Raw genomic sequence first — 56,413 nt, 5'->3', positions numbered from 1 at the left:
GCGCGCTGGATGTGCGCTTCGATGCCGCGCAACGCTTGCTGCGCCTGCGCTTTGGCGAAGTGTTGATCGACACCGCCAAGGACCCCAACCGTCCGTTCCTGGTGGACACCGAACAAGGCCGGCTGCAGGCGCTGGGCACGCGCTTCAGCGTGGTGCAAGGCGATGAACATACCCAGCTCACGGTATTCGAGGGCCGGGTGCGGGTCAGTACGCTCAACCCGCACCCACGGATTGTCGACACCGGCCAACAGCTGACGTTTACCCGCAACCACTTCAACACCGCCAGCGTCGCCTCCCCGGCCCGTGAAGCCTGGAGCCGTGGCGTGCTGCTGGCGGACAACCTGCCGCTCGGCGAGTTGATCGCCGAACTCAACCGCTATAGCCCCGGCCACCTGGGCTGCGACCCGGCCGTGGCGCAGTTGCCGGTGATGGGTTCGTTCCCGCTCAAGGACAGCGACCAGGCCCTGCACCTGCTGCAAGCCGCGCTGCCGATTCGGGTCGAGCGGCCGATGCCGTGGTGGGTCAGCGTGGGGCCGCAGTAAAAAACCTCACCCGCCAGTTCCCTTTTTCGACACTCGTTCGGTTAACCCTGCAGACGCTTTCAACTCGCCGATCGACTTGATCCAAAGGGACACCTCCATGCCGCAACCTGCTCGCTTCGCGCTGCGCCCACTGGCGCTGGCCACCTCCCTGCTTTGCCTCGGCGCACCGACGCTGTACGCCGCCGAGCCGACCTCGACCCAGGAAGCCGCGCGCAGTTATCGCATCGCGGGCGGCGCCCTGGTCGCCGTGCTGAACAGCTTCGCCGAACAGTCCGGAATGTTCATCGCCGGCCATAACAGCCTCGCCGCCGGTAAAACCAGCCCCGGCCTGAACGGCAGCTACACTCCGACCAGCGGTTTGCAGCACCTGTTGCAGGGCAGCGGTTTGCAGGCGCTGCCCCAAGGCAACAACGGTTACGTGCTGGAGCTGATCCCCGCCCACAGCGGCGCGCTGGAGCTGGGCGCCACGACGATTTCCGGCCAGGGCCTGGGCGCTATCACCGAAGACACCCATGCCTACACTACCGGTGTCATGGCCTCGGCCACCGGCCTGCCGCTGTCGATGCGCGACACCCCGCAGTCGGTCACGGTGATCACCCGCCAGCAGATGGACGACCAGGGCTCCAACAGCATCGCCGACACCCTGCGCCGCGCCCCCGGCGTGAGCGTGCAGAACTACGACAGCGAACGCTGGGAGTTCTCCAGCCGTGGCCTGCCGATCACCAATTTCCAGTACGACGGCGTCAACGCCACCTATGACGGCGTGTACGACTACGGCACCACCAGCACCGACATGGCAGTGTACGACCACCTGGAAATCATCAAGGGCTCGGCCGGCCTGCTCAGCGGTTCCGGCGACCCGTCGGCCACGGTCAACCTGATCCGCAAAAAGCCCACGCGGGAATTCAAGGCCTCGGTCACCCAGACCTTCGGCTCCTGGGACAACTACCGCACCGAAGGCGATATTTCCGGCCCCTTGACCGAGTCGGGCAATCTGCGCGGACGCTTTGTCGGCGTGTATCAGGACCGCCAGTCGTATCTCGATCACTACCAGCACACCAAGGACATCGGCTACGGCATCCTTGAAGCGGACCTTACGCCCGACACCCTGCTGACCTTCGGTATCGACCAGCAAGACACCCGCTCCCGTGGCGCCAGCTGGACCGGTTTCCCGATGTTCTTCAGCGACGGCTCGCGCACGCACTTCTCGCGCTCGTTCAACCCGGCGGCCGACTGGAGCCGCCGCGACTTCCAGAACCAGACGCTGTTCGCCTCGGTGCAACAGCAGTTGGCGAACGACTGGTCGTTCAAGGTCAGCCTCGACCGCAAGCGCAGTCAGCACGACACCCTGCTCGCCTCCGCCAGCGGCGGCAACCCGGACCCGGTCAGCGGCGACGGCATGTACATGTTCATGGGCAAGTACAAGGGCGACCAGTTACAGAACACCCTAGACGTCAATCTCAGCGGGCCGTTCAACCTGTTTGGCCGCGAGCACGAGCTGATCATGGGCTTTATGGCCACCCGCTCGAAGCAGGACGTGCCGGTCTACGGTTCGATTTACCCCGCCGTGGGCGGCAGCATTTTCGACTGGCACGGCGAGTACGCCAAACCGGATATCCCGCGCAGCGGCCAGAACGATATCGTGCAACGCCAGACCGGCGCCTACCTGGCCACGCGCTTGAAACCCACGGACGATTTGTCAGTGATCCTCGGCACGCGCGTCAGCACGTTCAGCGGCACCGACACCACCGATTTCTATGACCCGACCAAGGCCGACAACCGCACCACCTACCGCCAGAGCGGCGTGGTCACGCCGTATGCCGGGATCGTCTACGACCTCAACGACACCTGGTCGGTGTACACCAGCTACACCCAGATCTACCGACCGCAAAGCAGCAAGGACGCCGACCGCAAACTGCTCGACCCGATCGAAGGCGCCACCTATGAAGCCGGGCTCAAGGCAGCGTTCTACGACGGCCGCCTGAATGCCAGTTTTGCCGCGTTCCGCATCGAGCAGGACAATGTCGCCGAGTACGTGTCGGGCTTCGAGAGCGATTCGGTGTACCGCCCGATTGCCGGCGCCACCACCAAGGGCTTCGAGGCGCAACTGTCGGGTGAAGTGCTGGACGGCTGGAACATCTCGGCCGGCTACACCTACCAGCACACCCGCGATGCCAACAACGGTTATGTGTACAGCTCGGTGCTGCAAACCACCACGCCGCAGCAGGTGGTGCGCCTGTTCAGTAGCTATCGCCTGCCCGGCGCGCTGGAGCATGTCACCGTGGGCGGCGGCGTGAATTGGCAGAGCGAGTTCTTCGGCAACGTGTTCCAACCCGACCCGAACGACACGCTCAACTTCGGCCAGAACGCGCGCATCACCCAGGACAGTTACTACCTGGTCGACCTGATGGCCCGCTACCGCTTCAACGAGCACCTGAGCACCACACTGAACGTGAAGAACCTGTTCGATAAAAAGTACTACACGGGCCTGGGCAACTTCGGCACCGGCTTCTACGGCGAACCGCGCAGCCTGCAACTGGCGACTAAATGGGACTTCTAGGCTGACGGCCCCGGCAGTCTGTGCAATGATCCTCCCTCGATCTCCCGAGGGATGGAGCCGCCGCCATGTCGCTGAACACCGCCACTCACCCCGCGCAAGCGCCGCGCTTCTGGCGCGACGAGCGCTTGCCGTTCATCGAAGCGCGGACCATCGCCGATGGGCGCAAGGTCACCTACACCCGCCACGCCCACGAGCATTTCTCCATCGGCGCGATCACCACCGGGCGCAGCTATTACCACTACGGCGCGGACACCTTCCAGATCAGCGCCGGCACGGTGGTGCTGATGAACCCCGGCGATGTGCATGCGTGCAACCCGATCCACGACCAACCCTGGTCGTATCACATGCTCTACCTCGACACGCCCTGGCTGACGGACCTGCAATACCAGTTGGGCTTCAGCACCGACCAGGGTTATCGACCGTTCAATACGCCCTATACCCGCGACCCGGTGCTGTACAACGGCCTGATCGAGCTGTACCGGACGCTGTTGGATGAGCACGCCGAACTCCTGCAAAAACAGAGCCTGCTGGTGAGTTATTTCAGTGAGGTGCAGCAGCGCCTGAACCCTTCGAACACGCCGGTGCGGGAGGTCAATCACAAACTGGAACGCGCCGCCGAATACATCCGCGAACACTGCACCCAGGCCTTGAAACTCGAAGACATCTGCCTGGCGGCCGAGCTGTCGCCGTCTTATCTGATCCGCGCCTTCAAGCAGTATTACGGCTTGACGCCCCATGCGTTTCTGGTGAACCGGCGCATCCAGTTCGCCCGCACCCAATTGCGCAACGGCGAACTGATCGCCGACGTCGCCCTGGCCGCCGGCTTTGCCGACCAGGCGCACTTCCAGCGCACCTTCAAGCAGCACTTCGCCGCCACGCCGGGGCAGTACCGCGACTTGCTCAAGCCATCAGCAAATAACCCACACTGGCCACCAGCAACGCGGCCATCGAACGGTTGAACACCCGCACGCCCTGCGCGTTGCCGAGGTAACGGCGCAAAAACGTGCCGGCGTAGGCCCAGCAGGCTACCGACAGGTAGCAGATCACCAGGTAGAGCGCCGCAAACAGCCACACTTGCCGGGCGTCGCCATCCGCGACAAACAACCCCATGCCCGCTACGCAGGCCAGCCAGGCTTTGGGGTTCAGCCATTGCATGATCGCGCCGTAGAGCATCGACGGCGCCGTTGCGGTGCCTTCGGCGTCCAGCCGGCCATCGTCCACCGCAAGTTTCCAGGCCATGTACAGCAGGAAGGCGACCCCGCCCCACTGGATCAACTGGGTCAGAATGGGCCAGCGCAGCAGCACTTCATGCAGCCCCAGGCCGATCAGCACCAGCAATAGCGTGAAGCCGGTGGCGGCACCGAACACGTGTTTCTGGCTGGCGACAAAACCGAAGCGCGCGCCCGAACTGAGGGCGACCACATTCACCGGGCCCGGTGTGATGGAGGTGGCCAACGCGAAGGCGGCCATGGAAAGGATCAAGCTCATTGCGGTTCCCTGTTGTGGTGATGAACAGGGGCCACGGTAAACACCCCGGCGAGCCGGGTATTGAAGAAAATGCCCCTGCTACTCGCCGGTCATGCGTTCCAGGCTGTTGCTCAGGTGCAACAACATGGCGGCGCGGGCGGCGTCGGGGTCCTGGCGACGGATGGCGTTGAGGATCGCCTCGTGTTCCAGGTTGGCCAACTGGCCGAGTTTCATCAGGTCGGTATCGCCGCGCTCTTCGGCGTTGATGCGCGTGCGCGGGATCACCGAGTTGCCCAGGTGCTGGATCACATCGGTGAAGTAGGTGTTGCCGGTGGCCTGGGCAATCAACTGATGGAAGCGCACGTCGGGTTCGACGCTGCTGTCGTTGTTGGCCAGCGAGGCCTGGTAGTCGTCGAGGGCCTCGCGCATGTGCTGCAACTGCACCTCGCTGCGGCGCAGCGCGGCCAGGGCGGCGGCCTGGGTTTCCAGGCCCAGGCGCAACTCGAGGATGCCGCGCACGCTGACCGCGGTGTCGTGGTTCAGGTGCAGGCCCTGGCGCTGGTCCCGCGCCAGCACAAAGGTGCCCACCCCGTGCCGGGTTTCCACCAGCCCTGCCGCCTGTAACTTCGACAGCGCCTCACGCACCACCGTGCGACTGACACCGTACTCGCCGACAATGGCCGACTCGGAAGGCAGCTTCTCGCCCGGCGCCAGTTGGCCGAGGAGAATGCGCTGGGTCAGCGTGGTCACGATGTCATGGGCCAGGCCCTGGGAGCGCTTGCGGGGGGTGTCGTTGTGCATCGGTCATTCCATCGGTTGGGCGCAGTCAATACTAACATCCCCTTGCACCACCTACTTGTATGACAACAAACAAATTCCGCCACAACTGCGCCGCGTTTTCACGGGAGCCGATTTGCCTGCGATTGTATCGGCGCGATTGATTTTATGCGCTATGGCGCCTGCAAACAGGTACGCCAGCCCTGTCGCGTGCTCGTACAGCCAAAATTTACGTTGCGACGCGGAAAAAAGCAGTTGTATGATGTCTATCAAGTTGCCAGGCACCCCCGGCAGCCCTGAATCCATCCCCGCACAACAATAATCCGTGGGAGTTCTACCCCGTGACCTCTTCCAACCCTGCGACAGCTGCGCCTGCCCTCGACCCCGTCCTGGCCCGCGCGATCAAGAAAGTGAAGCAGCATGTGCTGCCACTGTTCGTGATCATGTTCATCGTCAACTACATCGACCGCGTCAACATCGGCTTTGTCCGCACCCACATGGAACACGACCTGGGCATCGGCGCGGCCGCTTACGGTTTCGGCGCCGGCTTGTTCTTCATCGGTTATGCGTTGTTCGAAGTGCCCTCCAACCTGCTGCTGCAAAAAGTCGGCGCGCGTATCTGGCTGACCCGCATCATGTTCACCTGGGGCATCACCGCGACGCTGATGGCCTTTATCCAGAACGAAACCCACTTCTATATCCTGCGTTTTCTGCTGGGCGTGGCCGAGGCCGGGTTCTTTCCGGGGGTGATCTACTACTTCACCCGCTGGCTGCCCGGGGTGGAGCGCGGCAAGGCGATTGCGATCTTCCTCAGCGGCTCGGCCCTGGCCTCGCTGATCTCCGGCCCGCTGTCCGGCGTGCTGCTGCAAATCAGCGGGCTGGGCCTGCACGGCTGGCAATGGATGTACATCATCGAAGGCATGGCCTCGGTGCTGTTGTGCTTTTTCGTGTGGTTCTGGCTCGACTCCAAACCCCATGACGCCAAGTGGCTCAGCCGCGCCGAACAGGACGCGCTGGTGGGCGAGATCGAACGCGAACAACGCGAGCGTGACGCCGCCACGACGGTCAAGCCGAGCCTGGGCACACTGCTCAAGGACCGCCAGATCATGCTGTTCTGCGCCCTGTATTTCTGCATCCAACTGACCATCTACGCCGCCACGTTCTGGCTGCCGAGCATCATCAAGAAGATGGGCGACCTGAGTGACATCCAGGTGGGTTTCTACAATTCCATTCCCTGGCTGATTTCGATCATCGCCATGTATTCGTTCGCGGCCCTGGCCGGCAAGTACAAGCACCAACAGGCGTGGGTGGCCACGGCGCTGTTGATTGCCGCGGCGGGAATGTTTTTCTCCACCACCGGCGGGCCGATCTTTGCCTTTGTCGCCATCTGTTTTGCGGCGATCGGGTTCAAGTCGGCATCGTCGCTGTTCTGGCCGATCCCCCAGGGCTACCTGGATGCGCGCATCGCCGCGGCGGTGATCGCGCTGATCAACTCCATCGGCAACCTCGGCGGGTTTGTCGCGCCCACCACCTTCGGCTTTCTGGAGCAGACCACCGGGTCGATCCAGGGTGGTTTGTATGGGCTGGCCGGCACCTCGATCCTCGCGGCCATCCTGGTGTTCTTCGCCAAGACCCGGCCCGGCGCCCAGAGCCCGAGCGTGCTGCACCCCGCCCCCGTCTTGAGCAAATAAGGAAGCGTTTTGATGAATACAGAACACCAGCACCACGCCAGCCATGCCCCCATCGTCACCCACCTGCAAGTGATCCCGGTGGCCGGCCACGACAGCATGCTGCTCAACCTCAGCGGCGCCCACGGGCCGTTTTTCACGCGCAATATCGTGATTCTCAAGGACAGCGCCGGGCACATCGGCGTGGGCGAAGTACCGGGCGGCGAACGCATCCGCGAAACCCTGGAAGACGCGCGCAGCCTGGTGATCGGCAAGCCGATCGGCGCGTACCAGAGCATTCTCAATGCCATGCGCCGCACCTTTGCCGCCCGCGACAGCGGCGGCCGCGGCCTGCAGACGTTCGACCTGCGCATCACCATCCACGCCGTCACCGCGATGGAAGCGGCGCTGCTCGATCTGCTCGGCCAGTTCCTTGAAGTGCCGGTGGCCGCCCTGCTCGGCGAAGGCCAGCAGCGCGACGCGGTGAAGATGCTCGGCTACCTGTTCTACATCGGCGACCGCCAGCAGACCGACCTGGCCTACCGCAGCGAAGCCGATGGCGACAATTGGTGCCGCCTGCGCCATGAACCGGCCCTGACCCCGGACGCCATCGTGCGCCTGGCCGAAGCCGCCCAGGCCAAGTACGGCTTCAACGACTTCAAGCTCAAGGGCGGCGTGTTGCGCGGCGCCGAAGAAATCGAAGCGGTCACGGCCCTCGCCGAGCGCTTCCCCGACGCACGCATCACCCTGGACCCGAACGGCGCCTGGTCACTCAAGGAAGCCATCGCCCTGTGCCGCGACCAGCATCACGTATTGGCCTACGCCGAAGACCCGTGCGGCGCGGAAAACGGCTATTCGGGCCGCGAAGTCATGGCTGAATTCCGCCGCGCCACCGGCCTGCCCACCGCCACCAATATGATCGCCACCGACTGGCGCGAAATGGGCCACGCGATCCAGTTGCAATCGGTGGACATTCCCCTCGCCGACCCGCACTTCTGGACGATGCAAGGCTCGGTGCGCGTGGCGCAGATGTGCCATGAATGGGGCCTGACCTGGGGCTCGCATTCCAACAATCACTTCGATATTTCCCTGGCGATGTTCACCCAGGTGGCCGCCGCCGCACCGGGCGACATCACCGCGATCGACACTCACTGGATCTGGCAGGACGGCCAGCGCCTGACCAAGGCGCCGTTGCAGATTGTCGACGGTCACATCCAGGTGCCTACCAAGCCGGGACTGGGTGTCGAGATCGACATGGACGCGGTGGCCCAGGCTCACGAACGCTACAAAGGCATGGGCCTGGGTGCGCGCAATGACAGCGTGGCCATGCAGTTTCTGATCCCCGGTTGGAGTTTCGATAACAAGCGCCCGTGCCTGGTGCGCTGAGCGCCGATCCCGGCCAGCCTCAACCGTGGATCAACGAAACGTGCGCGCCCACCCCGGCGCGCACGCCCTCGGCCACCGCCAGCGCCACGGAACCGGCGGCAAGGGACGCATCGCCACCGGCAAACACGCCAGCCACGGAGGTCTGGCGGGTTTCGTTGGTGTGCAGGTACGGGCCGGTGGGGCCGTCGGCCAGCACACAGCCCAACTGCTCGGCCAAGGGGCTGAGGCGAGTGCGGGACATCGTGAATACGCCGTCCAGCTGAATCACGCGGCCATCGGCCAGTTCCAGAGCCACGCGCTCACCGCTGATCCGGGTCACCGCCGTGCGCTCCACGCGGACCCCGCGCCGATCCAACTGCGCCTGTTGCTCGGCATCCGGGGTGAACACGCCGTTGGTGAACAAGGTGGTGGTGCCCCAGTCCGGCAACATCAGCGCATGGTGCATCGCCAGCGGCGAGGTGGCCAACACACCGATGCGGCCTTGATCCAGCTCATAGCCGTGGCAGTAAGGGCAATGAAACACGTGCTTGCCCCAGCGCTCCGCCAAGCCTTCGAGGGCGGGCAATTCGTCCACCACCCCGGTGGCGAGGATCAGGCGTCGCCCCTCGAATCCGCCGTTGTATTGCGTGTGCACCCTGAAACCGCCCGGCGCCGTAGCCGCCTGTAATACGCTGTCCTGCACCCAGGTGACGCTCGGATACTCCATCAGTTGGCTACGACCTTCGGCGGCAATGACGTCCGGCGCCTGGCCGTCCTGGCCGAGAAAGCCATGGGCGGTGGCGGCAAACCGATTGCGCCGCTGCCCCGCGTCGATCACCAGAACCTTGCGTCGCGCCCGCGCCAATTGCAGGCCGGCGGACAAGCCGGCATAGCTGCCGCCCACGATAATGACGTCATGCATCATGAAAGTGCCCCTTGTCAGGTGCGCGCGGTTATCCGCGCGCTTTCACGACACACCATAAGTTACGTAAAAATAGCACGTCAAGTGTCTCGCAACTTTTTGGGTTACGAAGGATACTTTCGACCGAATCGACTTGAGGTTTTTTGATGAGAAACGACACCCGCCTCTCGCGCATGCTGCACGTGCTGATCCATATGGACCGCCATGAAGCGCGCGCCACCTCGGAGACCATCGCGCAGATGCTCGGCACCAACCCGGTGGTGGTGCGGCGCACACTGGGGCTGCTCAAGGAAAAAGGCTATGTCCGCTCGGAAAAAGGTCATCAGGGCGGCTGGACCCTGGGCAAACCCTTGAGTGAAATCACCTTGCTGGATATCCACAATGCCTTGGGCACGCCGTCGATATTCGCCATCGGCCTGTCCACCGACCACCCGCAATGCCTGGTGGAACAGGCAGTGAACGCGGCACTGAGCGACGCGTTCGACCAGGCCCAGGCACTGTTACTGGCGCGGCTGGGGGATGTGACGCTGGCGCAGTTGGCCGAGGATTTCGACGAGCGTTGCCGCCTCGCCCCGGCACCCTGATCGCACTACAGCCGGCGCTTGCGCAACCACTGCAGGAACCCCTTCTTCACCGGCACCACCGGTGCTTCCTGGGTCAGGGTCTGCGCCGCATGTATGCGGAAATCCAGCAGCGCTTTCATCGCTTCGCCGATGTCATGCCGCGCATCCAGGCACGGCTTGAGGTATTCCTTCTCGATGCGATAGAGGGTGCAGAAGGTCTTGGCGCGAAAGTCCGCCAGCGTGGCCTCGTCGGACAAGATCCCAGCCTCGCCGATCACCTCCCCCGGCCCCATGCGCCCGGCTTCGAACATGTGCCCAGCCTTGTCCAGCATCACCGAGACCACGCCGGATTCGACGATAAACAAATGATCGCTGACCTCCCCCGCCGGCAGGATCACCGCGCCGGCACGGTAGCTGTGCAGGGTCATGTTCTGGCTGAAGGTGTCTTTCTCTTCCTGGCGCAGGGTGGAGAAAATCGACGAGCGCTCCAGCAACGCCCGCGCCCCCGACAGCGCCGGCGGCGTGCTGCTTTCGGTGGCAGACAGCAAACCGACGCCCGCCGCCTGCAAGTGCCGGAAAGCCAGGTCGTACAGCTGGTTGCGCACTTCGCGCTTGAGCGGCATCGACGGCACAAAGCCGCTGATTTCATACTCCACGCCGTCGCTGGCCGAGGTTTTGAACGCCACGCTCGGCGCCGGTTTGGCCAGCAGCGGCCGGCACCCTTGCATCGCCCGCTCCAGCGCCTCGATCACCGTTTGCGGGCGGGCGTGGGGGCTGACTTGCAGGCTGACCGACAGGCCGAACATATCCGCCGGGCGCGAAAAGTTGACGATCTTGGCCTTGGCTGCCAACGAATTGGGGATCACCGCCATGCTGCCCTGGGAGGTCTGCAACCGCGTAGCGCGCCAATCGATATCGGTGACGCGCCCCTCGGTGCCGTCGATAGAAATCCAGTCATCGAGCTGGTACGGCTTGGTGGTGTTGAGCACGATCCCGGAAAACACATCGCTGAGGGTGCTTTGCAGCGCCAGGCCGACGATGATCGCCACCGCACCGGAGGTGGCGAGCACGCCCTTGACCGGCAGGTCGAGCACGTAGGCCATGGCGGCGATGATCGCAATCAGGAAAATCACCGCGCCCAGCAGGTCCTGCAACAGCCGACCGGTGTGGCCCACGCGCTGCATCATCACCGCGCCGAGCAACACTGTCAGGGTCCGCGCCGCGAACAGCCACCAACCGATCTGCAACGCGGTGGCGGCCAGGTGCAGCGCGGTGTTGTCGGCATACGGCGCGACGAGCATCGGGTTCATGCCGTCGTTGAACAACACGGCGCTGAACACCGCAAAAATCACCAACCGCGCCGCCAGCTTCCAATTGGCCAGCTCAGCGGAAATCAAGCGCCACACACCGATGTCGATAAAGATCAGCGCCAGGGCGCACAACATGGGGTGATCAGCGATAAATGAGGGCATCCAGGCGACTCCAGGGTGAATGCCGAGAAGATCGCATGAAATGGGGATGTGGGGGTATAGCGCGGAGCAAAATGCGGGTGGGAAATTGCACCGTATCTGAGCACCTGATTGCATCAGCACCGACCAGGCGTTTGCAGCGCGCCGGATTATCTAGACACCTTGTAAACTCATACTGATGTTTCTTCAGACCGCTATGCCTCGTCGCTTACACAAAGGAGTTCCCTATGCGTAAGGATTACCTCGCCTTTTTTATCTCGCTCTTTCTATCGAGGCTGGCGGATCAGATCCTGTTGTTTATTGTGCCGCTGGTGGTGTTCCAGACCACCAATAGCGCTTCATGGGCAGGGCTAGCGTTTTTCGTCGAATCGCTGCCGCGATTTCTCGCGTTCCCGCTGTGCGGCGCGCTGTGCGACAAGTACCCGCCTATTAAGATCCTGCATATCAGTCAGGTCTACCGGGCATTGCTCTGTGTGCTGGGGGTGGTGCTCTACGGAATCTTTGGTGGCATCGGTTGGGTAGTGGTGCTGTCGGCACTGTGCGGGGTGCTGACCACGCAAGGCATCATGGCTCGCGAAGTGCTGATGCCGCATATCTTCCAGCACTACAGCTACACCAAGACGTTGTCCTACTCCCAGATCGCCGACCAGGCGGGACTGGTCCTCGGGCCTCTGGTGGCGGCACTGATGCTTGAGGTTTGGGCTTGGCACTGGGTGGTGCTTTGGATCGCCGGATTGTTCCTGCTGGCAGACATGAGCATGCTGGCGTGGCAACGTCTTAGCCGTATGACGCTAGAGGTGTTCGAGCAGCATCAAGACATCTGGCTGCAGCCCTTGAGGATCGCTTTTGGGCATATCCGTAGCCTGGCGGAATTGAAAAAAATCATCATTCTGGCGGTAGGCGTCAACCTGATCGTTGGTGTCACCTTGGCAACTTCGGCGGCCATGGTGATCGGCCAGTACAGCGCCGGCAAGGATAGCTATGCAGGGCTTCAGGCGGCGGGTGCGGTGACAACAATCGTGATCTTGTTCCTTCTCGCTCGGGTGGTGCTGCCTCTGCGAGTCCTCGGGGGTGTCGGATATTCGATGATCGCAACGGGGGCATTCATCAGCGCCCTGAGTCCGAGTCTGCTCGGCTATGTGCTGGGTTTCCTGTTGATCGCAGGCTTCGACAAAATGTTCAACGTCTACATACGCACTATCCGGCAGCGGGTGATACCGCCTCAGGACTTCGGTAAGACGGTAGGTGTGATCACGCTGCTGAACAACATGTCCCAGCCTCTGGCAGGTTTACTGGTGGCTTTGTTAGCTGCGCCCTTGGGCACCCAGACCGTAATCCTGATTCTGGCCGTGTTAACGACTATTCTTGGGACATTTGCCCTGTGGTGGTTCGCAAAGGCTCGCGGCCCATCCCCGAGCTTGATTCTCGAAGCTGACCAAGAAGCCGGAAAATAGAAAGTTGCGTCGGCAGGCTTGTAAGCATTTTCCAAGGAAGCACACGGATCATGTCCGCAAAGAAGAGTCTGCCGGTTCGAACTCATGATCGCCGCCGAACGTTTACAGCATAACGACCACTCTCGGCCTCACGGGTCAAGTCCATGCAATTACGCATGTGGGGGCTTGCCCGCTCCCACATTAGGCTTGGCGTCAACCTTTCAGTGCTGCATCTGCCCGAAATGACCGGAGTGGAAATCAGCAAACGCCTGATGGATTTCCTGCTCAGTATTCATCACGAACGGACCATGGCCGATGATCGGCTCGTCGATCGGCTCGCCACTGAGCAACAGCACCCTGGCGTCGTCGCTGGGCTCCAGAGACAGTTGCGTGCCGTCGCGCTCAAACAGTGCCAATTGCCCCTGGCGCGCGATTTCTGCGCCATTGACCAGCACCGTGCCGCGCAAGATCACCAGCGCCGTGTTCCGCCCGGCGTGCAGGTCCAGGGTCAGCGCCTTGCCGGCGTTGAGGCGCAGGTCCCACACGTCGATCGGCGTGAAGGTGCGCGCCGGGCCTTTGGTGCCTGCGAACTCACCGGCAATCAGGCGCAGCTGGCCAGCCTCATTGGCCAGCGGCAGCAGCGGAATATCGCTGTCGACAATCGTCTGGTAACCGGCGTCGGCCATTTTGTCCTTGGCCGGCAGGTTGACCCACAGTTGCACCATCTCCAGCACCCCGCCGCTACGGGCGAAGGCTTCGGAGTGGAACTCTTCGTGGAGGATGCCCTTGGCGGCGGTCATCCATTGCACGTCGCCGGGGCCGATCGTGCCGCCAGCCCCGGTGGAGTCGCGGTGCTCGACTTCGCCGTCGTAGACGATGGTCACGGTTTCAAAGCCGCGATGCGGGTGCTGGCCGACGCCGCGACGTTGTGTGGTCGGGGTGAAATCGGCCGGGCCCGCGTGGTCCAACAACAGGAAGGGGCTGATGTGCTTGCCCAGGGTGTCGTAGGAAAACAGCGTGCGTACCGGAAAACCGTCGCCGACCCAGTGGGCGCGGGGGCTGGTGTAGATGCCGATGAGTTTTTTCATGGTGTACCTCCAAAGTGCCTACACCATAAGTCCCAAGGGCCTTGGGGACTAGCCGGCAACCGCGGCGTTGTTCGTTCTATGCATAGGACAATCAGCACGTCCTCAGTTTGTTTTTGCTGGCTGGGGACGCCGTCCCACTAGACCGACCTCAACCAAGGCCCCTGCACCGCGCTGACCCGATTGCGCCCGCTGCTCTTGGCGTCATATAACGCCTGGTCGGCATCGTTGAGCCAACTGGTCGAATCGCTATGCCCGACCCGATAAGGCGCCAGGCCGATGCTCAAGCTGACACGCAGGGTCGGGTCCTGGGCATAGGCCAGCGCATTGAAGCGATCGCGCAGGGTATCCATCACTTGCGTGGCGCGGTTGAGCGGCACGTCCGGCAGGATCACGCAGAACTCGTCACCGCCGTAGCGTCCGGCCAGGTCGGTGGCGCGCAGGTTCTGGCGCAGCACTTTACTGAGCTGGCGCAGGACGAGATCGCCGGTGACATGGCCGTAGGTGTCGTTGATCACTTTGAAATGATCGATGTCGATCAGGGCAATCACCGCGCCCTGCTGCCCGCCGTGGCAGCGCTGGAACTCGATGTCCAGATGGTCCTTCCACGCGCCATGGTTGAGCAGGCCGGACAAGCTGTCGGTGCGACTCAGGGCCAGCAGCTCACGCTTGTGCCCGGCCAGGGACACCGCCTGGCGATAGCAAATCCAGCCCAGGGCCAGCGGATACAGCATCAGGATCGGTAAACAGGCATACAACTGCGCCTGGCTGGTCATGCCGATGAAGGCCGGGGTGAAGATCAGCAGCGACACGCCGACGCCCAACGCCTGCGCCACCCAGCCCGCCAGCATGAAACGGGGACCACCGATGGCCACATTGTTCATGGTCATCATCGACAACGTGGTGACGCTGGGCAGTGGGTTGAAGTGCATGGCACCGACCCAGAAGCCACCGCAAAACGAATCGAACAGCAGGTTGTGGCGCTCGCAACGCAATGTGTTGGCGGTGCGGCGTGCCCATTGATAAGCCAGGTGCGGCCAGACAAAGCCGTTGATCAGCATCAACGCCCACACCCAAAGCGGTGGGTTCAACGCAGACATGCCGAAGGCCACGCAGGCAAAGCCAAGTGTCAGCCCCAACGTGCGGGTTTTGTACAAGCGGGTAGCGAGCGGAACTCCATTTCCTCCGGCGGCTGGCATGGTGAGGTGCGATCCTGGGTAGGTGCCTGGAGTCTATCAGGGCAACAGCATATCGCCACTACCCCTTGTAAGCTCAGCGCCGTCAGTGGGAAAAGCCCCGCGCCAGCATCCCGGCGACGCCCAGCAACAACAATGCCGTGATCCGTTGCAACCAGACCCGCCGCCGGGGGTTTTCCAGTACCGGCTTGATGCGCTGGCCAAAATAGCCATACAGGCAGCCGCTGGCGAACTGCAGCACCAGAAAGGTCAGCCCGAGGATAGCGATGTCCGCCATCGAGTTGTGCTCCCCGGCCCCGGCGAATTGTGGGAACACGGCGCTGAACATAATGATCGCCTTGGGGTTGGAAAACCCGGTCAGCAAGCCCTTGCCGAACAGACTGCGTGCGCCTTCCACGGCAACGACCCCGTCGATGGACACGCCGCTGCCGGTCCACTGTTTGTAGGCCAGGTAGAGAATGTAGGCGACGCCGACCATCTGGATACCCTGGGTGATGGCGAGGTTGCCTTTGATCAACTCCGAGAAACCCACGGCAAAGATCAGGATAGAGACCAGGTACGACACACTGGCGCCGAGCTGCGCCGGGATCGAGCCGCGCAAGCCGTCCTTCAAGCCCAGGCTCAACAGCAGCAAGGTCATGGGGCCGGGGCTGAACGTCACGGTGGCGCAAAACAGCAGAAAGTAGAGAAACGAAGAGAGCGTCAACGCGCTTGTCATAGCCTTGGACCTTGGGAAGACAGCCGGAAAGTGGCCGGATAGCCGGCAGTCTAGGGCCGCGGCATTGCGCAGGGCAGGTAAAGTAAGGCCTAATCCGGCCCTACTTCACCGGTAAAATCACCAGCAAAGACAAGGAAGCCGCATGTTTGTATCCGCCATCGCCTTTCGGGCTGGCGCACCCAAGGTGCAACAGATCGTCGAGGCGTTCAGCCAGGCCATCGAGAACGGCGAATGGGCGCCCGGCAGCAAGTTGCCGTCGGTGCGTGAACTGACCCAGACCCTGGGCGTGAGCAAGTTCACCCTCAACGAAGCGCTGGACCGCCTGCGCGGGCGCAACCTGTTGACCTCGAGCCAGGGCCTTGGCCACTTTGTGACAACAGACATCATCCGCGCCGCCTCGACGAGCTGGGTCGACCTGTTGCCCCAGGACTTGCTCAGCGTGTTACGCCGGCCGTTGGTCACCGTCAATGGAGATCTGCGCCCCGGTGGCGGGCATTTGCCGGAGGAGTGGCTGAACAGCGAGGCGCTTCGCCAAGCCATGCGTAGCGTGGTGCGCGCGCCGTCGCTGCGCCTTGCCGGGATGGGCACGCCGGCCGGGTTCCTGCCGTTGCGCCAGGCACTGCAACACAAACTGCATGCCGAAGGGTTGTCGGTACCGGTGGAGCAAATCATCACCACGCCCAACACCCTGCAAGGCCTGGACATGCTCATGCGCTTGCTCGCCCGCCCCGGCGACACGGTGCTGCTCGACGCGCCCTGCTACTTCAACTTCCACGCCAACCTGGCCCTGCACGGGGTCAAGGTGGTGACGATCGAGCGGCGCCCGGATGGCTTCGATTTCGACGCCCTCGAACAGTTGCTGGCCGAACATCGCCCCAGCCTGTACCTCACCACCAGTGTGTTGCATAACCCCACCGGGCACTCTTTCAGCCCCAGCCAGGCGTTTCGTCTGCTGCAACTGACCCGCCAGTACCACTGCCATATCGTCGAGGATGACCTCTACGGCGACCTGCATCCCAACCCGCCGCCGCGCCTGGCCACCATCGCCGGCCTGGACCAGGTCACCTACCTGTCGGGCTTCTCGAAAATCCTCAGCGCCAACACCCGCGTCAGCTACGTGGTGGCCGCGCCGCAACTGGCGGCCAACCTGACCCATATGAAGTTGATGAGCGGCGGCGTGACCTCGGAGCTGTTCGAGCAGATCGTCTACCGCATGCTCAGCGAAGGCAGTTACGCCCGGCACCGCAAGCGCATGGTGCAGCGCTTGCTGGAAGCCGGTGCGCGTGTCGAACAATGGCTCAAGCGCTGCGGCTGCCAATTGCCGATGGCGTATGAAGGCGGCATGTTCATCTGGGCCCGCCTGCCGCCGGGGGTGAACGGCGAACAGTTGGCCCAGGAGGCGTTGAAGCAGAACATGGTGCTGGCGCCGGGGGCATTGTTCGGCTACGACCCGGCGCTGCCTGATTCGATGCGCTTCAATGTGGCCCACAGTGACGGGCCCGGGGTGCAACAAGCCTTCGAAACGCTGTTGCTCAAGGCTGTGCGCGAGCCGCGATCACTATCGACATAAAGGCTCATCGGCGATGCGCCAACGACCTGACGCAGCGATCCCCCAGGCTTTGCACGCCCTGCACGAGCACCACCAACACCACCACCGTCACCACCATGATCTGGTTGTTGAAACGCTGGTAGCCGTAGCGAATCGCCAAGTCGCCCAACCCACCGCCGCCGATCACCCCGGCCATGGAGGAAAAGCCGATCAGCATCACCAGGGTCAACGTGACCCCGGCCACCAGCGCCGGCAAGGCTTCGGGCAGCAGCACCTTGAAAATCACATGGCGGATATCGCCGCCCATGGCCACGATCGCCTCGATGCGGCCCTTGTCCACGTCATCCAGGGCGGTCTCGACGATGCGTGCGAAAAACGGAAAAGCACCGATGGTGATCGGCACCACCGCCGCCGTGCTGCCCAGGGTGGTGCCGACAATCAGGCGGGTCAGCGGAATCAGCGCGATCAGCATCACCACAAACGGCAGCGAACGCCCGAGGTTGATCACCGCACCCAACGCACGGTTGAGCCTTGGCAGCGGGAACAGCCCACCCGCGCGGCTGATAAACAGCAGCACGCCCAACGGCAGGCCGATCAACAAGGTGAACAGCCCCGCCAGCAGCACCATGTACAGGGTTTCGCCGGTGGCGTTGAGCAGCAGTTGGAGAACTTCATCCCAGTCGGTTTTCATCCCGCCCTCACCACCTGCAGGTTGGGCGCCAGCGCACGGCCCAGGCGCGAGGACGGGTCGGCCTGCAGTTGCAGCAGCGTGCCGCTTTCCACCACGCGCCCCGCCGCCAGGGAAACCGCGCTGTCGCAGATCGCCTTGACCACGTCCAGCTCATGGGTGATCAACACGATGGTCACCCCCAGTTGCCGGTTGATATCGCGCAACAGCGCCAGGATCGAAGCGGTGGTTTCCGGGTCCAGGGCGCTGGTGGCTTCATCCGACAATAAATACGCCGGGCGCGCGGCCAGTGCGCGAGCGATGCCGACACGCTGCTTCTGCCCACCGGAGAGTTGCGACGGAAACGCCGCCGCCTTGTCGCTCAAGCCAACCAACGCCAGCAACTGTGCCACCCGCGCGACGCGCTCGGCCTTGGGCACCCCGGCAATCTCCAACGGCACCGCGACGTTATCCGCCACGTTGCGCGAGTGCAGCAGGTTGAACCCCTGGAAGATCATGCCGATGCGCTGGCGTTGCTGGCGCAGCGCCTTGCCGGTTAACCGGGTCAGGTCCTGGCCATCCATGAGGATGCGCCCGGACGTCGGCCGCTCCAACAGATTAAGGCAGCGCAGCAACGTGCTTTTACCGGCGCCGCTGCGGCCGACGATGCCAAAGATCGAACCATCGGCGATCTGCAACGACACGTTGTCCAGCGCCGCCGGCTGGCCGTCGGCGTAGGTTTTGCTGACACCCTCGACGACGATCATTCGAGCGCCACCGGGATCACCGAACCGGCATATTTCTCGCTGATGAACTTGGCCACCGCCGGCGAGCGCAGGTCTTTGGCCAGTTGCTGGATGCGCGGGTCCTGCGCCAGTTTGGGCGTGGTCACCAGAATATTTGCGTAAGGGTTGCCCTGAGCCTTCTCCAGCCCCAGCGCATCCTTGGCCGGTTGCAGCCCGGCTTCCAGGGCGAAGTTGCCATTGATCACTGCCAGGTCGACATCCTCCAGCGCCCGGGGAATCTGCGGCGATTCGATTTCCAGGATCTTCAGGTGCTTGGGGTTCTCGGCAATGTCCTTGGGCGTGGCCTGGTCCTTGGACGCATCGTTGAAGCCCGGCTTGAGGGTGATCAGGCCATTGGCTTGCAACAGGTACAGGGCGCGGCTGAGGTTGGTGACGTTATTCGGCACGGCGACGGTGCCTTTGTCCGGCACCTGGTCGAAGCGGGTGTGGCGGTGCGAATAGATCCCCAACGGTTCGATATGCACGGTGGCCGCAACCGCGAACGCCTGGCCGAGCGCCTGTTCCTGGGCCTTGAGGTACGGCAGGTGCTGGAAGTAATTGGCGTCGACATCGCCATGGGCCAGCAACTCATTGGAGTTCACGCCGCTGGGGATCTCGATGATGTTCAGCTTCAGGTCCGGGTCGAGCTTCTGCACGTATTCGAGGATTTGCGCATGGGGAATCGGGTCGGCAGCGACGCGCAAGGCATCGGCGGCCGCCACATTGAAAGCGCTCAGCAAGGCCGCCAGGGTTAGTGTGAAGGTCTTCAACAGAGTGATCTCCTGATCAGGCGGACAGTGCATGGGGCAGTGTGGCGTCGGCGTAGAAACGCTGGGCCACATCCGGGTGGGAGCGCAGGCGGCCCTTGAGGTAGTTCCAGCCGACGTCGCGCAGCAACGGGTTGCGCGGGTCGCTGGTGGGGCCGTGGGCATCGCGCAGCAGTTCGGGCGCCAGCGGGTACACCGGCACCACCGCATCCAGCTGCGCGCCGAGGAAAAATGCCAGGGACACGCGCTCGCGGCCCACCGGCGGCGACACCACGCGGTGGACCGTAGCGCGCAGATAGCCGTTACTGGCCAGCTCGAGCAATTCGCCGATATTCACCACCAGCGTGTCGGGCCGCGGCGCGGCGTCGATCCAGCGCCCCTCCTCCACTTCCACCTGCAAACCGGCCTGCTGGTCTTGCAGCAGGAAACTCAGGAAGCCGGAGTCCTTGTGCGCGCCAACGCCCTGGCGACTCTGCCCGGCGTGGCGACCGGGGTAGCGGATCAGCTTGATATGTTCGTTGGGCTTGTCGCCGTACAGCGCGTCGAACGCATTTTCGGGCAGGGACAAGGCCTGGGCGAACGCGCGCAGCAGGCGCAACGACATCCGGGTCATCGCGTGCTGCCAGGCCAACACCCGAGGTTTGAGCTCGGGCAGCGCCGCCGGCCATTGATTGGGGCCTTGCAGGCGCGCCCAGGCCTCGGGGTGTTGCGCGACGGCCAAGGGTTCGCGCTCGGCACCGACGTCGAACTGCTCACGCAGGTCCGGCTGGCCCCGGGTGATTTCCGAGGCCGCGCGGTTATAGCCGCGAAAGTGCGGAGAGTTGATCATCCCGACGGCCAGCTTGTCTGCCTCGGGCAAGGCGAAAAAAGCCCGCGCCTGCTGCTGCACCTCGGCCAGCAACGCCGGGGCGATACCGTGACCGGTGAGGTAGAAGAAGCCGACATGCCGCGCGGCAAAACGCAGCTCATCGAGAAACGCGCTGCGCTGCGCCGGGCTGCCATCGAGCAGCGACAGGTCCAGCAGCGGCAAGGCGGTGATTGATTGCAGCATCGGCGGCTCACTCCATGAACGTCTTGGGGGAGCAACCAAGCTAAACGATCTTAAAAATCGGTAATAAATACCTTTTTAGAATTAGCTTAAGCCGTCGTCGGATCCGGGCGGACCGCGCAGGTAAAGCGCAGAATCGACAGCACCGGGCAGGCGTCGGTGGCGCCGAGCTGCAGTGATCCGATGCTGGCTTCGCTGGCAAATTCCTGGCGGTTTAAGGCAATTAGTCGCCCCGTCACCCGGCCTCATTTATAGAAAAATTAAATCGCCATTGGCCTAAAAACCAATTGACCTAAGATACTTATCGCACACTAACAATCTGCACTAGCATATGTGTACACCCATGCAAACGCCCCACCCGCAACACCTCCCTCCCACCCCGCCGCAGCCTTTAGAATAAAGCTACGAATGTTAAAATTTGTCACGTTTTGGCGGAATCAATTCGATTAGTATCTAACGCTAGCGGCGATTGAACTGTCGGCCTTGCATGCCAGAAAAGGGAGTAGGTGATGCATTTTTCCAACGTCCTCGCTATTGCACGGACTGCGTCTAAAACTGAGGATTTCAGAGCACTTATAGTTCGTACTGTACCGAATGATTTAAAAGTCGATACACGCAGCTACGGTCAACTAGTCGGTCATCATGAAGATCACGCCGATTATCGCGCCATCGTCATAGAAATCGACACGCCTTCTGCCAGCAATCAAACCCTGGACATCATAAAAAAAACCAGGCATAAAAACCCGACTGGCCTGATAGTTGTCTTCATCACGTTCGCCTCTACTCAAAGTAAAACCAAATATTATTTGGCCGGCGCGGACTACTGCCTAAAAGTCACCGAAACCTCCCCTGAAGAAAAGTTGAGTTTAGTCGAGGCGTTTCTCAATGAAACGTATCGCTTGGACTGCTGCAAACTTATTCTCGATCAGGACCGGATGTGCATTTACGGCAACGGTCAGAAACTTGAGATTTCCTTCATCGAAATGAAAGTTCTCGAGGCACTGATCTATAACCGACTGCTCAGTCACGATGAAATCGCCAATGTTATGGGGCTCAACACCAAATTCTACGACTCCCGAGCCCTGGAAAAATCCATCAGCCGCCTGCGCAGCAAAATCAAGGCGCGCTATGGCGAAAATATCATTCAGAACATCCGTGGCTACGGTTACAAGTTGAGCCGTGGAATTATTTCCGCCCAGTATTTGCACCCAACCCAGGAGAGATAGCGTCGTGAATAACGAGAAAATATCGCCTGTCACAATAGCCCAACCCAAGCTCTTCAGACAAGCGATAGTTGAGCGCAGTTGCGCACTTTGGGGCAATGAGATTCGCGTAACCAGCGCACATAATCTGCTCAATCTCCCAGAGCATTCGCAGCCTTTGTATCGCGCTCAACTTAAATGCGCCTACCGTGACGCCCTGTCGCGCATCGACCCACGCATGACTGCCGATTTTAGCCATTTACCACTTGCTTCTGCACAGCCGGTGACTCATAAATTTCTGCGCATCGAGCAATCAGCGCTTATGTCCGAAGACACGCTCAAGGAACTTATCCAGGTCGCGCATGTCTTGGAAAGCTATAAGCAGCAACTCGTTATCACTATAGAAAACCCCTTGGACGCACTTCCCGGCCCCGCAGAACGCCGCGCGATGGTGCGCCAACTGTATAACCTCAAAGACCGCAGCAGTATCAAGCTTGCCTACAATAACTACACTCTGGATACAAAGCAGGCCGACCTATTGATCGAACTGAAACTCTATGACTATATAAAAATGCCATTTCCGGATGTGCTCCTGAGACTCAGCCTGAATATACGCTCGGATCTGTTCGACCGGCTCTACGACCGCATGTTAGAGCTGATAAGCACCAGCCGAGCCTCATTCATTGCAGACAAAGTTGAATTCTCTGACAGTGCAACACTCGCTAAGCGTTTGCCTTTCAATTACTTTCAGGGCGGTTATTACTCGCCGGCCGAAAATGTATAAACCTCAACCCATAGGACCATGGTAACCACTATGAGCTCACTCAAAAAACACCTATCCACCACTACGCCCACCTTTATTCCGCTGCCCGACTTTGCGTCGCATGCGGAGTTACTCTATGGCGATATCGCTTGCCCGCTGCGAACCAAGACAGCAGAAACCCAGGCAACCAGCACGCCATTGTTTGGCAACCAGTATTTCAATTCGCACTACACTAACAATTCAACGATCGAAAAACCCGACAGCGCCAATAACGCATCAACGCCGGTCATTTACAAAACATTGCAACCCTACAATAAACTGGAACTAAACGTTCAACTCCACAGCACCGACAGGCCTCAAAAAGCGCTGGCGACCCAGACCGAAAAACCTCCGCTACAGGCACCCGACTACTGGACCTTTACACAACATGATCGAATGTTGGTCAAGGGTGGTTTACGCATTTCCTTGACCACGATCGAGTCAGCACTTATCAAAAAAATGTTACATCATGAAGAACGCGTGGTGAGTAAAGAAGAACTTATTCGCAATATTGGTCGTGAACCTGAGTTGTATCGCGGCCTGGAAATGTGCCTCAGCCGACTTCAGGAAAAATTCAAGCGCGTCAACGATGGCGAGCGTTTGTTCCGTTCGGTGAGAAATCGGGGCTATTGCTTGACCCAGAGGATAAAAAACCCCCTGGAACTCGCCCAGCAGTTTCGCTGAAAAAAAATATAATAATTCTAGAGTCGTTAATCTTGGCGTTGATCACGCTCCACTCTCTGCCTTTTTATAACAATCCGTCTCACCCAACAGCCACTTAACTATCGCTATGTGCCTGTTATAACTCGTCAGCTACTGCCCCCTGCCGTTGATTAATATCAATCTGTGCGCGCCTACGCGTGCCTGTCTATTTGGCTGTTTCAATGCCACGCCTCGCTTAAGCCTGCCACCATGAGTGGTCACCACTGGGAGCAGTAGTATGCTGAATAACCGGAGAATGCATCGTAACCTAACACCCAAAGGTCTGACCTTTTGGGGGCAGTGGACGCTGGCGTCAAGTTTGGTCGTCACACTGTTATTTGCATTGGTTATTTTAAAGACTGGCCAGCTGGAATATCCCTACCGGGTATTGGCTGCCTTTAGCATATTGGCCTCGATCCCGGCCTATATGTTATGTGACGTCTACAGCAAGAAAGATGATTACGCGGTGGGACTGGGCCGACTCTTCATGGGTTGGTTACTTACCCTGCTGATACTGGTTGCGGTGGGTATTGCCTGCAATGCTAACGCGTTGTTCCCCCTCGAAATCCTGCTACTGTGGGCGGCGATTAGTTATGCCGTGCTGGCGCTCTGTTACATCCCGATCCACAGTCTTTCCCGCTATTACCACGGGCAACTTCACGAGCGACATAAATCGCTGATCGTGGGTACCGGTAAACTTGCTGCCGACCTGGCGAAAACACTTTCCCGGCAAAAACGCTCACCGTTGGTCGGCCTCGTCGGCGCCACGGCGACTGCAGCCCCGGGCGTGCAATCGCAGATACTCGGCGAGCTGCCGGACCTCCCGCAGTTGATCCGGCAGCACGGCATCCGCAGGCTGTACATCACCCATTCGCTGCAGGAAGCCACCCATATCGAGGCGCTGTACATCAACCTGCTGGAGATCAGCGTCGACGTCATCTGGGTCCCCGACCTCAACAACATGCTGCTGCTCAATCACTGCGTGGCCGAGGTGGACGGCCTGCCGGCGATTTTCCTCAATGAAAGCCCGCTGACCAGCCGTCCGACCGCCGCACTGAGCAAGTCGCTGCTGGACAAAAGCGTGGCCTTGCTCGCGCTCATCCTGCTGAGCCCGCTGCTGTTGCTGTTCGCCGTGCTGATCAAACTGACCTCCCCCGGCCCGGTGATCTTCAAGCAGGACCGTCACGGCTGGAACGGTCAGGTGATCAAGGTCTGGAAGTTCCGCTCGATGCGCGTGCATGACGACCACGAAGTACGCCAGGCCAGCCGCCACGATTCACGCATCACCCCCGTGGGGCGTTTCATGCGCCGCACGTCCATCGATGAACTGCCGCAGTTGTTCAACGTGTTGCAAGGGCACATGGCCCTGGTCGGTCCAAGGCCCCATGCAGTTGCGCACAACGACTACTACTCAGGGAAGATTCACGCGTACATGGCGCGCCACCGTATCAAGCCCGGTATCACGGGGCTGGCGCAGATCAATGGGTGCCGGGGCGAGACCGAGACCCTGGAGAAGATGCAAAAGCGCGTCGACATCGACCTGCGCTACATCAACACCTGGTCACTGTGGCTGGACATCAAGATCCTGCTGAAAACGCCGTTCACACTGCTGTCCAAAGACATTTACTGAGGCAAACAAAGGGGGACTTCACGTCCCCCTTTCCTTGTCTATTCAGTGATCTTCTCGAAGTTCCGATAGAACAGATCACTGTCACGGCCATCGGTCATCGTATGCAGCGAATACGCGCGATTGAGGCGCGCGCCGCCATCGCGGGTCAGCGGCGCCCACACCAGATTGGCGCGGCGCATCGTCGACAGGCTCATCAGCTCATCAAAGGGAATTGACAGGTAAAGGCCTTTGTCGAAGCTGCCTTCGCCAAAGGCTTCTTTTGACGCGGTGGTGCGGGTGACCCAGGCGCCAATCCGCACGCCATTGTTGAACTCGCGCGACAAGTCCAGGGTGGCGCCCCAGTCCCGGGCCAGGTAGCGACCGACACTCAGCGCACCCTGTGTGTTGAACGGCAAGTCGGTGTAGCCGGTGATATGCCCCGTGACCGTGCGGTAGTCGCGCAGGCTGAAGTCCTGTTCGAACCCGCGCTGACGCACGTAGTTCAGGTCGGCGCCCAAGGCCCAGCGCTGGCCCATCGGCCGGTACAGCACCTCACTGCCGACACCGGCGTACATCGATTCCAGCAACCCGCCGTAGACCATGCCATACAGGTCCTGATCCAGTCGCACCGCGTGGTTGAGCTGGAACGTCGGCACGGTCACGTCAGAGCTGGTCATGTACTTGCGCAGATCGGTACGCACGCGCGGCAAGCCGCTGGGCGCGTCGTAGGTGAAGCCATCGTAGTTGTTCAGCAGGTTGACGCTGAGCAGGCCGCTCCACCAGGTGTTGCGGGTGAAGCGGTATTCGGCGTCGAGGTCGGCGGAAATCTGATACAGCAGGCCATCCGGCCCGCCGACGTTCTGCTTGTAACCCAGCCCGACGCCGTAGCTCAGGGGCTTGGGCGCTTGGGTGTAAAGCAGCGTTTGCGCCTGGGCGCTGGGCGGGTTGACTTCGGTCTGGCGATGCAGGGTCTGCAGGGGCTCGCGTTGGTTGACCACCTCGCGGAACGTCTCGCGGGGCACGCTGGTTTCTTCGATCGGCATGGCGTACCGCTCGCTCACCAGGGTGAACCAGCTGATCTGGTCATTGACGCTGTCGTCCAGGATACGGCTGGCGCGCCCCACGGCCTTGGCGCTGTAGAAATAGCGCTGCTGCTCGCCATACACCAATAACTCAGGGCCGCGCTGGGCAATCCGCTGCACGTTATAGCCGGCATTGTCCTGCAAACGCTTGGACACCGCGGCCCAATCCACCTGATCCATCGCGACGCTCGGCGCCTGGACGGGCAGCTTGGGCGCCGGCGGGTCGTAGGTTTTGACCGGCGCCTTGCGGCTGACGAAATTGGTGTGCAGGGTGATACCGAACATCGCCGTGTTGCCGCGCTCCCACGCGGCACTCAGGTCGACGGAGTCGGCCACCTTGTAAACCAGCCCGAGGTTGACCGGCGAGTCCTGGCGCAGATGGTTGTTTCGAGGCTCGTTTTGGTAGTCGTTGCCCTCGTATTCCAGCTTGAGGCTCAACGGCGCCCAGGGTGTCTGGTAGGCGACGCCGCCAAACAGCGCGGGCCGGCCGCGGAAGTAACCGTTGGAGAAATTGCCTGAACCTTCGGCGGTGGGCCGCTCGTTGAAGCGATCACTCAGCGCGCCCAGCGGGTTGCCGAAATCGCCCCGGCTGCCCAGGTAACCCCAGGCGATGCCCGCACTGAAATCGAATTCGCCATAACGCTTGTTGGCCACCAGGTACTCGCTGGAAAACAGCCCGGTGCCGCCCAGGTCGAGCATCCCCAGCGCGACCTGGGGCAACCAGTGGCTTTCCTCGTAGAGACGCACTTTGGCGTCGACGGCCTTGTCCTTGTAGCTCTGGCTGCCACTGAACGATTCGGGGCCATAGGGGCGGTTGGTGATGGCGGTGTAGCGAAAGGTGCCTTCGAGCCAGTCCAGCGGTTGCGCGGAAAAACTGTAGCGACTGTAAGGTTCGGTGCGGTTGGCATTGACGCTGAGTTCGCCGGCCGGGGCCATGCGTGCGGTCGGGGTTTGCAACAGCCCGACCCCGCCAAAATCACTCTGGGTGTAACGCGGATCGCCGTGCGCGACGCCACAGGGCACCAGCAGCACGGCTGCAATACATAATTTCAAGGCGTGACCTCAGCCAGGGGTTGGGTGGCAAGAAACTCGGCCAGTTGTTGGTTCAGCTCAGGGGTGGGCGGTTCCAGGTCGTCGCTGCGCAGCGGCACCAGCAGCGTGCTGCCCGGTGCAGGCGCGGCCGCCGTCTCGCGGTTCCAGGGGGCAATGCCCAGGCGCGTGACCAGGCCGTCGGGCTGGATCAGCCACAGATAGTCGACGTCGGCCCCCGCCACCGCCGGGCATTCGTCGAGGTAATCGCGTGCCGCCCGCATCGGTTGGAACACCAGGGTGCAAGGCTGCGCGACCGCGCCCAGGACGCGCACACCTGCCGGCCTGGGCGGGTAGATCAGTCGATCGCCGTCGCTGACCCGCAGGTTGGGCGCAAAGCCGACCTCCACCGCCACCGGGTCCAGCATCGCGCGTTGCCGGCCGGTCACCGGCAAGGCCTGCACCTGTCGGTAAACGCGCGCCGCCAAGTCGGCCCGGCTGTCGTACCCGGCGGCCAAGGCAGCCTGGCGCAACGTATCCAGGTCAAACAGCACGCCGGCTTTGAGCCGGGCCTGGGGCTCGATCAATGGCTGGTGCAGCCAGGCCGCCGCCAGCCAATAGCCCTGGGCATCCGGTTGTGACGCGATGATCGCGTCGAGCAAACGCGCCTCGGGCGGCAGGGCGATCGGCCCGGGGTGCAGGACTTGGCCGCTCACCGTCAGGGCGGCGTGGCATGCACTGGCACAACTCCACAACAGCGCCAGCGCCCATCGTTTGCGGGCGGTCATCGGGCCTCCTTGCGGGCGGGTTGCAGTTGGGTGATTTTCAACGTGAGGCGCGGGCTGAGGTGCTGTTCGCTCTGCACAATGAAGCCGTCAGTGGGGTCGACCCAATAACGGTTGCGCGCACGAAACCCCAGCGCCTCGGCTTCGATGTCCTCATCGACGCGCAACAAGGTGTAAGGCTTGTCGAGGATCTCGAGCGTCTCCATGCCCTCGCGGGTCAGACGGCTGGTGACGGTGATGCCGACGCGATAGCCATCCACCAGGTCGATCTGCCGGCTGCTGCGGTAGCCGTCCGGCACGCGGTGCAGCCCCTGCTGGAACGGCGACTGCCCTTGCCAGCGCGTGCCATCCAGATCAGTGCCGAGGCCAACGGTACGCACCACCAGGCCATCGCGCATCAATAGCACCTGTTTGCCGGAGGCGACCCAGAACTGCAGGTCGTCGCGCTGACGAATCAACGCCATCACGCCTTCGCTGGACACCGTGGTCACTTTGATCTGGGGAAACGGCACGGCGTCCACCTGGGCCTGGCTCAGCACCAATGGCGCAGGCCCGACGACGGCCGCCTTGAAGGTATCGAGCGAGGCCTGCATCAGTGGATTGCAGCCGCACAACAGCCACGCAAGGCACACGTAAATACCGGTTTTCACACTGTTCACGCAGGTTCCACCCTTATCGGCTGTTGGCTTCGCTCAGGTTGTTTTGGGTGGAAGCACCGGTGCCGATGATCGAGGCGGAAGGTATCAACTGACTGATGACCCGGTTCCAGCGGGTGATATTGGCGGGGCCGACGAACACCACGTCCTGGGGCTGCACGTCGAAGCGCGTGGCCAGGGCCATGGCTGCCGGGGAGCCGGCTTGCAGATGGAAGACCTTGGCCGGTTGCGTGTCCAGGTTCTGTGCGCCGCGGATCACGTAGATCGCATCGGCGTTCGAGGTGTTCTGGTTGATGCCGCCCACCGAGCCCAACACATCCGTGAGGTTCATGCTGCGTGTCTTGAAACTCAATGCGCGGGGCTGCATGACCTCGCCCATCACATAGATGCGCTTGCGGTCGTTGTAGGGCAGGTACAACTGGTCACCGTCCTTGAGGTAGATATCGTTCAAGCGCGACGGGTTGAGATTGAACGTGTCCAGGTCGAGTGTGTAGCGCTTGCCGCCGCGGGTCAGCGTGAGGTTCGAGAGATCGGCATTGATCGGATCGACGCCGGAAGCACCGATGGCCTCCATGACGCTCATCGGGATGGTGGTGATCGGTACAGGCCCAGCCTTGAGCACTGCCCCGGTGATCACCACTCGCTGGCTGGCAAAACGCAGCACACTGATATCCACCTGGGGGCTGTCGATGTACTGACGGAGCTTATCGGTGATTTCACTGCGCAGCGCCGCGAGGGTGCGGCCCTTGGCAACCACTTCGCCCACGTAGGGGTAGAACAGGTTGCCGTCGGGGTTGACCAGGCGCCCGTTGGCATCGATTTGCTGCTGCGGACCGGAAGGCGCAGTCAATTCCGGATGGTCCCAGACCGTGATGTACAACGCATCATTTGGGCCAATCAAATAGGGCCCGGGTTTATAATCGAGCAGTTCTTTGGGAAGCGCATAAGAGACTTGAGTCGCCGCGTCCATGGCCAGCAACTTTGGAGTAATCGGGATCAACTCCACGCGACTGCTTTCAGCACCGCCCTCCTTGGTCATTGCCTGGGTGTCCATATATTGACCGGGCGCAAACATGCAGCCTTGTAACAATGCGGAGGCCACGACCGCCACAGAAAAAATACGCATCATAGTGCTAAGACACTCGCGATAAACGACAAGAAAAAAAGACTACTTGGGAGGGGTTTCCAAGCAGTCTTATAAAGCGGAAGGCGTTCTGTTAGTTGCCGGTACCGGTGGTACCCGTGGTGCCAGTGGTGCCTGTGGTGGTGCCTCCATTGGCGCTGCCACCGCTGCTGGACGCGGCGGCGACGCCCGCGACCAGGGCCGCGCCGACCAGCAGGGTTTCCCCCACCGTCACAGAGCCGACCACCGCGGTACTCAGGCCAAGCGGCAACTCGGCAGCCATGGCAGAAGTACTCAAGAGACTGAGCACAATAATAGCCAGTTGTTTTCTCATATCAGACTCCTTATCGATAGTGAGCATTTAGCAAACGAGCGGGTGCCGCTGAAATACACCTTGATAGTGCCACTCAAGTAAACAACGCACCAGCCCGGACATTACCCGGAAAGTTGAACGTATTCGTTCGAAAATAACATTTCTCGAAGCCAGCCCCCGTGTATCAACACGTTGAGGCCGCGAAACTAACAAGGCTGGCGGTTTAACATCGGAGCAAATGTTATTAATTGTCGGAAAACCTCAGGCCCGGCCGTACTTGTCTTCGAAACGCACAATATCGTCCTCGCCCAGATAAGAACCCGACTGCACTTCGATCAATTCCAGCGCAATCACGCCAGGGTTCTCCAAGGCATGCACCTGGCCAATGGGGATGTAGGTCGATTGGTTCTCCGAGACCAGGTACGTCTGTTCGCCATTGGTGACCTTGGCCGTACCGCTGACCACGATCCAGTGCTCCGCACGGTGATGATGCATCTGCACCGACAGCTTGGCGCCGGGCTTCACGGTGATGCGTTTGACCTGGTAGCGGTGGCCGCTGTCGATGGCGTCATACATGCCCCAGGGCCGGTAGACCTCACGATGGTTGAGGTGCTCATGACGCCCGTCGCGCTTGAGTTGGTCGACAATGCCCTTGACCTGCTGCACCTGGTCCTTGTGCGCCACCAGCACCGCGTCCTTGGTTTCGACGATGATCAGGTCCTGCACGCCCACCGTGGCGACCAGGCGGCTGTCGGCGTTCACGTAGGTATCGCGGGTATCCAGTTGCAGCACATCGCCCTGCAGCACGTTGCCGCCGTCGGTTTTCTCGCTGGCTTCCCATAACGCCGACCAGGAACCGATATCACTCCAACCGGCCTGCAACGGCACCATGATCGCGTCGCTGGTTTTTTCCATCACCGCATAATCGATGGAGTCGTCCGGGCAGGCGGCGAATAGCGCCTCATCGACCCGGGTGAACAACTGATCCTGGCTACCCGCGGCCAACGCCGCGCGGCAGGCCGTGAGAATCGCCGGCTGCAAGCGTGCCAAGGCGTCCAGGTAACGGCTGGCACGGAACATGAACATGCCGCTGTTCCAGTAATGATCGCCCCGCGCCACGTAGTCGGCAGCGGTGGCGGCATCCGGCTTCTCGACGAAACGCTTCACCGCATACCCGCCCTCGCCCACCGCCTCGCCCTGCTCGATATAGCCGTACCCGGTGTGCGCGCTGGTCGGCGTGATGCCGAACGTCACCAGCTTTCCGGCCTCGGCCAGCGGCAGCGCCACCGCGAGGCTGGCATGAAACGCGGGAACATCTTCAATCAGATGATCCGCCGCCAGCACCAGCAGGATCGGGTCGCGGGACTCGTCGAGCGCCTTGCAGGCCGCCAGCGCAATCGCCGGCGCGGTATTGCGCCCCATGGGTTCGAGCAGGATGCTCGCCTGCTCCATGCCCAATTGACGCAATTGTTCGGCCACCAGAAAACGGTGCTGCTCATTGCAGATCACTTGCGGCAAGGCGACATCCGCGCCCTCCAGTCGACCGATGGTCTGCTGCAACATCGACAGGCTTTTATGGGTCAGGCGTAAGAACTGTTTGGGGTTCAGTTGCCGCGAGAGCGGCCACAGGCGCGAACCCGAACCGCCCGCCAAGATCACCGGTAATAACATGAACGCGTCCTTCGATAGAGGGTCAGAAATAGGCACGGGTGTTCTCGTGTACACGTGGGCTGTAGCGCAGCTCATCCAGCGGCCACCAGCGGTAATGCCGATGCTGCTCGGTGGGCGGTTCCAGGACCTGATTCTCGGCAAGGGTCAGGCAATAACCCAGCACCACGTAGTGGGTGTCCGGGCCGTTCCCGGCGTTGGCGAAGACGCTGTCGTCGTAGAAGTGCTCGAACACACCCAGCAGCTGCGCATCGGCGCGTTCGAAGGTGTGGCCGAGTTCTTCGTGGGTCAGGCGGCGGAAGGCGTCGTCCAGGGTTTCGTTTTTCTGGATGCGCCCGCCGGGGACGAACCAGAAGCCATAGGCCGGCCGGTTGATCCGCAAGCCCAGCAGCGTATCGCCGTTGGGTTTCCTCACGATCAAGTCGATGGCCACCAACGGCGTCGACGTCACGACCGTATTGAAGGTCGGTAAATCAAGCCACATAAGCGTCAGACCTGTGCCATAAAGCGTTGGAGGACACGCTCTTTATCGAGAAAATCCGCGGCGTAGTTCAACGCCACCCTGTTGCGCACAGGCAATGCCAGCACCCGCTCGATCCCTGCATTCAGGGCGCTGACCGATTCGGGTTCGACCCGCACGGCAATGCCCGGATGCTCGTCGCACAGCCGGCCAAGGGTGGTGTCGGGGTCAGCGGTGATGATCGCATTGCCGCCGACGGCCAGAATATTGGTCAACTTGGAGGGCAATACCGAATCCGCCGCGCCGCGTTTCTGGATCACCAGGTGGACGTCCGCCGAGGCCAACAGCGCAGGCAAGTCTTCATAGGCCTGCAACGGGGCGAAGACCACGTTGTGCAGGCCCTCGCTGCGCGCGCGCTGCAGCAGGCGGGCCTGGCCGGCGCCCTGGCCGACGATCAGAAACACCAGCTCCGGGCGATGGACGTGAGCCTGGGCGGCATCGAGGATCAGTTCGAGCCCCTGCTTCTCGCCGATGTTGCCCGAGTACAACAGCACCCGCTTTCCCGCCGGCACGCCGAGCCGTTCCAGCAGCCCGCTGTTGCGCGGTACGTCGAGGAAACGCTCGGTCTCCGACCAGTTGGGAAAGAACAGCAGGCGCTGCGCCTCGACGCCTTTGCCGGCCGCCTTCTCCAGCATGCCGCTGGATATCGTCGAGACCCGGTCAAAGCGCCGCAGCAAGCCGCGCTCCACGCCCCACGCGAGTCGCCGCAGTAACGGGCTGCCGCCCAGGCCCAGGCCGAACATCGCATCGACTTCATAATCCTGGATATGCAGCACGGACTTGGCGCCACACAGCCTGGCCAACAACAAGGCCTGGGGCGCGCAGAACAAGGTCGGCACCACCAGGATGACCAGGTCCGGTTTCCAGCGCAGTTGCCCCAATACCGCCAGGCACGAGCTGGCGGAAAAGCTGATCAGGTGCAGCAAGCGCTTCAGCGCCGTGGGCTTGCGCGGCACGTACAACGGGCAGCGCACCACCGTCACGCCGTCGACCTGTTCGGTGCGAAAACGCCACGCCGAGTAGCCCTCGCCGACCTGCCATTGCGGGTAATACGGCGGCGCCGTGACCACCCGCACCGCGTGACCCTTGCTGGCGAGCCAGCGCGCCTGTTCACCGCTGTACTTGCCGATGCCGGTCAGCTCGGGGCTGTAGTTGATGCCATACAAAAGGATCTTCATTAATGGCCCCGAGGCTGTTCGAGGGCCGCGAGATACGCGTTGTAGGCATCGCGCAGCCCCTCCTCCAACGGCACGTAGGCTTCCCAGCCGAGGGCGTTGATACGGCTGACATCGAGCAACTTGCGCGGCGCACCGTCGGGTTTGCTGGTATCGAACCGCAAACGGCCCTTGAAGCCCGTGACCCGGGCCAGCGCCTCGGCCAGTTCGCGGATGGTGCAATCCACGCCGGTGCCGACGTTGACGTGGGAACGCATGGGCTCGGTGTGTTCGCCATAGCCCTCCTGGCTGAGTTCCATCACATGCACGCTGGCGGCCGCCATGTCATCCACATGCAGGAACTCGCGCCGTGGCGCGCCGCTGCCCCAGATCAGCACTTCTTCGTCACCGCGCTGTACCGCCTCATGAAAACGGCGCAGCAAGCCGGCGATCACATGGCTGTTGTCCGGGTGGTAGTTGTCGCCCGGGCCGTACAGGTTGGTCGGCATCACACTGCGGTAATCGCGCCCGTGCTGGCGGTTGTAGCTTTCGCACAACTTGATGCCGGCGATCTTGGCCACGGCGTAGGGTTCGTTGGTCGGTTCCAGCGAGCCGGCAAGCAGCGCCTGCTCGGTCATCGGCTGGGCGGCGAGCACCGGGTAGATGCACGACGATCCGAGGAACAACAACTTGAACACCCCATGAGTGTGGGCGGCGTGGATCACATTGGCCTGGATCATCAGGTTCTGGTAGATGAAATCGGCGGGGTACGTGGCGTTGGCGTGAATCCCACCGACCCTGGCCGCCGCCAGGTACACCTGGTCGACCCGTTGTTCGGCGAAATACGCGTGCACGGCCGCGGGGTCCAACAGGTCCAGTCGATCGCGGCCGGCGGTGAGGATCTGGGTATAGCCCAAGGCCCAGAGGCGGCGCACGATGGCCGAGCCGACCATACCGCGATGGCCGGCGACAAAGATCCGTGCGTTCAGATCACGTGCCATGCTCAGTTCTCCACGGCAATCGGCGCATCGTGGCCGTGCAGGCGCAGCAACGCATGGCGCCGCGCGATTTGCAGGTCTTCGCGGACCATCTCCGCACACATCTGCTGGGCGCTGATTTCCGGCACCCAGCCCAGCTTCTGCTTGGCCTTGGACGGGTCGCCCAGCAGCGTCTCGACTTCCGCCGGGCGGAAGTAACGCGGGTCCACCCGCACAATCACGTCACCCACCAGCATGCCGGGCGCCAGGTCGCCGTCGATGTGCTCGACCACCCCGACTTCCTCCACGCCCTCGCCGACAAAGCGCAAGCGCAGCCCCAGTTCCGCCGCCGACCAGCGAATGAAATCGCGCACCGAATACTGCACCCCGGTGGCAATCACGAAGTCTTCGGGGCTGTCCTGCTGCAGCATCATCCACTGCATGCGAACGTAGTCCTTGGCATGGCCCCAGTCGCGCAAGGCGTCCATATTGCCCATGTACAGGCATTGCTCCAGGCCCAGGGCGATGTTGGTCAAGGCGCGGGTGATCTTGCGGGTGACGAAGGTTTCGCCACGACGGGGCGACTCGTGGTTGAACAGGATGCCGTTGCAGGCATACAGCCCGTAGGCTTCGCGGAAATTCACGGTGATCCAGTAGGCATACAGCTTGGCCACGGCATAGGGCGAGCGCGGATAGAACGGCGTGGTTTCCTTTTGCGGGGTTTCCTGCACCAGCCCGTACAACTCGGACGTGGAGGCCTGGTAGAAGCGGGTCTTCTTTTCCAGGCCAAGCAGACGGATGGCCTCGAGGATGCGCAAGGTGCCGAGGGCGTCTACGTCGGCGGTGTATTCCGGCGAATCGAAGCTGACGGCCACGTGGGATTGGGCGCCGAGGTTATAGATCTCGTCCGGCTGGATCTGCTGGATGATGCGCGTCAGGTTGGACGAGTCCGCCAGGTCGCCATAATGCAGGATCAGGTTTTTATGCAGGGCTTGGGGGTCTTGGTAAATGTGATCGATGCGCTGGGTATTGAACGACGAAGAGCGGCGTTTCAAGCCATGCACGACGTAGCCTTTTTCCAGCAACAGTTCCGCCAGGTAAGAACCATCCTGCCCGGTAATCCCGGTAATAAGCGCGACTTTTTTCATGTCTATCTCCCAAATAATAGGCGAGCGAAGGCCGACACCCGAACTTGGGTGTTTGTTAAAAACGGTCAGTTATTTCGGTATGGGCAGCGTCAAGTTATGTCCGGTCAACTTTGAAAGTTCGCGGACGATTGAGTCCTTATCGTCTAAGTGAGCGATCGCGGTTTCCAGTTCAAGCACCTTGGCGCCCACCAGAAAGCGGTACCAGTAACCTTGCAGCAAGTGATAAACCAGGCCGCTGCGGCCATCGAGAAAACCCAGTTGAACGATGTAGCGCCAGAGGAAGTACGCCGTCGAACTCAAGGTAAACGGCACGCGGTTATACACCCGGTTTTTAACCAGGCGCTTGAGCTTGGCCTGGAACGAACTGTGGCCCTCATTCAATTCATGGCGCACCGCAAACAACCCCAGGCGCGAGTTGATGATCTCAATCGCTTCACGGGTCGCGTACTGGTTGTGCTTGTGGGTGAAGAACGTCAAGTCGTGCAGGTTGTGATCGGCAAACCCGCCCTCCAGGGTGATGGTGCGACCCTCGGCCACCGAGATGTGCTCGTCCATCCAGCGATCTTCGATGCGCCCCTGCCCCGTGCGCCACAGCCGCAGCATCTTCAACGGGTAGCGGCCGCCATGGCGCACCCAGCGGCCCATGAAAATATGCTTGCGCTTGAAATTGATGCCGGTGATGCCCTGGTCCAGCGTCGGCAGCCGCGTGTTGATCTGCGCCGCCAGATCGGCCTCGATTATTTCATCGGCGTCCAGGCGCATCGTCCAGTTACCGGTGATCGGCAAATTATCCAGCGCCCACTGGAACTGCCTGGCCTGGTTGACGAACGCGTGCTGCACCACCAGGGCGCCGTGGCGCCGGGCGATCTCGCAGGTGTCGTCGCTGGAGAACGAGTCGACCACCAGCACTTCGTCGCTGAAGGCGCGCACCGACTCGATCGCGCGGGCGATATGCAGGCTTTCGTTGTAGGTGAGGATGATCACACTGACGGTTTCGCGTTTCATGTCAGCCACCGTGCAGTTGCAGAATTTCGGCGGTCTGACGCCGTGGCGAACGCGCGGCCCGGAAGTGGCTTTCCAGAGGCTTGCCCACCGCGATCATCATGATCAACCGCTCGCTGGCTTCGATACCGCCCACGCTGCGAATTTTCTTTTCCACTGCGTTCAGGATCGCCAGGTTCAACGGGCAAGCGCCCAGCCCATTGGCATGACACGCCAGCAGCAAGCCCATGGAAAACAACGCACCGTCGACATACAGCTGGTTACGCTGGCCGGCACCACCCCAGGCGGTCACTTCTGAGGTGACCACGAACAGGTTGTCCACGGAATGCGCAAAGCCACGTGAGCCACCTTGCAGCTCGAGCATTTGCGCAATCACCGCACGGTCCTGGTAGACATGCACCCGCGACGACTGGCGATTGCATTGCGACGGTGCCGACTGCGCCAGCTCCACCAGCGAGGTAAGCAAGCAGCTGTCAAGCTTGCCGGGCTGGAACATCCGGCAACTGGAGCGCGACTGCAGGAACGCCTTGGCGTCCAACTCGCCATTGCCCAGCCACGGCGCGGCGCGCTTGGTGCCGCCATTGCCTAGGGTGCCGTCGCGCTTAAGATGCTCGACATAAGCATCCAGATAAAACAGAAAGTCATCGCTCAAACCCAGAGTACGATGCAGGTCGAGATAACCCTGGAAGGCGCCCAGATCCATTTCCAGCGGTAACGCTGAGTAGGTGCGGTCGTACTCGTTGAGCATATGAATGATGCCGTTGATTTTGTCCTTTCCGAACAACGGTTTGGGCTCCTTGAGCGACAAGCCTTTTTCAACGGTGTGGGTTTCAATTAGGATTTTGTAAAACAACTTCTTGTTGCGGTTCGCGAACGGCGAATACCCGTTGTGGCGAACAAACGTATACATGTCGCGAAAAAACTCGCTCAAGAAAAACATCAACTTCCATGTCTTATCCATCATGCGCTTTACCTGTTTCATTGTGCGATGTCTCTCGGTTTGATGGGGCGGCAGGGCGCGCCGACGCAAATCATCCAGGCCGGCAAATCGGTGGTGACCACCGAGCGCGCGCCAACCACACAACCCTCGCCCACCAGACAACCCGGATGGATGAACGACTCGGCGGCAACCCATACGTGGTCCTTGATGACGATCTCTCGAGTTACCAGCGGCCGCAGCAAGCTGCGAGTGTCATGGGTGCCCGCGCATAAAAAACTGCGTTGGCTGATGGCGACTTTTGATCCAATGGTGATCCTGGCCATGGCGTACACATCCACTCCATCGGCGATGGCTGTAAAGTCACCGACTTCAAGGTTCCACGGTGCCCAGATGCAGCATGTGGGTGCGATGCGGCAACCAACACCGATCCTGGCGCCGAAACAGCGCAGCAGGAAACACCGCCAGCCATGCAGCATCCAGCGTGGCGTGGGGCGAAACAGCAACTGATACACCGCGCCCCATACCAGGCGCCGAGCCTTGTTGCTGCGGGGCAAGGTGTCTACATACTTCAGGCGTTCAAAACCACTCATGACTTGATCGCCGCAAGCTGTTCCAACAAATAGCGCTCACCCACTTGCTGCAACGCCTGACGCCGAGCGCGCACCGCGACCCAGTCAATCGGCGCAGCAATCAAGCTATGCACCTGATCGGTGTTGTCAGCCGGCAAAAAGCGCTGGGACAGTTCCAGCTTTGCCAGCAGATTGCGCACGCGGGCGTTGAGCGAGGCCTTGCTGCCCGGCAAGCCAACGGCAATAAACGGCTTCTCGAAAATGATCGCGAACACTGTTGCATGGAAAGAGTTGGTCACCACATATGCCGACTCCTTCAACAACTTGAGCCAGTCCTGCGGTCCTACTTGCACCGTCTGGCCGATCTGCCGCCAGCGCCGGTGCGCGTTATAGGGTGAAACAATCGGTCCAGCGACGTGCCAGGACAACGCCTGGGCGACCTCCCTGACGCCGACGCCAGTACGCAGCGCATAACAGAACACATGGCCGCTGCGCGTCTGGGTGGACGTGGCCAGCAACGCCGAGTAATCGCGGTGCAGCAGCGTCGGGTCGGGCACACACTGGGCCGTCAGCCCCGAAACCTGTTGGACAATTTCCACCCCGCTCTCTTCACGCACGCTGACCGCTGACAGTTGCTTGAGCAGCACCTCGGCTTCAGCATGGTACTCAGGCTCCAGGTACTCCTTGCCAAAGCTCGCGGCGTAAGAGATGCGCCGAATAGCCTTGTCGCAATCGAAAGCGAGAAAATAGGCGGGGTCCAGGCCTGTCTGGCCCGAAGGATTCCAAATCTGGTCACTGCCTGCCACCAGCAACTGCTGGCCGCGGACCGCTTGGTTGAGCTGATCTGCACAGGTATAGCGCGGCCCGTCGATATTCAGGAAGCGCACCTTGAACGCCTCAAACTGACGAGATTGGGCGTTAGCCCCAAACACCCGGGTTTTCAAAGACAGGGTTTTCAAGTACAGCGCCTTGAGATTGCCCTTGAAGTGACGTGGATTCAGCAGCTGTTTGAGCTCGCTGCCGTCTTCGACGTACGCCGGATGGTAGTTAATCAGGCTGACCTGCAAGCCCTGTTGCTGCAACCAACGCTGCAACGCATAGGCTTGCAACACAGCGCCGAAGTTCTCACTGAAATGGTACGTCAGTATCCCAGCCCTGACGGGGCGTACAGATGCGCTCATGATCCAGCCTGTCTTAATAAGGAATGTGTAGAGGGTGTAGGCAGGACAAAGGCCTGGCGCGCAGGTGCTGCTTTATTGAGCAGACCGATGAATATCGACCACACCAACAAATAGCTGCCGTCAAAAGTGGTGAAGAACTGATAACTGGTCTTGAACGAAAAGATCAGCAGGATCGCCCCCACCGCCAGCGACACGGAGTTGCGTGGCAAGGTGCTGAACAGGAGACCAAATAGCACGACCCCCACCAAGCCCAACTTCGCGAGTACGCCCCAATACCCGTTCTCGATGTCAAACTTGGAATTCTCGAACCAACGCTCGTCATTGGTTGGCACCCCCGGCGTCAATTGCTTCGCCAGGCCATTACCGAGAAACACCGTGGCCGGGCTCTCCAGAAAGGACGTCTTGGCGTGAGAGATCTCGAAGGCACGGGTGACGTCCTCGCCCTTCTCCTCAAACAAATATGTGGCAAAGCGCGACACAGCCAGGGGGCTGGCATAAAACGTCAGAGTGCCCAAGGCAACAATGGCCACTACTAGCACCGCAAGAGATTTGAGCTTGCGCTGGGTGATCGCTGATAACAGGATCATCACCGCCATCGCCGCCAGGATGGTCTTGGAGCCGGCCGCCAGCAGTGTCACCGCAAGGATCAGCATCAACGCGATCTTGCGCTGGCAACAGGCATAGAAAAACAGCAGCACGGCCGAGCTAGTGGGAAACAGCATGATCCTGCCCACCTCGTCACTGGACTTGGAGGCAGCGTTGGTCAAGTCAATACCAACGCCATACAGGCTCACTTGCAGCAACTGACCAAGAGCAAAAATGTAAATCGCCCGTTCGATGATGCGGCGATAGCTGACGCTGTGGGCGCGGGCAATTTTCTCCACATTGGCCAGCGCATAGCTATAGCCGGCCAACAGCAGCACAAAATAGAAAAACGGAATTCCGGAACGCAAGAATTGATACAAGGAAATTTTCGAGCCGCTGGACACCAGCACCTGCAGGACGCTGGCGCCAACCACGAGCGACAGCAAGGCTGCAGCCCGGGTGAATCCGCGCGCCGCATACACCACAAAGGGCAATAGCAGCAGCAATGCCAAGGGCTGCGATAGGTTATTGCTCAACGCCAACGGCAAGGCGAAAAACGTCAGCGGCAGGTATAGGGTCAGGCGCGCCTGGGACAACGTCATGGGGAAACCTCCCCAGCGAACTGCACCTTACTAATCAACCGCAGATACACCAACACCACCAGCTCTGGCAGCGACAACAACAACGAAGCCCCCAACAACGGGTCAATCCGGTCAATGCACAGCATCCACAATAGCAACACCAACAGGCTGCTCAGCGCGTAAATCACCGATGTACGGGTATGACGATTAGTGGAGATCAACATCGCCGCGAGAATGAACCAGGCCACGTTCAAAATTGTATGGGAGCCGATCAGCGCCAATGACACCCGGTCAATCTGCACCAAACCATGGCTCCACAGCGCAATAATCTGTGGGCCGCCCCAGATACCGGCGCCGTACACCAGCACGCACACACTCAGCACCAGGGAACTGGCGCGCTGGGTAAAGCGCCGAGCTTCCTCGAACTGGCCGCGCCCGGCCAGGCGCGAGATTTCTGGGGTCAGCGCATTGCTGCAGGTGATGCCCAACTGGATGATCAACCGCATCAAGGTTCGTGCCATGGTGTAACCCACCACTACGCTTGGGCCGGCGATCTGGTTCAGCAACTGCAAACCGCCTTGAAGGGTGATCAACTGTGCTAGCGGGATGGCTGCGCTGCCCACGGCGGGTTTCCAAATACCCCGAAACTCTGCCCAGGAGGCCGACGCCAGTCCAAGCAGCGGCCACGGCGAAACACGTCGCACAAACAGCGTCACCAACACAACGAACAGCGCTTGGCTGAAGAACATGCCTTGGGCCAACTGCAGCTCGGTACCGCCCAGCATCAGGATGAGAATCGACAGCACGATATCCAAAGTTCTGCGATTGGCCATGATAAAGACACCGCCGACGGTTTTGTCGATCACCCGGAACCATGCCTCAATCGGCCCACCCAATAAACGCGTACACAGGTAACCGGACATGAACACCACCACCAGGCTCGCCTGGCCAGGGTCGAGGCTCTTGAGCTTCAATAACCCAACCCAGTCGATCCACCGACCCAGGGTCAATGAGAACAGCAACACCAGTGCAACCACCACCAGGGTGAATGCCAACGCAGTCTGCACACTGCGCCGCGCACCCGGCACATCCCCTTGGCTTGCGCGTACCGTAGCGCGAGTGGCAGAGGCTTGGGCAACGCCCAGGTCCAACAGGCTGAGCATCGACGGAATACCGGTGAGTACCAACCAATCGGCATAACGCCCGGTACCCCAGGCATGCAGGAAGAACGGCACCAGTACCAATTGCGCCGCCAGTGTCACCAGCTGGGTATAGCCATAACTCAAAACATTGAGGCGAAACCGGCTCGACAGCGAACGGGATACCAGCGGCGGCTTCTCAAGAACCTTGCTCATAAGTCGTCAGGCTTTGTCGGACTGGTAGGCGTAGTGGTAGTAACCGTAATCGCCGTAGCCGTAACTGGCAGAACGACGTTTTTCCACACCATTGAAGATCGCGCCCTTGAGCTCGATGCCGTTCTGATTAAAGCGCCGTAGGGTCAGCTCGACTTCCTTCGCCGAATTGATGCCAAAACGGGTCACCAGCAGGCTTGTTCCGGATTGACGCCCGACAATGGCGGCATCCGTCACCGCCAGCAATGGCGGCGTATCAATGATCACTAGGTCATACAGCTCGCTGACCTCGGCCAACAACGCAGCGAAATTGGGATGCATCAGCAATTCGGACGGGTTGGGTGGGATCTGCCCGCGACCGATGAAATCAAACAGTTCTACATCAGTTTTTTGAGTCGCCTCCTGCAATTGGCACCGTTTGACCAACAGATCCGACAAACCTATTTCCGCCGTAGTACCGAGCATTTTGTGCATATAGCCCTTGCGCATATCCGCATCGATCAGCAATACCCGCTGCCCAGACTGGGCCACCACCGCAGCCAGGTTTGCCGAGACAAACGTCTTGCCCACCCCCGGGCTGGGACCACAAATCATCAGGCGATTGTCCTTCGCCTCCAGCATCGCGAAATGCAGGCTGGTGCGCAGGCTGCGCATTGCCTCCATAACCAGGTCATTAGGATGATTCATGGCCAGCAGCGACGGCACCGCTGAGCGACCCTTGAAGGCACGGATTTCCTCGGTCTTTTGCAACGAGCTGAATGGGATCGATGCATACACCGGCAAGCCGAGTTTCTCGATGTCATCGGGGTTTTCCAAGCCACGGCTGAGCAGGCTGCGCATCAGCACCAGGCCCACCGAAAGCATGCCGCCGAGCAGCATCGCCAGCAGTACCACAATGACCTTGCGCGGCTCTACGGGCTTGCTGATGTTAGCGTCGGCGCTGTCGATCAAGCGCACGTTACCCACGGTGCCGGCCCGCATCACATCCAGTTCCTGGGAACGATTGAGCAGTTGGGTATAAATCTCGGTGCCCACCTGTACATCTCGGGTCAGGCTCAACAGTTCTTGCTGGGTGCTGGGCAGACCTTCGATCCGTTTGGTCAATTGCGCCTGCTTACCGGTGAGTTCATCAAGCTTGGCCAATAACGCACGGTAGGCCGGATGTTGACGGGTGAACTTGCGGTCCATTTCGGCCTGTTGCAGCTTGAGCTCGGAGATGCCGGTGTCCAGGGCCACCACCTGATCGAGCACAGCCTTGGCTTCGAGGCTAATGTCGATGGATTTGCTCCGGGTCTGAAAGCTATTCAGCGCGCTTTCAGCCTTCTCCAAGTCGCGGCGCACCTGTGGCAATTGATCATTGAGGAACGCTAGGCTCTGCGCCGCCTCGGCTGAAGTGCGGTCAACATTTTGGCGCACATACAGGCTGGAGATTTCATTCAGCGTACGCACCGCCAAAGCTGGGTGTGTGCTCTCCAGCGATAGGCTGATGATCCCCGATTCCTTACCGCGTTCCACCACATTGAGCAGGTCCTGATAATCAGCAACTGCATCCAGGCGTGGCTTGCGTACAATCTTGAAACGCGCCCCCGGGTTAGCCCGCAGGACTTCGACCAGCACCTCCACGCCGTCCTCGGCGAAAGGTTCGCCGACGCGGCCCGCAGCGATCTGCCGATCGTCCTCGTCAAACAGTTGGTAGCTCTGATCATCTCCGGTCACCAGCACCAGGGTGGTACCCAGTAGTGCGGCCGGTAGCTTCAACGTCGCTAGGCTCAGGCGCTCTCCACCGGCACTATAGCGGCTGATGCCGAACAGTGGCGGTGCGATATCGCCCGGGGTTTGCGGCGCATAATGCCGGGCAAGAAAGCCGCCAATCAACGGGAAGTGCTGGGGTGTGATGGTAATGTCCAACTTCAAGGTATCGACCGTCTTGCCGATGATCGTGCGCGACTTGATCAGCTCGATCTCAGTCACCGCCGGTGATTCCTTGCCCAACAGACTACTCACATCGGAGAAACCGAGCATATCGTTTTTCTTCGGTTCCACTTGGATCAAGGCGTTGGCCTGGTACACCGGAGACGACAGGACCGCGTAGGCTGCGCCGATCAACATGCACGTACCGGTGACTCCCGCAATAAGCCATTTGTGATCGATCAGCGTGCCCAACATGCCGAGCAAATCGATCTCGTCATGATGCGGATTGTCAGCGGAGGCGTTCTGGGGTGAATACATAAATCGACTCTTCGTCCTTGCAATCGTTAAAAGGGCGTCAGCGCGCCAAGCGCTGTGCCCAGGCCTCTGCGGCCTGCTCAATCAAGGCATAGGCCTGCACAAAGGCAGGCTTGCCCTGTCGATAGGGGTCCCTGATTTCACGCTCTTGCTGCCACTTACCCAGCAGGAACACTTTGCCCCGGGCCTCGGGAGCGAGGTTGAGTACGCCGTCAACGTGATGCTGCTCCATCACCAGGATCAGGTCAGCCTCGCTCACGGCCTCAACGCTCAGTTGCCGGGCCCTGTGCTCCTGGGGAACATGCCCATGCTCTCGCAGGACTTCGCTTGCCGTGGACTCCAGCGGGTGATCACGCAATGCCGCCAAGCCCGCCGAACTCACCTTGATATCGGATGGTTGAAGGGCGGCCCCTAGCAGTTGTTGCGCAGTGGGACTGCGGCAAATATTGCCGATACACACAATCAAAACTTTTTTGAACAAGGCAACCTCCCACACACCGCACAGTAATAAATCGGCAAAGGGACTACCTTATCTCCAACTTTCAACAACCAACAACTTACGACCCTTTAATTATGATCACAGCTGACATAGGGCGACTATCTGTCGAGCAGGACAATAAATAACAATAATTGTATTATCCGACTAAAAATAACATTCCCTTACTTTTGCGCCTCTTCATAATAAAGTGCCTACCGAGTACAGCAACGAGGCACGGCCATGAAAAGTTCAAAGTTACTGGTAGAGCGTATTGGCCTGTTCCCGTCTTCGGGAAACATTCATGTCAATGTCGACAACTCGACAACGGTGGTTGAGCGAATGCACATGTTATATGCCAGCAACTCTTTAGACTTCGACGAATCCGGTTCCGGGCTGTCCATGGTCTTCGCCGACTGGCGCTTCAAGTTGCAAGTCAGTAATGCCCTGTCCGTCTGCCTGTGCGTAGAGAGCCGTGGCGACCGCCATTTCATGCAAACCAAGACCGACGAGCTGCTGGCGAACATCTTCAACACCGAGGGACGCCCATCAACCGGTATGCCCGTTCAAGACACGCCTCCACTCATTGCGCCTTGATCGGCCCGGAGCCGACGCGCCACGCGGGCTCCTGATGGGCGCGTGACGCCCCGGAGACGCTGACGGCGACATGGTTAAGCAGGTTCTCGGCGTTGTACTTGGGCACCAGCGCACTCAATAACACGACCACTGCCCCAGCGCCGATCAGCGATGGCGACACATTGACCTGCGCGACATCTATTCGCCACAAGAACGTCAGCGCGGCCACCGCGCCCAATAACCCGCCCGCCAGCGCCTCGTTCAGAGGGTGGATGTACGGCGCGACACAATAAGCACTGAACCAACCGGTGGCGATCAATCCGGCGAGCGCCGCGGGCCAGCGCAAGGCCGGGTTGAACTGGCGCGCCACCAAACTCATTGCCACGGTGACCACCAGGCATGTGTTCATGGCGTGGCCACTGAGCACGGCAATATCAAGGTGTTGAAACGAAACGCCCCAGCCCTTGAACAGCAACTTGCTGAACGCCACGATTGAATAAGTGCAAGCGACGGTGATGAGCCATCCCTTGAGCGCCCGCGGCGACGAATAGCGCAGCCACACAGCGATGACCAGCGCGGCCGGAATCATGACGGTAATACCGCCATAGTGTGCGAGTTCTTCGCGCATGAGTGACCCACCTGACCCAGCAATTTTCCGCGCCCATCAGACCTCAGGCCCAGGGAAAACACAACGTTATCTACGGTCAGGTTAAAGCCCTTGCCGCCCGCGCCCCTACACGCCCACAGGGGTCAAGCGGCGTTGCGGATCTTGTGCAAGGCGTCCGCCACCCACTTGCCGAACGCATCCACCGGCCCTTGCAGGTTACCGAGGAAGTGCGGGTAGATCAGCCACAGGTTCATCACCGGCTTGAAGTCCTTGAGCGGCATCACTGCCAGTTGCTCGCGGTGGGCGCTACGCTCCAGCAACGGGCGCGGCACCAGGCCCAGGCCCAGGCCGTCCGCCACCAGGCCCAGTTGCAGCTCGGTGCCGAAGGTTTCCAGGTTCACCCGCAACGCCAGGCCCTGATCGGACAAGGTGCGTTGCAAGCCGGCACGGAAGCCGCAGCCGTCCGGGTTGAGGATCCAGCCGTTCTGGTACACATCGGCCAGCTTGCACGGTTTCTTCGGCAACTGTGCCTTGGCGCAGACCACCACCAACTCCATCTTGCCGATGGATTCCCCCACCACGTTGTCCGGGAAGATCTTGCCGGCCGGGAACAACGCCGCCGCCGCATCCAGCTCGCCGCGTTCGATCTTGCCGACCAATTGGCTGCCCCAGCCGGTGGCGACCTGGGCGCGCAGGTCAGGGTATTCGGTGCGCAGGTGCTTGAGCGCATCGAGCAGCACCACGTCGCCGATGGTTTGCGGCACACCGAGGCGCAACAGCCCGGTGGGCGGCGCATCGGTGGCCACCAGTTCGCGCAGGGCATCCATCTCACGCAGGATCAGCCGGCACTGCTCATAGACGCGCGTGCCGATCAGCGTAGGCTTGAGGGGCTTGGTGTTGCGGTCGAACAGCTCCACGCCCAACGCCTGCTCGAAGTTCTGCACACGGCGGGTGATGGCCGGCTGGGTCAGTTGCAACGACTCGGCGGCATGGCTGATGGACTGGCACCGAATCACTTCGACAAAAGCATCGATATCGTCAATTTTCATTTGGGCCGCACATAGAAAACAGTCATTAAGATGTGTGCGAAGCATAGTTGCAGGCACGTTTTCTGGATAGCCCGGGCTGTGTTCGATAACGTCTAACACTATGCAGAGCGGTTCTAAATCACCTTCAGCTATAAGCTAATCATTAAAAAATAGCATATTAACTACAAACATTATGCTTAGATAAACCGATCAACAGTAGCCGATGGAAGTGTCATGACCCAGGCCAAGCACCCCGAAAGACTCAGGGCCTTCATAGGCGCCCTGGCGGAATTGATCGACGCTAATCCACGCGAAGGCGACCTGTTGCACCGTGGCGGCAAGCTGCTCGCGCAACTGGTCAGCCATGACGACTGGCTCCCCGACGAATACGCCCAACCCGACCCCGAGCGCTACCAGCAATTTTTGCTGCATGCCGATTCGCGCCAGCGCTTCAGCATCGTCAGTTTCGTATGGGGGCCGGGGCAAAGCACGCCGATTCATGACCATCGGGTCTGGGGCCTAATCGGCATGCTGCGCGGTTCGGAATTCTCCCAAGGCTTCGCGCGCGCCACCGACGGGCGCCTGGTCGCCGCGGGCCAGCCGATCCAACTGGTGCCGGGCCAGGTCGAGGCCGTGTCGCCCAAGGTCGGCGATATCCATCAGGTCAGCAATGCTCACCCCGATCAGGCGTCGATCAGCATTCATGTGTACGGCGCCAATATCGGTGCCGTGCGCCGCGCGGTGTACCAGCCTGACGGCAGCGAGAAGCTGTTTATCTCCGGTTATTCCAACGCCTTTCTCCCGAACATCTGGGACTTGTCCAAAGAAAAGAGCCCTGCCCTATGAGCACCGTATCGCACCGCAGCTTTGCCCAGATTCGCCAGGCCCTGTTGGACCGCGAAGAAGTCGCCCTGGTGGACGTGCGCGAAGAAGCGCCGTTTGCCGAATCCCACCCGCTGTTCGCCGCGAACATCCCGCTGTCCAAGCTGGAACTGGAGGTGTACTCGCGCATCCCGCGGCGCGATACCCAGGTGACGGTCTACGACAACGGCGAAGGGCTCGCCAGCCGCGCCGCCGAGCGCCTGGTTGCGCTGGGCTACACCGCGGTCAGCCTGTTGGAGGGCGGCCTGGACGGTTGGCGCAACGCCGGTGGCGAGCTGTTTATCGACGTCAACGTGCCGAGCAAGGCCTTCGGCGAGTTGGTGGAGAGTGAACGCCACACGCCGTCCCTGGCCGCCGAAGAGGTGCAGGCCCTGCTCGACAGCCAGGCCGATGTGGTGGTGCTCGACGCCCGCCGCTTCGACGAATACCAGACCATGAGCATCCCCACCGGCATCAGCGTGCCCGGCGCCGAGCTGGTGTTGCGCGCCCGTGAGCTGGCGCCGGACCCGGCCACCCGCATCATCGTCAACTGCGCCGGGCGCACCCGCAGCATTATCGGCACCCAGTCGCTGATCAATGCCGGCGTGGCCAACCCCGTGTCGGCCCTGCGCAATGGCACCATCGGCTGGACCCTGGCCGGGCAGACACTCGCCCACGGCCAGTCGCGCCGCTTTGCGCCGACCGGCGAAGCCCATCGCCAGCTCGCTGCCCAGGATGCACGCCGAGTGGCCGACCGGGCCCGCGTCGGCCGCGCAAGCCTGGCCGACCTGCAACGCTGGCAACAGGACACGACGCGCACCACCTACCTGTTCGATGTACGCACCCCGGAAGAATTCGACACCGGCCACCTGCCCGGCGCCCGTTCCACCCCGGGCGGCCAACTGGTCCAGGAAACCGACCATGTCGCCAGCGTGCGCGGTGCGCGATTGGTGCTGGCCGATGACGACGGTGTGCGGGCGAATATGTCTGCGTCCTGGCTGGCCCAACTGGGCTGGGAAGTGCATGTGCTGGATGACCTGCAACCGGCACACTTCAGTGAAACCGGCGCCTGGATCGCCCCGGTGCCCGCCGCGCCCCAGGCCGAACTGATCAGCCCGCAGACCCTGGCCGAGTGGCAGGCCCATGGCGACACCGTGGTGCTGGACTTCACCGCCAGCGCCAACTACGTCAAGCGCCACATCCCCGGCGCCTGGTGGACCCTGCGCGCGCAACTGCCGCAAGCCCTGGCCAAAGTGCCGAACGCCGAGCGCTACGTCCTGACCTGCGGCAGCAGCCAACTGGCGCGCCTGGCCGTGGCCGAAGTCGAAGCCCTCACCGGCAAACACGTGTTCCTGCTGCAAGACGGCACCGCCGGCTGGATCGCCGCCCAACTGCCGCTGGAAACAGGTGAAACCCGCCTGGCCTCGCCGCGCATCGACCGCTACCGCCGGCCGTATGAAGGCACCGACAATCCCAAGGAAGCCATGCAGGCCTATCTGGATTGGGAGTTTGGACTGGTGGAGCAATTGGCTCGGGATGGGACACATGGGTTTTATGTGATCTGAGTCTGCCATCAGCGCGGGCTGCGTGTGCATAGGTCATTTTCACCAGCGTTTCGCGCCCGTTCTTCTGGCTGCGTACTTCGATCAAGCGGTGTTCAGCGTCGTAGGCAAAATGTTGCAAACCCCGTGCGGCGCTGCGTTTTTCGATCAGTCGGCCAAAGCCGTCATAGCGGTAACGCTTGTCCTGATAGGTCAGCAGTTTGTTATGCCGTACCCATCCGCCCCTTACTTGCGGACCGTCGAGTAGGTTGGCGGCGGCGTCGTAGGCGAAGGTTTCGCGCTGGCCTTTTACGTTGTCCTGGCTGGCGATGATTCGAGCGGTCGCGTCGTAATGCAGTAACTGGTGTTGGCTCCCTTCCCGGCGGCCGATCAGGTTGTCGGCCGGGTCGTATTCGAAGTTCTTTTGGTGGGGCGGCGGCAGTTGCCAGGGCTGGCCGGTGGGGCTGCGTTTACGCTGGCGCAGGCGGCGGCGGCCGTAGTAGAGGCGATTGAGCCAGCGGCCGTCGGGCGGGGGCCCTCAGAGGCAGAACACGAGCGCCTGCTATGATCCCGCTAGGTGGAACGGTTTTTTGAGAGAACCTGTAGTTGTACTTATTCCTCGTCGACATCTTCCTCATCAATCAGCCCCTGAACGAATTTGAGGAAATTTGAGCAAATGGGTTTTTCGAATTCAGCATGGTTTTCTTCAGAGCTGAGGTCGCTATCAAACGTATCAGTTGTGAAATAACTGACTGTCCCGGTATCGAGATTCAGGCAAAAAAAGTTGCCGCCCCAATCGTTCGCGAAAGGTAGGAGGTGTGCAGGAATAACCTTTTTTTCCAGCATTAACTGATAAGTGGATAGCACCGTGGATTCGCCATCCGAAATCGGCTTGAAAACGGACACTTCTACGGGCTCTTCAAAGTCTTCATCTTGCCAATAAGTTCGTTCAGGGGTGCCGCCGTTGTATTTGAGGTAGTGATTTCGGAAGGGCGGCGGCAGCGTCTTGCCGATAGCAGACTCCAAGTGGTCCAAGTCTGCTGCGGTGATAGCTGAGCTACTACCTGAGAATTTGTTTTCGATCATCGTTATCTCCAATCATGAGCAGCGCCCAGGTTTGAGTTTGTTTTTGGGGATTTGAACGAGCCCCATGAAAGACAGGACACCGTTTCCCCCTTACGATAAGGGATAGGCAAACGGGTATGTTTATGACTAACAGCAATGATAAGGGTGGTGAGCTGCTCGGCCAGGAACGCCGACGCCGCTGGAGCACCGACCAGAAGCTGGCCATGGTTCGCGAGAGTCTTGAGCCGGGACAAAGCGTGTCCGTGGTGGCCCGACGCAACGGCATCAACGCCAATCAGCTGTTCCTGTGGCGCAAGCTGTACCAGGACGGAAGTCTGTCGGCGGTCAGTGCTGGCGAAGCCGTTGTACCGGCGTCGGAACTGACCGATGCGCTCAAGCAGATCCGCGAATTGCAGCGGATGCTGGGCAAGAAGACGATGGAAGCCGAAGTCCTAAAAGAGGCCGTGGAGATTGCCCGGTCGCGAAAATGGATTGCGCACTCACCCTTGTTGCCGGGGGACGACCAGTGAAACTGGTCAGCAAATGTCTCGGTGTGTCGCGCTCGCAATTAACGGTTCGGATCAAGCAATCGGTATCGCCTAAAGTACGGCGACGTCGGCTCGTGAACGATACGGAGTTGGTCGCCGAGATTAAGGAGCAGGTCAGCGAGTTACCGAGCTATGGCTACCGCCGTGTTTGGGGGTTGCTGCGCCGCGAGCGTGAAGTTCAGTCACTGGCTCCGATCAATGTGAAGCGGGTTTACCGCGTCATGCGCGATCACAATCTGCTGTTAGAACGCCGCATCAAGCAGCCTGGCGTGCAGCGCCGGCATGAAGGCCGAATTGCCGTTACTACCAGCGATACGCGCTGGTGCTCGGACGGCTTCGAGTTTCGCTGCGACGACGGTGCGAAGTTGAGCGTGACTTTTGCCCTGGACTGCTGTGACCGCGAAGCCATCGGCTGGGTCGCCAGCCCGACGGGCTACAGCGGTGACGACATCCGAGACTTGATGTTGGAAAGCGTGGAGAAGCGATTTGGGGATCAACTACCGAGCACGCCGGTGCAGTGGTTGAGCGATAACGGCTCGGCTTATATCGCCGAGCAGACGCGTCTGTTTGCTCGCCAGATCGGCTTGCAGCCGGTGACCACACCGGTACGCAGGCCGCAAAGTAACGGCATGGCAGAGAGCTTTGTGAAGACGATCAAGCGTGATTACGTGGCGCACATGCCCAAACCGAATCGAGAAACCGCGCTGCGCAATCTGACGATTGCCTTCGAGCATTACAACGAGCAGCATCCGCACAGCGCCTTGAAATATCGGTCGCCGAGAGAGTTTAGGCGTTTGGCAGCAGCATCAATTTAACGGGGAGTTGGTGTCCGGTCTGGTAGGGGCAAGTCCAGGATTTTGTTCGCCAGCCAACCCTTTTTGGAGGCCGCAAGGACTGCTTCGCCTTTGTCGTAGTTAACCTTGAAGTGTTTTTCGAACTGCGTGACCGATCCGCCATGCGGGAACGAGGCTTCATGGGCAGAGGTTTTGACCAACTGCATGGTCGTTGTACCCGTTTTGGGGTTGAAGTCATCAACATGGTGCCAGGTGTAGCCCGTTGCAGCGCTTTTGGGAATGCCTGCCTCTTTGAAGGCTTGGGTGAAATCTCGCGTTCTGCGGCCTTGCATCTTGATGGTAACGATATTTCGTTGTGAGCCTGTGGTTGGGAAGAAGTCACTGCCGCCAGTAAAGTCCACCCCTGCATACGCCCAGCCCCATGGATCGGCCCATCCAATTGGGTTTGGCGCGTATTGGTAAAGATTGAGGCCTCCTTCCAACCCAATCGGATCCGGCGTCGTAAATCGCCCCACATCCGGGTCATAAAACCTGAACGTATTGAAATGCAGCCCCGTCTCCCGATCCAGATACTGCCCCTGAAATCGCAGGTTTTGCTCTTCAATGTAATAAGGTTCACGCACCTCCTCCAGCGTGTTACCCCACACCCGATAAGTCGCGCGCCAGACGTTGTGCCCGTCGCCTTCGGTCAATTGTTCCGGCAAGCCGTTGAGGTCGTTGTGGTAGTAGCGGATTTTTTGCAGCGGGCCAATGCCGTCGACTCGCGCTAAGGGTTCGTAGCCTTCGTCTTCGTAGACGTACAGGCTTGTTTGACTGTGTTTATGTTCCTGCAACAACCGCAGGCCATCCCACATGAACCGCGTCTCGCCCGGCGGATAGCCGTCGCGGCCATGCTCGGTTTTTTTAACGCGTCGGCCCAGCGGGTTATAGGTCATCCTGACCACGCTGCCGTTTTCATTGCGGACTTCAATCAGTCGGCTTTCGGCGTTGTAGCCATAGCCCACGAGTACTTCACGGCGTTGATCGGTATAAAAACGCTCGATGCGAGTGACGCCTTACCTCGCACTGAACACCGCGCTGCCTAATGTAATAGAGCCTATGTCGATGGGTCGACCCTGTTCGTCGGTGTAGACAATAGTCTCGCCGCTTTCGGGATGAGGCTGGGTCTCAACACAAACCTTTAACGAAGTCCTTCCACTAGTATCTGGTCTTTCTCCCCACCCCAAGGGTCATCCAGTAGATACTTGGCTGGAACTTTTCCCTCGGATGGAATCAGCGTGATCTTGTAAAAAATCTCGTCGCCTTCGCAGACCTCGAAATACAACGCATAGTCACGTTTTTCTAGATCAAGCTCGACTTTGAATTTCTCAGCGGCGGATGAAATTTCCACATGATTGGGATCTGTCACATGAAACGGTACGACAATGCACCGCTGGGCGGTTTCATCAAGATCGAAATCGCTTGCCAGTTTTAGATGTATGTTCGCACCGAATGCGTCTTCGGGAATAGGGTCAAACACAACATAGTCGTTATGAACAACGGCACCTTGCTCCAGATTAACCTTACCCCATTGGCTTGAAGCCTCGTCAAAGGGGCGTGAGCGAAATTGAACTTGGCTGTGGGATATTAGTAGATCCACAGATTGATCTTTATTTGTCATCAGTAAACCTCGAGTTTAACTCTGGTCCCATTGGGTAGGTCGGATAGGGCATTGCCAATGCTCGAGCCAGCACCCCGATTATCGCTAGGACCGATGTACTTGACGCTGGCGCCACTACCACCTTCTTTGAACATTGCCATCGGCCATTCATCTCGATCCTTGTCTGTCTTGGTTTTTATATCTTTCAAGCTGAGTTTGCGGTTGAGCTTAGCGGCGTCGCGTTGAATGGTCACAATGTAGGGGTGGCCTTTCTTAATTGCACCATCAATATGACCGAATGTCTGCGGGTACTCCGAACGCTTCAATCTCAGCTTGTAGTCGTACTGTTTTGACCGGGTTTTGCTCAGCGTACAGCCGGCAAGGCCTAGAGGGTCCAGCCAGGTGAATGGGTTCAAAACGAACGCGTACAAATTGAATCCACCCGCCAACCCAATCGGATCAGGCGTCGTAAACCGCCCCACATCTGGATCATAAAACCTGAACGTATTGAAATGCAGCCCCGTCTCCCGATCCAGATACTGTCCCTGAAATCGCAGGTTCTGCTCTTCGATAAAGTAAGGCTCACGTACCTCTTCTACCGCATTCCCCCACACCTGATACCGCGCCCGCCACACCGTTTTCCCGTCGGCTTCGGTCAACTGTTCCGGCAACCCATTCAAGTCGTTGTGGTAGTAGCGCACGCTCTGGTGTTCGCCCATGCCATCAACCTGGGCCAGCGGTGTATAGCCATCGTCCTCATAAAGATACAGGCTGGTTTGAGCGCAATGGGGTTCAAATGCTCGGGTGATCCCCGTTCAATCGTTAAATTTCAAGCGGTCCATTCTTTTTCGGAACACCATTGCTGCACATCCGCGATCAGCTGTGCTGAAACCGGTTGCAGATCGGGGAGTTTTTTTTCGTACTTTTTAATGCTCTCAACAAAAAACTTAATGAACGCAGCACCTATTAATCTGCGCTGGGCGGCCTTATCTTTTTTCAATGAAATGAAGTCTTCCTCATCCATAGCGATATCCAGCCCGAACATCTTGTCTTTGGCGTAGTAACGACAAAATGTTTGTCTTTTCAGATCCTTCGGCAAGCATCGCAGGCAGACCACCAGTTCCCAGTCGAGTGAGGGGTACTTTTTTTCAAGAATCTTACTCAAGCTATTTAGCTCGTCACTGATTTCAAAGACTTTTGTCCAGCTCGGTGAGTCAGATGTTGTATCTATTCGCATAAAGCAATCCTCAAGTCAGTGTCTGCATTTGTTACCCGGAGGCAGCTTACCTCGGCGTTTGAAATATTTTCCGATCTTTAACCTTTCCCATATCTGCAGGTTGCCCTTCGCTGGGGCAGCCATAATGCGTTTGTACGCAAGGTTTTTATCTTTAAGCCACTTATATGTATATCGCCTGTTCGGGTTGATGGTTTCCCCGACCTTCCACACTTCGCCTTTTTTCAAATAGACTTGGCCTACTGGCTTTTTAAAACCCCACTCCATTTCATCATAAAAGCCGTTCTTCTTCGCAATCAGATAATATAGTTCGGGAGCTAGCCCCCATGGATCAATCCAGGATATTGGATTCGGGGCGTACTGGTAAAAATTGACGCCTCCATCCAATCCAATCGGATCCGGCGTCGTAAATCGCCCCACATCCGGATCATAAAACCTGAACGTATTGAAATGCAGCCCCGTCTCCCGATCCAGATACTGTCCCTGAAATCGCAGGTTCTGCTCTTCAATGTAATAAGGCTCACGCACCTCCTCCAGCGTATTGCCCCACACCCGATAAGTCGCGCGCCAGACGTTGTGCCCGTCGCCTTCGGTCAATTGTTCCGGCAAGCCGTTAAGGTCGTTGTGGTAGTAGCGGATTTTTTGCAGCGGGCCGATGCCGTCGACTCGCGCTAAGGGTTCGTAGCCTTCGTCTGCGTAGACGTAAAGGCTGGTCTGGCTGTGTTTATGCTCCTGCAACAAACGCAGGCCATCCCAGGTGAATCGGGTTTCTCCCAGCGCATAACCCCGGCTGTCGTGTTCGGTTTTAGTGATACGTCGACCGAGCGGGTCGTAGGTCATGTTCACCAGCGTTTCGCGCCCGTTCTTCTGGCTGCGTACTTCGATCAAGCGGTGTTCAGCGTCGTAGGCAAAATGTTGCAAACCCCGTGCGGCGCTGCGTTTTTCGATCAGTCGGCCAAAGCCGTCGTAGCGGTAACGCTTGTCCTGGTAGGTCAGCAGTTTGTTATGCACCACCAGCCCGGCGCCGGTTTGCGGGCCGTCGAGCAGGTTGGCGGCCGCGTCGTAGGCGAAGGTTTCGCGCTGGCCGCGCAGGTTGTCCTGGCTGGCGATGATGCGGCCGGTGGCGTCGTAGTGCAGCAGTTGGCGATGTTGCGCGGCGGGTTGCTGGTCGAGTTTGCCGATCAGGTTGTCGGCGGGGTCGTACTCGAAGTGTTTTTGTGTGGCCGCCGGCATCAACGAGGGCTGGCTGGCGTGGCGGCGCTGGCGTGCGCGCAGGCGGCCGCTGCGGTCGTATTCGCTGCGGGTGCTGAGTTGGCCTTGGGTGCGCAGCACTTCGCGGTGCAGGCGGTCGCGTTCGAAGTCGCTGATGACCTGGCCGTCGAGGTTGATCTGGTGCAGGTGGCCGCTGCCGTAGTAGAGGCGATTGAGCCAGCGGCCGTCCGGTAGTTGCGTCTGGATCAGGTTGCCGAGTTCGTCGTAGTGGTGGTGCAGATTGCCCGCTGAACTCTGTCCGGCAAGCAACTGGCCAAGGGCGTCGTAAGCGAAACCAAGAGCCTGGGTATTGCCCTGCAAGTCGGTGAAGGTGACGGCGGTTAGCTGGTCCACCGCATCGTAGCTGTAGTCGGTGCGGCCATCGTCGGTGGTCTTGGCAATCAACCGGCCAACCACATCGCGCTCCAGCCTATGAACGATGGGGGGCGCTGGCATCTCGGGAACCACCGCCAAGCCATTGCCATAAGGCCCCGCAACGGCGGTCACTGCCGTGATGTTATCCAGCCGGTCGTAGGTGTAGCGCTTGGCGCTGCCGTCGAGGTCTTGTTGTTGGGTCAGCCGATCCCCGGCATCCCACGCGAACCGATAGCTTTCGCCGTTCTCGTTGACCAGCGCTTGCAGCCGCCCATAGCTGTCATAGCCGAATTGCACCTGTCGTCCATGGGCGTCGGTGCGCTGGCGTACCTGACCGCGACGGTTGTGCTGGTAGAGCGTGGTGTGCCCGGCCGGGTCGGTGTAGCCCACCAACTGGCCGCTGGCATCACGCCGATATTGCTCGGTGCGCCCGTCCGGCAGTTGGCTGCTGAGCAAGCGTCCTTGAGCGTTGTAGCTGAATTGAGTGCGTTCGCCGAGGGCGTCGGTGATGACCTGCAAATAGCCGCGCTCGTCGTAGCGAAAGCGCGTGGGGTAGCCTGAGCAATCGACATGCTCGACCAGTTGCCCGAACGGGTTCCAGCGCAGCTTTTTACTTTTGCCGGTGGCGTCGAT

General features: G+C 60.2%; 51 protein-coding genes and 4 pseudogenes (1 of these 55 cut by a window edge). 16 read left to right on the top strand and 39 right to left on the bottom strand.

Translation table 11 applies throughout. From position 1 onward, the window contains the following. The 3 genes from ACP7E3_RS14915 to ACP7E3_RS14905 form a co-directional block, all read left to right on the top strand. Window positions 1-542 carry the 3' portion of a FecR domain-containing protein gene (locus tag ACP7E3_RS14915; RefSeq protein ID WP_261754266.1) on the top strand. 409 nt of this gene lie to the left of the window's left edge, so only the last 542 of its 951 coding nucleotides appear in the window; the start codon falls outside the window, past its left edge; its stop codon occupies window positions 540-542. Between the two features lie 97 nt (window positions 543-639). Beyond that, window positions 640-3,102: a TonB-dependent siderophore receptor gene (locus ACP7E3_RS14910; protein WP_426123543.1), complete on the top strand. Its 2,463-nt coding sequence runs from the start codon at window positions 640-642 to the stop codon at window positions 3,100-3,102. Window positions 3,103-3,167: 65 nt separating this feature from the next. Next, complete coding sequence (locus ACP7E3_RS14905) at window positions 3,168-4,061, top strand: AraC family ligand binding domain-containing protein (protein ID WP_426123541.1); 894 nt, start codon at window positions 3,168-3,170, stop codon at window positions 4,059-4,061. On the opposite strand, the gene ACP7E3_RS14900 is transcribed toward ACP7E3_RS14905, so the two are convergent. Further along, window positions 4,003-4,590: a LysE family translocator gene (locus ACP7E3_RS14900; RefSeq protein WP_046383807.1), complete on the bottom strand. Its 588-nt coding sequence runs from the start codon at window positions 4,588-4,590 to the stop codon at window positions 4,003-4,005. The two genes, ACP7E3_RS14905 and ACP7E3_RS14900, sit on opposite strands and share 59 nt — an antisense overlap. 78 nt (window positions 4,591-4,668) lie before the next feature. Next, entirely contained in the window at window positions 4,669-5,370 is a 702-nt protein-coding gene (locus ACP7E3_RS14895; protein ID WP_046488438.1) for a FadR/GntR family transcriptional regulator, read from the bottom strand. A 317-nt stretch (window positions 5,371-5,687) separates the two neighbouring features. On the opposite strand from ACP7E3_RS14895, the gene ACP7E3_RS14890 reads away from it, so the two are divergent. After that, window positions 5,688-7,037, top strand: coding sequence for an MFS transporter (locus ACP7E3_RS14890; RefSeq protein ID WP_046383809.1), 1,350 nt, complete (start codon window positions 5,688-5,690; stop codon window positions 7,035-7,037). A gap of 12 nt (window positions 7,038-7,049) precedes the next feature. Then, window positions 7,050-8,399, top strand: a complete 1,350-nt coding sequence (gene gudD, locus ACP7E3_RS14885) for a glucarate dehydratase (protein WP_426123538.1) — start codon at window positions 7,050-7,052, stop codon at window positions 8,397-8,399. 19 nt (window positions 8,400-8,418) lie between these two features. Here the strand turns inward: gudD and ACP7E3_RS14880 are convergent, their stop codons facing one another. Beyond that, a complete protein-coding gene (locus ACP7E3_RS14880) occupies window positions 8,419-9,303 on the bottom strand; it encodes an NAD(P)/FAD-dependent oxidoreductase (protein WP_057004808.1) in 885 nt (294 codons plus the stop codon). 143 nt (window positions 9,304-9,446) lie between these two features. On the opposite strand from ACP7E3_RS14880, the gene ACP7E3_RS14875 reads away from it, so the two are divergent. Further along, window positions 9,447-9,884, top strand: coding sequence for an Rrf2 family transcriptional regulator (locus ACP7E3_RS14875; RefSeq protein ID WP_046383812.1), 438 nt, complete (start codon window positions 9,447-9,449; stop codon window positions 9,882-9,884). A gap of 5 nt (window positions 9,885-9,889) precedes the next feature. On the opposite strand, the gene ACP7E3_RS14870 is transcribed toward ACP7E3_RS14875, so the two are convergent. After that, window positions 9,890-11,335 carry a mechanosensitive ion channel family protein gene (locus ACP7E3_RS14870; protein ID WP_057004809.1) on the bottom strand — a complete coding sequence of 482 codons (1,446 nt, stop codon included), beginning with the start codon at window positions 11,333-11,335 and terminating at the stop codon, window positions 9,890-9,892. A 224-nt stretch (window positions 11,336-11,559) separates the two neighbouring features. Here ACP7E3_RS14870 and ACP7E3_RS14865 point away from each other — a divergent pair, with 224 nt between their 5' ends. Then, window positions 11,560-12,786 carry an MFS transporter gene (locus ACP7E3_RS14865; RefSeq protein ID WP_426123535.1) on the top strand — a complete coding sequence of 409 codons (1,227 nt, stop codon included), beginning with the start codon at window positions 11,560-11,562 and terminating at the stop codon, window positions 12,784-12,786. Window positions 12,787-12,986: 200 nt separating this feature from the next. Here ACP7E3_RS14865 and ACP7E3_RS14860 read toward each other — a convergent pair whose 3' ends face one another. From ACP7E3_RS14860 to ACP7E3_RS14850, 3 genes are all read right to left on the bottom strand, one after another. Beyond that, a complete protein-coding gene (locus tag ACP7E3_RS14860; protein WP_108526489.1) occupies window positions 12,987-13,853 on the bottom strand; it encodes a pirin family protein in 867 nt (288 codons plus the stop codon). Between the two features lie 137 nt (window positions 13,854-13,990). Beyond that, window positions 13,991-15,049, bottom strand: a complete 1,059-nt coding sequence (locus ACP7E3_RS14855; protein WP_057004812.1) for a diguanylate cyclase — start codon at window positions 15,047-15,049, stop codon at window positions 13,991-13,993. A gap of 82 nt (window positions 15,050-15,131) precedes the next feature. Then, entirely contained in the window at window positions 15,132-15,764 is a 633-nt protein-coding gene (locus ACP7E3_RS14850; protein WP_046383817.1) for a LysE family translocator, read from the bottom strand. 142 nt (window positions 15,765-15,906) lie between these two features. On the opposite strand from ACP7E3_RS14850, the gene ACP7E3_RS14845 reads away from it, so the two are divergent. Further along, window positions 15,907-17,334 (top strand): PLP-dependent aminotransferase family protein, encoded by a 1,428-nt coding sequence (locus ACP7E3_RS14845; RefSeq protein ID WP_046383818.1) that lies wholly within the window; start codon window positions 15,907-15,909, stop codon window positions 17,332-17,334. Between the two features lie 4 nt (window positions 17,335-17,338). Here ACP7E3_RS14845 and ACP7E3_RS14840 read toward each other — a convergent pair whose 3' ends face one another. Genes ACP7E3_RS14840 through ACP7E3_RS14825 form a run of 4 tightly spaced genes read right to left on the bottom strand, consistent with a single transcriptional unit; the run spans window position 17,339 to window position 20,583 of the window. After that, window positions 17,339-18,004, bottom strand: a complete 666-nt coding sequence (locus ACP7E3_RS14840; RefSeq protein ID WP_057004814.1) for a methionine ABC transporter permease — start codon at window positions 18,002-18,004, stop codon at window positions 17,339-17,341. After that, a complete protein-coding gene (locus tag ACP7E3_RS14835) occupies window positions 18,001-18,747 on the bottom strand; it encodes a methionine ABC transporter ATP-binding protein (RefSeq protein WP_079443584.1) in 747 nt (248 codons plus the stop codon). Before ACP7E3_RS14835 ends, ACP7E3_RS14840 begins: the two co-directional genes overlap by 4 nt. Continuing rightward, the gene (locus ACP7E3_RS14830) at window positions 18,744-19,538 is read right to left on the bottom strand and encodes a MetQ/NlpA family ABC transporter substrate-binding protein (protein ID WP_232566605.1); all 795 of its coding nucleotides are present in this window, start codon (window positions 19,536-19,538) and stop codon (window positions 18,744-18,746) included. The genes ACP7E3_RS14835 and ACP7E3_RS14830 overlap by 4 nt, the downstream gene beginning before the upstream one ends. A gap of 13 nt (window positions 19,539-19,551) precedes the next feature. Then, the gene (locus ACP7E3_RS14825; RefSeq protein ID WP_411220357.1) at window positions 19,552-20,583 is read right to left on the bottom strand and encodes an isopenicillin N synthase family dioxygenase; all 1,032 of its coding nucleotides are present in this window, start codon (window positions 20,581-20,583) and stop codon (window positions 19,552-19,554) included. A 506-nt stretch (window positions 20,584-21,089) separates the two neighbouring features. Between ACP7E3_RS14825 and ACP7E3_RS14820 the strand changes: the two genes are divergently transcribed. The 4 genes from ACP7E3_RS14820 (at window position 21,090) to ACP7E3_RS14805 (ending at window position 24,916) form a co-directional block, all read left to right on the top strand. Continuing rightward, on the top strand, window positions 21,090-21,806 hold the full coding sequence (locus ACP7E3_RS14820) for a winged helix-turn-helix domain-containing protein (RefSeq protein WP_057004815.1): 717 nt from the start codon (window positions 21,090-21,092) through the stop codon (window positions 21,804-21,806). Between the two features lie 4 nt (window positions 21,807-21,810). After that, window positions 21,811-22,566: a hypothetical protein gene (locus tag ACP7E3_RS14815; protein ID WP_426123530.1), complete on the top strand. Its 756-nt coding sequence runs from the start codon at window positions 21,811-21,813 to the stop codon at window positions 22,564-22,566. Window positions 22,567-22,596: 30 nt separating this feature from the next. After that, on the top strand, window positions 22,597-23,268 hold the full coding sequence (locus ACP7E3_RS14810; protein WP_057004817.1) for a winged helix-turn-helix domain-containing protein: 672 nt from the start codon (window positions 22,597-22,599) through the stop codon (window positions 23,266-23,268). 256 nt (window positions 23,269-23,524) lie between these two features. After that, window positions 23,525-24,916 (top strand): undecaprenyl-phosphate glucose phosphotransferase, encoded by a 1,392-nt coding sequence (locus tag ACP7E3_RS14805; protein WP_057004818.1) that lies wholly within the window; start codon window positions 23,525-23,527, stop codon window positions 24,914-24,916. Between the two features lie 38 nt (window positions 24,917-24,954). On the opposite strand, the gene ACP7E3_RS14800 is transcribed toward ACP7E3_RS14805, so the two are convergent. From ACP7E3_RS14800 to ACP7E3_RS14715, 18 genes are all read right to left on the bottom strand, one after another. Continuing rightward, window positions 24,955-27,030 (bottom strand): YjbH domain-containing protein, encoded by a 2,076-nt coding sequence (locus ACP7E3_RS14800; protein ID WP_232566510.1) that lies wholly within the window; start codon window positions 27,028-27,030, stop codon window positions 24,955-24,957. After that, window positions 27,027-27,794 carry a capsule biosynthesis GfcC family protein gene (locus tag ACP7E3_RS14795; RefSeq protein WP_046383826.1) on the bottom strand — a complete coding sequence of 256 codons (768 nt, stop codon included), beginning with the start codon at window positions 27,792-27,794 and terminating at the stop codon, window positions 27,027-27,029. The genes ACP7E3_RS14800 and ACP7E3_RS14795 overlap by 4 nt, the downstream gene beginning before the upstream one ends. Continuing rightward, window positions 27,791-28,450 carry a YjbF family lipoprotein gene (locus tag ACP7E3_RS14790; protein ID WP_046383827.1) on the bottom strand — a complete coding sequence of 220 codons (660 nt, stop codon included), beginning with the start codon at window positions 28,448-28,450 and terminating at the stop codon, window positions 27,791-27,793. Before ACP7E3_RS14790 ends, ACP7E3_RS14795 begins: the two co-directional genes overlap by 4 nt. Window positions 28,451-28,463: 13 nt before the next feature. Beyond that, window positions 28,464-29,576 (bottom strand): polysaccharide biosynthesis/export family protein, encoded by a 1,113-nt coding sequence (locus tag ACP7E3_RS14785; protein WP_426123526.1) that lies wholly within the window; start codon window positions 29,574-29,576, stop codon window positions 28,464-28,466. A gap of 88 nt (window positions 29,577-29,664) precedes the next feature. Continuing rightward, entirely contained in the window at window positions 29,665-29,904 is a 240-nt protein-coding gene (locus tag ACP7E3_RS14780) for a hypothetical protein (protein WP_046383829.1), read from the bottom strand. A gap of 240 nt (window positions 29,905-30,144) precedes the next feature. Beyond that, a complete protein-coding gene (locus ACP7E3_RS14775; RefSeq protein WP_046383830.1) occupies window positions 30,145-31,554 on the bottom strand; it encodes a mannose-1-phosphate guanylyltransferase/mannose-6-phosphate isomerase in 1,410 nt (469 codons plus the stop codon). A 22-nt stretch (window positions 31,555-31,576) separates the two neighbouring features. After that, window positions 31,577-32,035 (bottom strand): GDP-mannose mannosyl hydrolase, encoded by a 459-nt coding sequence (locus ACP7E3_RS14770; protein ID WP_046383831.1) that lies wholly within the window; start codon window positions 32,033-32,035, stop codon window positions 31,577-31,579. Window positions 32,036-32,040: 5 nt separating this feature from the next. Beyond that, entirely contained in the window at window positions 32,041-33,249 is a 1,209-nt protein-coding gene (locus ACP7E3_RS14765) for a glycosyltransferase WbuB (RefSeq protein WP_057004821.1), read from the bottom strand. Next, window positions 33,249-34,226, bottom strand: a complete 978-nt coding sequence (gene fcl, locus ACP7E3_RS14760) for a GDP-L-fucose synthase (protein WP_046383833.1) — start codon at window positions 34,224-34,226, stop codon at window positions 33,249-33,251. Before fcl ends, ACP7E3_RS14765 begins: the two co-directional genes overlap by 1 nt. Window positions 34,227-34,228: 2 nt before the next feature. Continuing rightward, entirely contained in the window at window positions 34,229-35,350 is a 1,122-nt protein-coding gene (gene gmd / locus ACP7E3_RS14755; RefSeq protein ID WP_046383834.1) for a GDP-mannose 4,6-dehydratase, read from the bottom strand. 69 nt (window positions 35,351-35,419) lie between these two features. After that, a complete protein-coding gene (locus tag ACP7E3_RS14750) occupies window positions 35,420-36,355 on the bottom strand; it encodes a glycosyltransferase family 2 protein (RefSeq protein ID WP_198864908.1) in 936 nt (311 codons plus the stop codon). 1 nt (window position 36,356) lies between these two features. Further along, entirely contained in the window at window positions 36,357-37,316 is a 960-nt protein-coding gene (locus ACP7E3_RS14745) for a nitroreductase family protein (RefSeq protein WP_426123522.1), read from the bottom strand. Between the two features lie 14 nt (window positions 37,317-37,330). Next, window positions 37,331-37,882 carry an acetyltransferase gene (locus tag ACP7E3_RS14740; RefSeq protein WP_046488489.1) on the bottom strand — a complete coding sequence of 184 codons (552 nt, stop codon included), beginning with the start codon at window positions 37,880-37,882 and terminating at the stop codon, window positions 37,331-37,333. Then, window positions 37,879-39,042 carry a polysaccharide pyruvyl transferase family protein gene (locus ACP7E3_RS14735; protein ID WP_169882073.1) on the bottom strand — a complete coding sequence of 388 codons (1,164 nt, stop codon included), beginning with the start codon at window positions 39,040-39,042 and terminating at the stop codon, window positions 37,879-37,881. The genes ACP7E3_RS14740 and ACP7E3_RS14735 overlap by 4 nt, the downstream gene beginning before the upstream one ends. Continuing rightward, window positions 39,039-40,229 carry an O-antigen ligase family protein gene (locus tag ACP7E3_RS14730; protein ID WP_046488493.1) on the bottom strand — a complete coding sequence of 397 codons (1,191 nt, stop codon included), beginning with the start codon at window positions 40,227-40,229 and terminating at the stop codon, window positions 39,039-39,041. The genes ACP7E3_RS14735 and ACP7E3_RS14730 overlap by 4 nt, the downstream gene beginning before the upstream one ends. Beyond that, on the bottom strand, window positions 40,226-41,563 hold the full coding sequence (locus tag ACP7E3_RS14725) for a hypothetical protein (RefSeq protein WP_046488494.1): 1,338 nt from the start codon (window positions 41,561-41,563) through the stop codon (window positions 40,226-40,228). Before ACP7E3_RS14725 ends, ACP7E3_RS14730 begins: the two co-directional genes overlap by 4 nt. A gap of 6 nt (window positions 41,564-41,569) precedes the next feature. Then, on the bottom strand, window positions 41,570-43,789 hold the full coding sequence (locus tag ACP7E3_RS14720; RefSeq protein WP_126589020.1) for a polysaccharide biosynthesis tyrosine autokinase: 2,220 nt from the start codon (window positions 43,787-43,789) through the stop codon (window positions 41,570-41,572). Between the two features lie 37 nt (window positions 43,790-43,826). Further along, a complete protein-coding gene (locus ACP7E3_RS14715; protein ID WP_126589021.1) occupies window positions 43,827-44,267 on the bottom strand; it encodes a low molecular weight protein-tyrosine-phosphatase in 441 nt (146 codons plus the stop codon). A 237-nt stretch (window positions 44,268-44,504) separates the two neighbouring features. On the opposite strand from ACP7E3_RS14715, the gene ACP7E3_RS14710 reads away from it, so the two are divergent. Further along, complete coding sequence (locus ACP7E3_RS14710; RefSeq protein WP_226926240.1) at window positions 44,505-44,858, top strand: phosphomannomutase; 354 nt, start codon at window positions 44,505-44,507, stop codon at window positions 44,856-44,858. On the opposite strand, the gene ACP7E3_RS14705 is transcribed toward ACP7E3_RS14710, so the two are convergent. Together ACP7E3_RS14705 and ACP7E3_RS14700 are read right to left on the bottom strand one after the other, a co-directional pair. Further along, window positions 44,845-45,465 (bottom strand): hypothetical protein, encoded by a 621-nt coding sequence (locus ACP7E3_RS14705; protein ID WP_046383843.1) that lies wholly within the window; start codon window positions 45,463-45,465, stop codon window positions 44,845-44,847. The genes ACP7E3_RS14710 and ACP7E3_RS14705 overlap by 14 nt on opposite strands. A 122-nt stretch (window positions 45,466-45,587) precedes the next feature. Then, window positions 45,588-46,493: a LysR family transcriptional regulator gene (locus ACP7E3_RS14700; protein WP_046383844.1), complete on the bottom strand. Its 906-nt coding sequence runs from the start codon at window positions 46,491-46,493 to the stop codon at window positions 45,588-45,590. A gap of 213 nt (window positions 46,494-46,706) precedes the next feature. Between ACP7E3_RS14700 and ACP7E3_RS14695 the strand changes: the two genes are divergently transcribed. Both ACP7E3_RS14695 and ACP7E3_RS14690 read left to right on the top strand, forming a co-directional pair. Next, window positions 46,707-47,318, top strand: coding sequence for a cysteine dioxygenase (locus tag ACP7E3_RS14695; protein WP_169866106.1), 612 nt, complete (start codon window positions 46,707-46,709; stop codon window positions 47,316-47,318). Beyond that, a complete protein-coding gene (locus ACP7E3_RS14690) occupies window positions 47,315-48,898 on the top strand; it encodes a rhodanese-related sulfurtransferase (protein WP_288078425.1) in 1,584 nt (527 codons plus the stop codon). Before ACP7E3_RS14695 ends, ACP7E3_RS14690 begins: the two co-directional genes overlap by 4 nt. Before the next feature lie 28 nt (window positions 48,899-48,926). Here ACP7E3_RS14690 and ACP7E3_RS14685 read toward each other — a convergent pair. Both ACP7E3_RS14685 and ACP7E3_RS14680 read right to left on the bottom strand, forming a co-directional pair. Then, window positions 48,927-49,403: pseudogene (locus ACP7E3_RS14685) on the bottom strand (RHS repeat-associated core domain-containing protein); the annotation flags it as partial. Between the two features lie 83 nt (window positions 49,404-49,486). Continuing rightward, window positions 49,487-49,960, bottom strand: coding sequence for an SMI1/KNR4 family protein (locus tag ACP7E3_RS14680; RefSeq protein ID WP_426123516.1), 474 nt, complete (start codon window positions 49,958-49,960; stop codon window positions 49,487-49,489). Window positions 49,961-50,082: 122 nt separating this feature from the next. Between ACP7E3_RS14680 and ACP7E3_RS14675 the strand changes: the two genes are divergently transcribed. Continuing rightward, a protein-coding gene (locus tag ACP7E3_RS14675; protein WP_426123514.1) for an IS3 family transposase occupies window positions 50,083-51,302 on the top strand; the annotation gives its coding sequence in 2 pieces (ribosomal slippage) (window positions 50,083-50,428 and window positions 50,428-51,302; 1,221 coding nt in all). On the opposite strand, the pseudogene ACP7E3_RS14670 reads toward ACP7E3_RS14675, so the two are convergent. From ACP7E3_RS14670 to ACP7E3_RS14645, 6 genes and pseudogenes are all read right to left on the bottom strand, one after another. After that, window positions 51,299-52,279, bottom strand: a pseudogene (locus ACP7E3_RS14670) (RHS repeat-associated core domain-containing protein); the annotation flags it as partial. The gene ACP7E3_RS14675 and the pseudogene ACP7E3_RS14670 sit on opposite strands and share 4 nt — an antisense overlap. Window positions 52,280-52,461: 182 nt before the next feature. After that, complete coding sequence (gene comJ / locus ACP7E3_RS14665; RefSeq protein WP_057004831.1) at window positions 52,462-52,941, bottom strand: competence protein ComJ; 480 nt, start codon at window positions 52,939-52,941, stop codon at window positions 52,462-52,464. Beyond that, a pseudogene (locus ACP7E3_RS14660) lies at window positions 52,941-53,102 on the bottom strand (NucA/NucB deoxyribonuclease domain-containing protein); the annotation flags it as partial. The gene comJ and the pseudogene ACP7E3_RS14660, both read right to left, overlap by 1 nt. 189 nt (window positions 53,103-53,291) lie before the next feature. Beyond that, window positions 53,292-53,702 (bottom strand): annotated as a pseudogene (locus ACP7E3_RS14655) (RHS repeat-associated core domain-containing protein); the annotation flags it as partial. 47 nt (window positions 53,703-53,749) lie between these two features. Further along, the gene (locus tag ACP7E3_RS14650; protein ID WP_057004833.1) at window positions 53,750-54,157 is read right to left on the bottom strand and encodes a hypothetical protein; all 408 of its coding nucleotides are present in this window, start codon (window positions 54,155-54,157) and stop codon (window positions 53,750-53,752) included. A 15-nt stretch (window positions 54,158-54,172) separates the two neighbouring features. Next, window positions 54,173-56,413: RHS repeat-associated core domain-containing protein (locus ACP7E3_RS14645; RefSeq protein WP_426123512.1), on the bottom strand; the 2,241-nt coding region annotated here is incomplete at its 5' end.

The organism is Pseudomonas sp. PSPC2-3 (genome assembly GCF_049898265.1).
GTDB lineage: Bacteria > Pseudomonadota > Gammaproteobacteria > Pseudomonadales > Pseudomonadaceae > Aquipseudomonas > Aquipseudomonas veronii.
This window is presented reverse-complemented; position numbering and strand designations above follow the sequence as displayed.

What these genes read in the sequence shown, in the direction of transcription:
- ACP7E3_RS14910 (WP_426123543.1), top strand. Translation starts at nt 640, where the DNA reads ATGCCGCAACCTGCTCGCTTCGCGCTGCGCCCACTGGCGCTGGCCACC.
- ACP7E3_RS14905 (WP_426123541.1), top strand. Translation starts at nt 3,168, where the DNA reads ATGTCGCTGAACACCGCCACTCACCCCGCGCAAGCGCCGCGCTTCTGG.
- ACP7E3_RS14900 (WP_046383807.1), bottom strand. Translation starts at nt 4,590, where the DNA reads ATGAGCTTGATCCTTTCCATGGCCGCCTTCGCGTTGGCCACCTCCATC.
- ACP7E3_RS14895 (WP_046488438.1), bottom strand. Translation starts at nt 5,370, where the DNA reads ATGCACAACGACACCCCCCGCAAGCGCTCCCAGGGCCTGGCCCATGAC.
- gudD (WP_426123538.1), top strand. Translation starts at nt 7,050, where the DNA reads ATGAATACAGAACACCAGCACCACGCCAGCCATGCCCCCATCGTCACC.
- ACP7E3_RS14880 (WP_057004808.1), bottom strand. Translation starts at nt 9,303, where the DNA reads ATGATGCATGACGTCATTATCGTGGGCGGCAGCTATGCCGGCTTGTCC.
- ACP7E3_RS14875 (WP_046383812.1), top strand. Translation starts at nt 9,447, where the DNA reads ATGAGAAACGACACCCGCCTCTCGCGCATGCTGCACGTGCTGATCCAT.
- ACP7E3_RS14870 (WP_057004809.1), bottom strand. Translation starts at nt 11,335, where the DNA reads ATGCCCTCATTTATCGCTGATCACCCCATGTTGTGCGCCCTGGCGCTG.
- ACP7E3_RS14865 (WP_426123535.1), top strand. Translation starts at nt 11,560, where the DNA reads ATGCGTAAGGATTACCTCGCCTTTTTTATCTCGCTCTTTCTATCGAGG.
- ACP7E3_RS14860 (WP_108526489.1), bottom strand. Translation starts at nt 13,853, where the DNA reads ATGAAAAAACTCATCGGCATCTACACCAGCCCCCGCGCCCACTGGGTC.
- ACP7E3_RS14855 (WP_057004812.1), bottom strand. Translation starts at nt 15,049, where the DNA reads ATGCCAGCCGCCGGAGGAAATGGAGTTCCGCTCGCTACCCGCTTGTAC.
- ACP7E3_RS14850 (WP_046383817.1), bottom strand. Translation starts at nt 15,764, where the DNA reads ATGACAAGCGCGTTGACGCTCTCTTCGTTTCTCTACTTTCTGCTGTTT.
- ACP7E3_RS14845 (WP_046383818.1), top strand. Translation starts at nt 15,907, where the DNA reads ATGTTTGTATCCGCCATCGCCTTTCGGGCTGGCGCACCCAAGGTGCAA.
- ACP7E3_RS14840 (WP_057004814.1), bottom strand. Translation starts at nt 18,004, where the DNA reads ATGAAAACCGACTGGGATGAAGTTCTCCAACTGCTGCTCAACGCCACC.
- ACP7E3_RS14835 (WP_079443584.1), bottom strand. Translation starts at nt 18,747, where the DNA reads ATGATCGTCGTCGAGGGTGTCAGCAAAACCTACGCCGACGGCCAGCCG.
- ACP7E3_RS14825 (WP_411220357.1), bottom strand. Translation starts at nt 20,583, where the DNA reads ATGCTGCAATCAATCACCGCCTTGCCGCTGCTGGACCTGTCGCTGCTC.
- ACP7E3_RS14820 (WP_057004815.1), top strand. Translation starts at nt 21,090, where the DNA reads ATGCATTTTTCCAACGTCCTCGCTATTGCACGGACTGCGTCTAAAACT.
- ACP7E3_RS14810 (WP_057004817.1), top strand. Translation starts at nt 22,597, where the DNA reads ATGAGCTCACTCAAAAAACACCTATCCACCACTACGCCCACCTTTATT.
- ACP7E3_RS14805 (WP_057004818.1), top strand. Translation starts at nt 23,525, where the DNA reads ATGCTGAATAACCGGAGAATGCATCGTAACCTAACACCCAAAGGTCTG.
- ACP7E3_RS14795 (WP_046383826.1), bottom strand. Translation starts at nt 27,794, where the DNA reads ATGACCGCCCGCAAACGATGGGCGCTGGCGCTGTTGTGGAGTTGTGCC.
- ACP7E3_RS14785 (WP_426123526.1), bottom strand. Translation starts at nt 29,576, where the DNA reads ATGATGCGTATTTTTTCTGTGGCGGTCGTGGCCTCCGCATTGTTACAA.
- ACP7E3_RS14780 (WP_046383829.1), bottom strand. Translation starts at nt 29,904, where the DNA reads ATGAGAAAACAACTGGCTATTATTGTGCTCAGTCTCTTGAGTACTTCT.
- ACP7E3_RS14775 (WP_046383830.1), bottom strand. Translation starts at nt 31,554, where the DNA reads ATGTTATTACCGGTGATCTTGGCGGGCGGTTCGGGTTCGCGCCTGTGG.
- ACP7E3_RS14770 (WP_046383831.1), bottom strand. Translation starts at nt 32,035, where the DNA reads ATGTGGCTTGATTTACCGACCTTCAATACGGTCGTGACGTCGACGCCG.
- ACP7E3_RS14765 (WP_057004821.1), bottom strand. Translation starts at nt 33,249, where the DNA reads ATGAAGATCCTTTTGTATGGCATCAACTACAGCCCCGAGCTGACCGGC.
- fcl (WP_046383833.1), bottom strand. Translation starts at nt 34,226, where the DNA reads ATGGCACGTGATCTGAACGCACGGATCTTTGTCGCCGGCCATCGCGGT.
- gmd (WP_046383834.1), bottom strand. Translation starts at nt 35,350, where the DNA reads ATGAAAAAAGTCGCGCTTATTACCGGGATTACCGGGCAGGATGGTTCT.
- ACP7E3_RS14750 (WP_198864908.1), bottom strand. Translation starts at nt 36,355, where the DNA reads ATGAAACGCGAAACCGTCAGTGTGATCATCCTCACCTACAACGAAAGC.
- ACP7E3_RS14745 (WP_426123522.1), bottom strand. Translation starts at nt 37,316, where the DNA reads ATGATGGATAAGACATGGAAGTTGATGTTTTTCTTGAGCGAGTTTTTT.
- ACP7E3_RS14740 (WP_046488489.1), bottom strand. Translation starts at nt 37,882, where the DNA reads ATGAGTGGTTTTGAACGCCTGAAGTATGTAGACACCTTGCCCCGCAGC.
- ACP7E3_RS14735 (WP_169882073.1), bottom strand. Translation starts at nt 39,042, where the DNA reads ATGAGCGCATCTGTACGCCCCGTCAGGGCTGGGATACTGACGTACCAT.
- ACP7E3_RS14730 (WP_046488493.1), bottom strand. Translation starts at nt 40,229, where the DNA reads ATGACGTTGTCCCAGGCGCGCCTGACCCTATACCTGCCGCTGACGTTT.
- ACP7E3_RS14725 (WP_046488494.1), bottom strand. Translation starts at nt 41,563, where the DNA reads ATGAGCAAGGTTCTTGAGAAGCCGCCGCTGGTATCCCGTTCGCTGTCG.
- ACP7E3_RS14720 (WP_126589020.1), bottom strand. Translation starts at nt 43,789, where the DNA reads ATGTATTCACCCCAGAACGCCTCCGCTGACAATCCGCATCATGACGAG.
- ACP7E3_RS14710 (WP_226926240.1), top strand. Translation starts at nt 44,505, where the DNA reads ATGAAAAGTTCAAAGTTACTGGTAGAGCGTATTGGCCTGTTCCCGTCT.
- ACP7E3_RS14705 (WP_046383843.1), bottom strand. Translation starts at nt 45,465, where the DNA reads ATGCGCGAAGAACTCGCACACTATGGCGGTATTACCGTCATGATTCCG.
- ACP7E3_RS14700 (WP_046383844.1), bottom strand. Translation starts at nt 46,493, where the DNA reads ATGAAAATTGACGATATCGATGCTTTTGTCGAAGTGATTCGGTGCCAG.
- ACP7E3_RS14695 (WP_169866106.1), top strand. Translation starts at nt 46,707, where the DNA reads ATGACCCAGGCCAAGCACCCCGAAAGACTCAGGGCCTTCATAGGCGCC.
- ACP7E3_RS14690 (WP_288078425.1), top strand. Translation starts at nt 47,315, where the DNA reads ATGAGCACCGTATCGCACCGCAGCTTTGCCCAGATTCGCCAGGCCCTG.
- ACP7E3_RS14680 (WP_426123516.1), bottom strand. Translation starts at nt 49,960, where the DNA reads ATGATCGAAAACAAATTCTCAGGTAGTAGCTCAGCTATCACCGCAGCA.
- comJ (WP_057004831.1), bottom strand. Translation starts at nt 52,941, where the DNA reads ATGACAAATAAAGATCAATCTGTGGATCTACTAATATCCCACAGCCAA.
- ACP7E3_RS14650 (WP_057004833.1), bottom strand. Translation starts at nt 54,157, where the DNA reads ATGCGAATAGATACAACATCTGACTCACCGAGCTGGACAAAAGTCTTT.